Source organism: Phocaeicola sp. GP0067 (assembly GCF_031119655.1).
In the GTDB taxonomy this organism is placed as follows: Bacteria; Bacteroidota; Bacteroidia; order Bacteroidales; family Bacteroidaceae; genus Phocaeicola; species Phocaeicola vulgatus.
This window is the reverse complement of record NZ_JAVHZY010000007.1, coordinates 114,353-172,023: the sequence shown is the minus strand read 5'-3', so window position 1 is coordinate 172,023 and position 57,671 is coordinate 114,353. Positions and strand designations below refer to the sequence as shown.

49 protein-coding genes, 1 tRNA gene and 1 pseudogene (2 of these 51 running past the window's edge) are annotated in these 57,671 nt (G+C 43.4%); 22 read left to right on the top strand and 29 right to left on the bottom strand.

What is annotated here, in order from left to right; translation table 11 throughout:
- Positions 1-459 carry the 3' portion of a LysM peptidoglycan-binding domain-containing protein gene (locus RE317_RS08190; protein WP_005853240.1) on the top strand. Its footprint begins 1,350 nt before the window's first position, so only the last 459 of its 1,809 coding nucleotides appear in the window; its start codon lies off the left edge, out of view; it ends in the stop codon at positions 457-459.
- Positions 459-1,142, top strand: a complete 684-nt coding sequence (locus RE317_RS08185; protein WP_117873787.1) for a porin family protein — start codon at positions 459-461, stop codon at positions 1,140-1,142. The genes RE317_RS08190 and RE317_RS08185 overlap by 1 nt, the downstream gene beginning before the upstream one ends.
- Positions 1,143-1,225: 83 nt before the next feature.
- On the opposite strand, the gene RE317_RS08180 is transcribed toward RE317_RS08185, so the two are convergent.
- The 3 genes from RE317_RS08180 to RE317_RS08170 form a co-directional block, all read right to left on the bottom strand.
- Positions 1,226-1,678 carry a DUF4293 domain-containing protein gene (locus tag RE317_RS08180; RefSeq protein ID WP_005846634.1) on the bottom strand — a complete coding sequence of 151 codons (453 nt, stop codon included), beginning with the start codon at positions 1,676-1,678 and terminating at the stop codon, positions 1,226-1,228.
- A 249-nt stretch (positions 1,679-1,927) separates the two neighbouring features.
- Positions 1,928-2,263 (bottom strand): DNA-directed RNA polymerase subunit omega, encoded by a 336-nt coding sequence (locus RE317_RS08175; RefSeq protein ID WP_005846636.1) that lies wholly within the window; start codon positions 2,261-2,263, stop codon positions 1,928-1,930.
- Positions 2,264-2,279: 16 nt separating this feature from the next.
- On the bottom strand, positions 2,280-3,116 hold the full coding sequence (locus RE317_RS08170; RefSeq protein ID WP_005853238.1) for an outer membrane protein assembly factor BamD: 837 nt from the start codon (positions 3,114-3,116) through the stop codon (positions 2,280-2,282).
- A gap of 165 nt (positions 3,117-3,281) precedes the next feature.
- Here RE317_RS08170 and uvrB point away from each other — a divergent pair, with 165 nt between their 5' ends.
- Positions 3,282-5,315, top strand: a complete 2,034-nt coding sequence (uvrB, locus tag RE317_RS08165; RefSeq protein WP_117829605.1) for an excinuclease ABC subunit UvrB — start codon at positions 3,282-3,284, stop codon at positions 5,313-5,315.
- A gap of 166 nt (positions 5,316-5,481) precedes the next feature.
- On the opposite strand, the gene RE317_RS08160 is transcribed toward uvrB, so the two are convergent.
- The 3 genes from RE317_RS08160 to RE317_RS08150 all read right to left on the bottom strand — a co-directional run bounded on the left by RE317_RS08160 (position 5,482) and on the right by RE317_RS08150 (position 7,810).
- Entirely contained in the window at positions 5,482-6,495 is a 1,014-nt protein-coding gene (locus RE317_RS08160; protein WP_008668638.1) for a porin, read from the bottom strand.
- A 190-nt stretch (positions 6,496-6,685) separates the two neighbouring features.
- Positions 6,686-7,288 carry a YigZ family protein gene (locus RE317_RS08155; protein ID WP_005846644.1) on the bottom strand — a complete coding sequence of 201 codons (603 nt, stop codon included), beginning with the start codon at positions 7,286-7,288 and terminating at the stop codon, positions 6,686-6,688.
- Between the two features lie 33 nt (positions 7,289-7,321).
- The gene (locus tag RE317_RS08150; protein WP_005846646.1) at positions 7,322-7,810 is read right to left on the bottom strand and encodes a 3'-5' exonuclease; all 489 of its coding nucleotides are present in this window, start codon (positions 7,808-7,810) and stop codon (positions 7,322-7,324) included.
- A 198-nt stretch (positions 7,811-8,008) separates the two neighbouring features.
- Between RE317_RS08150 and RE317_RS08145 the strand changes: the two genes are divergently transcribed.
- Positions 8,009-10,228, top strand: coding sequence for a patatin-like phospholipase family protein (locus tag RE317_RS08145; protein ID WP_008781510.1), 2,220 nt, complete (start codon positions 8,009-8,011; stop codon positions 10,226-10,228).
- Here RE317_RS08145 and uxuA read toward each other — a convergent pair.
- The 7 genes from uxuA to RE317_RS08110 form a co-directional block, all read right to left on the bottom strand.
- Positions 10,211-11,389, bottom strand: coding sequence for a mannonate dehydratase (gene uxuA / locus RE317_RS08140; protein WP_008668632.1), 1,179 nt, complete (start codon positions 11,387-11,389; stop codon positions 10,211-10,213). The genes RE317_RS08145 and uxuA overlap by 18 nt on opposite strands.
- A gap of 57 nt (positions 11,390-11,446) precedes the next feature.
- On the bottom strand, positions 11,447-13,441 hold the full coding sequence (gene pulA, locus RE317_RS08135; RefSeq protein ID WP_008668630.1) for a type I pullulanase: 1,995 nt from the start codon (positions 13,439-13,441) through the stop codon (positions 11,447-11,449).
- Positions 13,442-13,445: 4 nt separating this feature from the next.
- Complete coding sequence (gene ruvC / locus RE317_RS08130) at positions 13,446-14,015, bottom strand: crossover junction endodeoxyribonuclease RuvC (protein ID WP_005846654.1); 570 nt, start codon at positions 14,013-14,015, stop codon at positions 13,446-13,448.
- Positions 14,012-14,317, bottom strand: a complete 306-nt coding sequence (locus tag RE317_RS08125; protein ID WP_005846656.1) for a DUF4286 family protein — start codon at positions 14,315-14,317, stop codon at positions 14,012-14,014. Before RE317_RS08125 ends, ruvC begins: the two co-directional genes overlap by 4 nt.
- A 62-nt stretch (positions 14,318-14,379) precedes the next feature.
- Positions 14,380-14,453, bottom strand: a tRNA-Ala gene (locus RE317_RS08120).
- A 654-nt stretch (positions 14,454-15,107) separates the two neighbouring features.
- Positions 15,108-15,317, bottom strand: a complete 210-nt coding sequence (locus RE317_RS08115) for a hypothetical protein (RefSeq protein WP_005846900.1) — start codon at positions 15,315-15,317, stop codon at positions 15,108-15,110.
- A 168-nt stretch (positions 15,318-15,485) separates the two neighbouring features.
- Positions 15,486-15,800, bottom strand: a complete 315-nt coding sequence (locus tag RE317_RS08110) for a hypothetical protein (protein WP_005846898.1) — start codon at positions 15,798-15,800, stop codon at positions 15,486-15,488.
- Positions 15,801-16,046: 246 nt separating this feature from the next.
- Here RE317_RS08110 and RE317_RS08105 point away from each other — a divergent pair, with 246 nt between their 5' ends.
- Together RE317_RS08105 and RE317_RS08100 are read left to right on the top strand one after the other, a co-directional pair.
- Complete coding sequence (locus RE317_RS08105; protein ID WP_008666953.1) at positions 16,047-16,529, top strand: PepSY-like domain-containing protein; 483 nt, start codon at positions 16,047-16,049, stop codon at positions 16,527-16,529.
- A 211-nt stretch (positions 16,530-16,740) separates the two neighbouring features.
- A complete protein-coding gene (locus RE317_RS08100; protein WP_005846895.1) occupies positions 16,741-18,405 on the top strand; it encodes a long-chain fatty acid--CoA ligase in 1,665 nt (554 codons plus the stop codon).
- A 209-nt stretch (positions 18,406-18,614) separates the two neighbouring features.
- Here the strand turns inward: RE317_RS08100 and lipB are convergent, their stop codons facing one another.
- Both lipB and RE317_RS08090 read right to left on the bottom strand, forming a co-directional pair.
- Positions 18,615-19,265 (bottom strand): lipoyl(octanoyl) transferase LipB, encoded by a 651-nt coding sequence (gene lipB / locus RE317_RS08095; protein WP_032939326.1) that lies wholly within the window; start codon positions 19,263-19,265, stop codon positions 18,615-18,617.
- A 66-nt stretch (positions 19,266-19,331) separates the two neighbouring features.
- Positions 19,332-19,556: pseudogene (locus RE317_RS08090) on the bottom strand (GNAT family N-acetyltransferase); the annotation flags it as partial.
- Positions 19,557-19,768: 212 nt separating this feature from the next.
- On the opposite strand from RE317_RS08090, the gene RE317_RS08085 reads away from it, so the two are divergent.
- Both RE317_RS08085 and RE317_RS08080 read left to right on the top strand, forming a co-directional pair.
- Positions 19,769-20,470, top strand: a complete 702-nt coding sequence (locus RE317_RS08085) for a phosphohydrolase (protein WP_005846890.1) — start codon at positions 19,769-19,771, stop codon at positions 20,468-20,470.
- Positions 20,467-21,015, top strand: coding sequence for a hypothetical protein (locus RE317_RS08080; RefSeq protein ID WP_005847724.1), 549 nt, complete (start codon positions 20,467-20,469; stop codon positions 21,013-21,015). The genes RE317_RS08085 and RE317_RS08080 overlap by 4 nt, the downstream gene beginning before the upstream one ends.
- An 87-nt stretch (positions 21,016-21,102) precedes the next feature.
- Here RE317_RS08080 and RE317_RS08075 read toward each other — a convergent pair whose 3' ends face one another.
- On the bottom strand, positions 21,103-23,316 hold the full coding sequence (locus tag RE317_RS08075; RefSeq protein ID WP_008781508.1) for a cation-translocating P-type ATPase: 2,214 nt from the start codon (positions 23,314-23,316) through the stop codon (positions 21,103-21,105).
- Positions 23,317-23,494: 178 nt separating this feature from the next.
- Here RE317_RS08075 and RE317_RS08070 point away from each other — a divergent pair, with 178 nt between their 5' ends.
- The 4 genes from RE317_RS08070 to gcvP are packed head-to-tail and all read left to right on the top strand — an operon-like array spanning position 23,495 to position 28,534.
- Entirely contained in the window at positions 23,495-24,343 is an 849-nt protein-coding gene (locus RE317_RS08070) for a DUF3298 and DUF4163 domain-containing protein (RefSeq protein WP_008667004.1), read from the top strand.
- Between the two features lie 20 nt (positions 24,344-24,363).
- The gene (gene rsmG / locus RE317_RS08065) at positions 24,364-24,993 is read left to right on the top strand and encodes a 16S rRNA (guanine(527)-N(7))-methyltransferase RsmG (RefSeq protein WP_008667006.1); all 630 of its coding nucleotides are present in this window, start codon (positions 24,364-24,366) and stop codon (positions 24,991-24,993) included.
- Positions 24,994-25,010: 17 nt separating this feature from the next.
- On the top strand, positions 25,011-25,649 hold the full coding sequence (locus RE317_RS08060; protein WP_005846881.1) for an MBL fold metallo-hydrolase: 639 nt from the start codon (positions 25,011-25,013) through the stop codon (positions 25,647-25,649).
- Between the two features lie 35 nt (positions 25,650-25,684).
- The gene (gcvP, locus tag RE317_RS08055; RefSeq protein WP_005846879.1) at positions 25,685-28,534 is read left to right on the top strand and encodes an aminomethyl-transferring glycine dehydrogenase; all 2,850 of its coding nucleotides are present in this window, start codon (positions 25,685-25,687) and stop codon (positions 28,532-28,534) included.
- 280 nt (positions 28,535-28,814) lie between these two features.
- Here the strand turns inward: gcvP and RE317_RS08050 are convergent, their stop codons facing one another.
- Both RE317_RS08050 and RE317_RS08045 read right to left on the bottom strand, forming a co-directional pair.
- Positions 28,815-31,529 (bottom strand): S9 family peptidase, encoded by a 2,715-nt coding sequence (locus RE317_RS08050; protein ID WP_008667199.1) that lies wholly within the window; start codon positions 31,527-31,529, stop codon positions 28,815-28,817.
- 32 nt (positions 31,530-31,561) lie between these two features.
- Positions 31,562-31,798, bottom strand: a complete 237-nt coding sequence (locus RE317_RS08045; protein ID WP_005847731.1) for a hypothetical protein — start codon at positions 31,796-31,798, stop codon at positions 31,562-31,564.
- Between the two features lie 123 nt (positions 31,799-31,921).
- On the opposite strand from RE317_RS08045, the gene RE317_RS08040 reads away from it, so the two are divergent.
- A complete protein-coding gene (locus RE317_RS08040) occupies positions 31,922-32,149 on the top strand; it encodes a hypothetical protein (protein WP_005847732.1) in 228 nt (75 codons plus the stop codon).
- Between the two features lie 31 nt (positions 32,150-32,180).
- Here the strand turns inward: RE317_RS08040 and RE317_RS08035 are convergent, their stop codons facing one another.
- Positions 32,181-33,848, bottom strand: a complete 1,668-nt coding sequence (locus RE317_RS08035; protein ID WP_008667197.1) for a formate--tetrahydrofolate ligase — start codon at positions 33,846-33,848, stop codon at positions 32,181-32,183.
- An 88-nt stretch (positions 33,849-33,936) separates the two neighbouring features.
- Between RE317_RS08035 and RE317_RS08030 the strand changes: the two genes are divergently transcribed.
- The 5 genes from RE317_RS08030 to RE317_RS08010 all read left to right on the top strand — a co-directional run bounded on the left by RE317_RS08030 (position 33,937) and on the right by RE317_RS08010 (position 43,247).
- Entirely contained in the window at positions 33,937-35,112 is a 1,176-nt protein-coding gene (locus RE317_RS08030) for an iron-containing alcohol dehydrogenase (protein WP_008667196.1), read from the top strand.
- 312 nt (positions 35,113-35,424) lie between these two features.
- Positions 35,425-36,648 (top strand): hypothetical protein, encoded by a 1,224-nt coding sequence (locus tag RE317_RS08025; protein ID WP_008667195.1) that lies wholly within the window; start codon positions 35,425-35,427, stop codon positions 36,646-36,648.
- A gap of 5 nt (positions 36,649-36,653) precedes the next feature.
- Positions 36,654-37,235: a hypothetical protein gene (locus RE317_RS08020; protein WP_008667194.1), complete on the top strand. Its 582-nt coding sequence runs from the start codon at positions 36,654-36,656 to the stop codon at positions 37,233-37,235.
- Positions 37,219-40,872: an ATP-binding protein gene (locus RE317_RS08015; RefSeq protein ID WP_008667193.1), complete on the top strand. Its 3,654-nt coding sequence runs from the start codon at positions 37,219-37,221 to the stop codon at positions 40,870-40,872. Before RE317_RS08020 ends, RE317_RS08015 begins: the two co-directional genes overlap by 17 nt.
- 317 nt (positions 40,873-41,189) lie before the next feature.
- Positions 41,190-43,247 carry a UvrD-helicase domain-containing protein gene (locus tag RE317_RS08010; protein WP_005847735.1) on the top strand — a complete coding sequence of 686 codons (2,058 nt, stop codon included), beginning with the start codon at positions 41,190-41,192 and terminating at the stop codon, positions 43,245-43,247.
- Between the two features lie 379 nt (positions 43,248-43,626).
- Here the strand turns inward: RE317_RS08010 and RE317_RS08005 are convergent, their stop codons facing one another.
- Positions 43,627-44,505, bottom strand: a complete 879-nt coding sequence (locus RE317_RS08005) for a hypothetical protein (protein WP_005847736.1) — start codon at positions 44,503-44,505, stop codon at positions 43,627-43,629.
- Positions 44,506-44,751: 246 nt separating this feature from the next.
- Between RE317_RS08005 and RE317_RS08000 the strand changes: the two genes are divergently transcribed.
- From RE317_RS08000 to RE317_RS07990, 3 genes are read left to right on the top strand one after another with little or no spacing between them, the layout of a single operon-like run.
- The gene (locus RE317_RS08000) at positions 44,752-46,110 is read left to right on the top strand and encodes a DUF5690 family protein (RefSeq protein ID WP_016270464.1); all 1,359 of its coding nucleotides are present in this window, start codon (positions 44,752-44,754) and stop codon (positions 46,108-46,110) included.
- A 42-nt stretch (positions 46,111-46,152) separates the two neighbouring features.
- Complete coding sequence (gene phnX / locus RE317_RS07995; protein WP_005846853.1) at positions 46,153-46,941, top strand: phosphonoacetaldehyde hydrolase; 789 nt, start codon at positions 46,153-46,155, stop codon at positions 46,939-46,941.
- A 6-nt stretch (positions 46,942-46,947) separates the two neighbouring features.
- A complete protein-coding gene (locus tag RE317_RS07990) occupies positions 46,948-48,036 on the top strand; it encodes a 2-aminoethylphosphonate--pyruvate transaminase (protein WP_016270463.1) in 1,089 nt (362 codons plus the stop codon).
- 67 nt (positions 48,037-48,103) lie between these two features.
- Here RE317_RS07990 and RE317_RS07985 read toward each other — a convergent pair whose 3' ends face one another.
- The 3 genes from RE317_RS07985 to RE317_RS07975 all read right to left on the bottom strand — a co-directional run bounded on the left by RE317_RS07985 (position 48,104) and on the right by RE317_RS07975 (position 52,306).
- On the bottom strand, positions 48,104-49,255 hold the full coding sequence (locus RE317_RS07985) for an OprO/OprP family phosphate-selective porin (RefSeq protein WP_016270462.1): 1,152 nt from the start codon (positions 49,253-49,255) through the stop codon (positions 48,104-48,106).
- 143 nt (positions 49,256-49,398) lie between these two features.
- Positions 49,399-50,712, bottom strand: coding sequence for a VWA domain-containing protein (locus RE317_RS07980; RefSeq protein WP_016270461.1), 1,314 nt, complete (start codon positions 50,710-50,712; stop codon positions 49,399-49,401).
- On the bottom strand, positions 50,684-52,306 hold the full coding sequence (locus RE317_RS07975; protein ID WP_012055507.1) for an AAA family ATPase: 1,623 nt from the start codon (positions 52,304-52,306) through the stop codon (positions 50,684-50,686). Before RE317_RS07975 ends, RE317_RS07980 begins: the two co-directional genes overlap by 29 nt.
- A 250-nt stretch (positions 52,307-52,556) precedes the next feature.
- On the opposite strand from RE317_RS07975, the gene RE317_RS07970 reads away from it, so the two are divergent.
- Positions 52,557-53,291 carry a bifunctional 2-polyprenyl-6-hydroxyphenol methylase/3-demethylubiquinol 3-O-methyltransferase UbiG gene (locus RE317_RS07970; protein ID WP_110506366.1) on the top strand — a complete coding sequence of 245 codons (735 nt, stop codon included), beginning with the start codon at positions 52,557-52,559 and terminating at the stop codon, positions 53,289-53,291.
- Between the two features lie 86 nt (positions 53,292-53,377).
- Here RE317_RS07970 and RE317_RS07965 read toward each other — a convergent pair whose 3' ends face one another.
- From RE317_RS07965 to atpB, 6 genes are all read right to left on the bottom strand, one after another.
- Positions 53,378-54,247, bottom strand: a complete 870-nt coding sequence (locus tag RE317_RS07965) for a F0F1 ATP synthase subunit gamma (RefSeq protein WP_005846837.1) — start codon at positions 54,245-54,247, stop codon at positions 53,378-53,380.
- Positions 54,248-54,249: 2 nt separating this feature from the next.
- Positions 54,250-55,842 (bottom strand): F0F1 ATP synthase subunit alpha, encoded by a 1,593-nt coding sequence (gene atpA / locus RE317_RS07960; protein WP_005846835.1) that lies wholly within the window; start codon positions 55,840-55,842, stop codon positions 54,250-54,252.
- 121 nt (positions 55,843-55,963) lie between these two features.
- The gene (locus tag RE317_RS07955; RefSeq protein WP_008667184.1) at positions 55,964-56,521 is read right to left on the bottom strand and encodes a F0F1 ATP synthase subunit delta; all 558 of its coding nucleotides are present in this window, start codon (positions 56,519-56,521) and stop codon (positions 55,964-55,966) included.
- A gap of 5 nt (positions 56,522-56,526) precedes the next feature.
- On the bottom strand, positions 56,527-57,027 hold the full coding sequence (gene atpF / locus RE317_RS07950; RefSeq protein ID WP_005846830.1) for a F0F1 ATP synthase subunit B: 501 nt from the start codon (positions 57,025-57,027) through the stop codon (positions 56,527-56,529).
- Positions 57,028-57,037: 10 nt separating this feature from the next.
- A complete protein-coding gene (gene atpE / locus RE317_RS07945) occupies positions 57,038-57,292 on the bottom strand; it encodes an ATP synthase F0 subunit C (RefSeq protein WP_005846828.1) in 255 nt (84 codons plus the stop codon).
- Between the two features lie 31 nt (positions 57,293-57,323).
- Positions 57,324-57,671 carry the 3' end of a F0F1 ATP synthase subunit A gene (atpB, locus tag RE317_RS07940; protein ID WP_005847746.1) on the bottom strand. 744 nt of this gene lie beyond the right edge of the window, so the window shows 348 of its 1,092 coding nt (coding positions 745-1,092); its start codon lies beyond the right edge, outside the window; its stop codon occupies positions 57,324-57,326.

Below are 57,671 nucleotides of genomic sequence, written 5' to 3'. Positions count from 1 at the left end.
TTGATAAAACTGTTACCACAACTGATTGTGACCTCCCGTGACAATCCCGACTACCGTATGCAGTTATTCGGCTATCCGGAATGGCAGACCTATACCAACGACCATCTGGCCAGTTTCTATGAACTGGACACCTATTTCTATTCTTCGTTTTACACAAACAATTTATTTCCGGAAGCCGTTCAGTTCTCATCGGCTTACCGCAAATGGTACAGCAAGGATATGCTCAACTCATTCCCTAAATATGGTATGCTGGGATTCGATACAGGATATTTCTTCCTGAAGGGCCTGTCCCAATACGGCAACAAACTGGAAGACAAACTGGACAAGGTGGCTGTCACCCCTATCCAGACCGGATTTAAATTTGAACGCGTAAACAACTGGGGTGGATTTATCAATCGTAAAGTGTTCTTCGTTCATTTTACCAAGGACTTTGAACTGATTAAACTTGATTTTGAATAATGAAAAAGTATAAGAACTTCGGGCTGTTTGTACTGGCATTGCTCTTTGCATTGCCGGCAGCTGCACAGTTGGGTGAAGAACGTCATAATTTTGCCGTCGGCATCAATGGTGGTCTGAACATGAGTTCCGTCAGCTTCAACCCGAAAATCAAACTGAACACCTTGAACACCATGTCTATGGGGGTTACCATGAGATATATGTCCGAGAAATATTTCAAGATGATGTGTGGCGTGCAAATGGAAATAAACTATTCACAACGCGGATGGGACGAAAAGATAGAAGATGATTCCGGCAATTCTTACAGCCGCACCATGAATTATCTGGAAATCCCTTTCATGGCACATCTGGCATTCGGCAAGGATGCATTGAACCGGGGAGTGAAGGTCTTTTTCAATGCAGGACCACAAATCGGCTTTTTCCTGGGTGACAACGAAAAGATAAACTGGACTACTTCTACAACAAGACCGGAACACGGTAAAGAGGTGGAGAATAAATTTGATTATGGTATCACAGCCGGCGCCGGTCTGGAAGTAAGTACCGGTATCGGACATTTCCTGCTGGAAGGACGTTACTACATGGGATTGAGCGACTTTTACAAGAACTCGAAAAGAGATTTCTTCGAAAGATCAGCCCATTCATTCATAGGCATACGGCTGAGTTATCTGATAGATATTACTAAATAAAAAAAGGACTCTCTCTCATAATACAAAAGCCTGCAAGATTCATCTTGCAGGCTTTTTATATCATACATAATAATTCCCTCAGCTTATCTCAAACGGTCGTATGCTTTAACCAATACCTCATCCTTACCAATGGCGCGGATGGCAAGCCAATTCAAAATGATGGCAACCAACGGCAGACACACAGTCCATGAAGGAGAAAATGTCATAGACTCTTCTTTCAACATAAAAATAAAAGTGACCAATGTGGCATAATACCCGATCAACAAAATGGTGCTGAAAATAGTCAGACGGATTTGCAACATGCGTTTTTTGAACAAGAAGATAGTGCCGAAAGCAAGAACCGCAACAACCAGCAAAATCACAAACAAGGCCCATGGAGCATAATCTTTAGTACCATCCGCCATAGTAAGACACAGATTTGTTAAAGCGGAAACACTATAATCACTTCCTATGTATGAGCCTACGGGACTACACAGGCAAATAATAATCAAAATGGTAACAACAAGTAAATAAACAGATTGAATGCGTTGTATCATAGTCTCTTTAATTTTAATCATACAACCCGTCATTCTAAACGCAGTGAAAAACCTGAAAACACAAAGTGAATGGTTATCAGATTCCTCACTGCGTTCAGCATAACAGGGCTAATATAATGTGAGGTGCATCAAAATGTACCACAGATTACTCAGATTGATACAGTTTCCACACGAAACGACTCATGTTTCAAAATAGAACGATCTGCGTAACCTGCGGTAAAGACCTTTTGCACAGCCCCAAATGAAAAATCACTGTAGTTTCTCTTTTTCTTTAGCAGGATTACGGAAATAAACCTTGCCTTCTTCATATTCCTGAGCAGCGATCAATGTCGGTTTCGGAAGTTTTTCGTAATAACGTGAGATTTCGATCTGCTCTCTATTTTCAAAGACTTCTTCCAGGTTATCGTTGTATGAGGCAAACTCCTGCAATTTCTTTGAAAGATCATTCTTCATCTCAACACTAATCTGGTTGGCACGTTTGCCAATGATAGCAACAGTTTCATAAATGTTACCTGTGTCTGCACATAAATCCATCATGTCACGGGTAACAGTATTACTTGGAGCGTTTGTCTTTTTGTAATCCATAATTTCTTATTTAGTTTTATTCATTAAATTCTTTTACGTACTTATTGGCATCCTTGTAGATGCTCTCCACTTCTTTAGTATACTTGCTGTCGGGAAACTCGTTCTTGAAAGAATAATATTCATCTATCGTTTCACGCATACGCTCTTCTTTCTTTTCTTCCACGCTCGCTTTCGCCATATCATATTTGGCACGCAAGACCAGGATAGAAAGATCTTCGCGCATCTTGGTATAGGGATAGTCTTTCAAAGCATTCTGGGCGGTAACGATGCAAGACAAATAGTTGTTACCGGTAGTGCTATAAGTACTGTTTCCTGTATAAGAGCCCAAATCATAATACAATTTCGCAGCCAGATAGTCTTTCATCACCAGCTTGTCCTGCAAATCAAAAATCATTTGCTGTGCATCCTGCCGACGGCTACTGGTAGGGAAATATTCCATAAACATCTGCAACTCCTGAATAGCTTTATAGGTGCTCGACTGGTCCAAACGAGGCTCCGGAGTATCCAGGAACAATGCTTTTCCTGAAAAATATCTGGCCTGTTCCGTATAGACCCCACGCGGATAAGTATTATAATAAGTGGTGAAATAATGCGAAGCTGTGATGAAGTCACCCTGATTATAGTAGGTCATACCCAACATATAAAGTGATTCCTCAGCCTTATCCGTTCCCTTCATAATGGTAATCAATTCCTCCAGAATGGTGGCCGCCTTAGTATTCTGCCCTTTGCCAAAGTAACTTTTGGCCGCTTCGTACTTGTATTCGTAGTCCGTGCTTTTTAAAACTTTGTTATACTCTCCACAAGACGTTAGAACCGTACCGGAGACAAGAGCTATAATGATATATTTTTTCATCTTATTCAAATAATTGCGCAAATTTACGCCTTTCCACCGAATAATGCAATATTTCCATGTTTTTAAATGCTAAAAAGTCGACAAGAGTCTATTTTTTAGAGATGAATAGATAATATCTAAGGAAATAACTGTATTTTTACATCTCATTAAACCAAACATGCTATTATGAATTTTGAATTGATTTCCGAATACCAACCCACCGGCGACCAACCGGAAGCTATCGCCCAGCTGACCGAAGGGGTGCTGGAAGGAGTCCCCGCACAAACTTTATTGGGGGTCACCGGGTCCGGCAAGACTTTCACGATTGCAAATGTAATTAAAAACATCAATAAGCCCACCTTGATATTAAGCCATAACAAAACATTGGCAGCCCAGTTATACGGAGAGTTCAAGAGTTTCTTTCCCAATAATGCTGTGGAATACTATGTATCTTATTATGACTATTACCAGCCGGAAGCATACTTGCCGTCCAGCGACACCTATATAGAAAAGGATCTGGCCATTAATGAAGAGATTGACAAATTGCGGCTGGCTGCCACCTCTGCCCTGCTGTCGGGACGGAAGGACGTGGTGGTGGTGTCTTCCGTGTCCTGCATCTACGGTATGGGGAACCCGTCGGATTTCTATAATAACGTAATCGAGATAAAAAAAGGCAAACTGCTGGACAGGAATGTATTTTTACGCCGCTTGGTGGACAGCCTGTATGTGCGTAACGACATAGAACTGAATCGCGGGAATTTCCGCGTAAAAGGTGACACGGTAGACATTTACCTGGCATATAGCGACAATCTCCTCCGGGTTATGTTTTGGGACGATGAAATTGATGCCATTGAAGAGATAGACCCTGTTTCGGGAATCCGTCTGGCAACTTTTGATGAATACAAAATTTATCCGGCCAATCTTTTTATGACCACCAAAGAGAGCCAGTTGAGAGCTATTCATCAGATTGAGGACGACTTGACGAAAGAGGTGGCCAAATTCGAGGAGGAAGGAAAAATGTATGAGGCGAAACGACTCTATGAGCGCGTGACATACGATATGGAGATGATTCGCGAACTGGGGCATTGTTCGGGCATAGAAAATTATTCCCGCTACTTTGACGGGCGTAATGCAGGTACCCGTCCTTACTGTCTGCTGGACTTCTTTCCGGATGATTTCCTGATTGTAATAGACGAAAGCCATGTCAGCGTACCGCAAATACGTGCCATGTATGGTGGTGACCGGGCCAGAAAAACCAATTTGGTGGAATATGGTTTCCGGATGGAGTCGGCTTTTGACAACCGTCCTCTAAAATTTGAAGAGTTCAAGGAACTGGCCAAACAAGTGATTTATGTCAGTGCCACACCTGCCGATTATGAATTGGTGGAAAGTGAAGGCATTATCGTTGAACAGGTTATCCGTCCTACCGGATTGCTGGACCCGGTAATTGAAGTACGCCCCAGTCTGAATCAGATTGACGACCTGATGGAAGAGATACAGCAACGTATCGAGAAAGAAGAACGTGTACTGGTGACCACGCTTACCAAACGCATGGCAGAAGAATTGACCGAATATCTGCTGCGCAATGACATCCGCTGCAACTACATCCACAGCGATGTGGACACTTTAGAACGCGTCAAGATTATGGATGAATTACGTCAGGGCGTTTATGATGTACTGGTGGGTGTGAATTTGCTTCGTGAAGGTCTGGACTTGCCTGAAGTGTCTTTGGTAGCCATTCTGGATGCAGACAAAGAAGGGTTCCTCCGCTCCCACCGTTCTCTGACCCAGACAGCAGGACGCGCCGCCCGCAATATCAATGGAAAAGTAATCATGTATGCAGACCGCATGACGGACAGCATGAAAAAAACGATAGACGAAACCAACCGCCGTCGTGAAAAACAGCTGGCATATAACGAAGAGCATGGAATCACCCCCAAACAGATACAGCGTGCGCGGAATGCTGCCTTGTTGGGCAACAACAGCAACGAAGTTGCCGGAACCACTCAAGGTCCCAAGGCATACATCGAGCCATCTTCCGATACAACGGCTGCCGACCCGATTGTTCAGTATATGACCAAGCCACAGATGGAGAAAACGATAGAACGTACCCGGAAACTGATGCAGGAAGCTGCCAAGAAGCTGGAATTTATAGAAGCTGCACAATACAGGGATGAGCTGCTGAAACTGGAAGATATGATGAAAGAGAGATGGGGATAGGCTTGTCTCCTTGGCGGAAGAAGGCGCACTGCCTGTCGAGGAAAAGCCTGTTACCCGAAGAAATATCACGGATATGCCGGTGAGTTCCGGAATAAAGGCAGGGATGGAAAAGGAAAAGACAAGAAGGACAAACAGCAAAAAAGCAGGGAGTGTCCCCCTGCTTTTTTCAGAACCGTACCATTAATTCCATCACAAACTTGTCTTGTTCGGACTCTTTTGCCAAAGATAGTTTATCATAGAAATATTTCTCGTAATTAAGACGCAAATCCGCTTGAAAAGCCTTTCCAAAGCTTAATGTCACACCTCCAGTCACACGCTGGCGGGAATAATCGGTAATGTAAAGCTTACCATCTTCATCCGCATTACCGTTACTATGATCTCCCATACTGTCATAACGTCCTAGAAATGAAATTTTCCGGAACAGGCCTTTCTTGATAAACAAGTCGTAATTGACAAAGGCGTTGAAAGCATGTACATCATCAAATGAGTTTTTCGCATAAGTTTTATAAAGGTATTCGGCTTCTATATGCCAATTATCAAACTCGTAGTAAGTACCGATATCATACATATAAATGCTGATTTTATCGGGATGTATTTTCTGGGTACTCAAAGTCAAGTTATAATTTTTCCACGGCATCAATTGAAGCTTAACAGAATAATTCAACGTGTTGTGCCACTCTTTCTGATTGGTGAGTCCGGAGCCGTTGAACAGTCCGCCTTCCAGTTTCAACGGCAGTCCCTCCTTTAAAGAGAAAGCTCCGGTAGCACCCACATCACGCACATTCCCCACCTGTTTGGCTATGAACGAACGATTGGCAAAATATTGTTGGTGGGGAGATCGATGAGCGTCTATGGTGAAAGGCACACGCATCTGTCCTAGTGTGACATTCCATGTATCATTGGGGACAAAGCGGGCATATGCATCCAGCATCTTGATGCTTCCCTCATCGGACAAGTCTATTTCAGCTTTATAAGCAATTACCGGAAGAACCTTCCCGTCCAGACTGACACGGGCGTTACGTACCTGGAACCGTTGCATTCCGTTAGTGGTTTGAAGTTCATATTTACCGCGGATCGTTCCATGTACTTCCGGCAGATATTCTTTAGGAATAGTCAGCTGTGCGGAAGCAGTTGCAATACTCAGCATTGTAAAAGCAGACGCTACAAGTGTATTTCTCATTTTTATTAATGTGACTTTCTTTGTTTACGGCTGCAAAGATATAGGTTCGGTATATCTGTAATATTTCATCCATATTACAAATATGTTTCATTTGATATGGGGAAGACATTTTACAGCCACATTCCGTATTCTTCTCATCTGCTGTGAACGCAGTGAATATGGCCCCAAAAATATCGACGTACCGACAGAGTTATTCAATAATACGGGCAGTTTCCACCTTCTCCAGACGTGCACGGAGTTTTCCCATCATGGATTTACGTATCCGGAGCCTCATCAGGCAATCCATATCATATGATTGCTCCAAGATGGCAGGCTCGTCTTCTTTCACAATGCGCATGATATCATTCATAAAAGGATATTCAAAGGATACGGTGATTTCTTCATCCACTGTTCTTTCCACTATATCAGCAGCAGCTATTGCTTCGGCAGCGGCTGCCTTGTAAGCGACAATCAGTCCGCTGGTTCCCAATTTTATACCTCCAAAGTAACGGACCACTATAATAAGGATATCCGTCAGCTCATTGGAATTTATTTGCCCCAAAATAGGCTTTCCTGCGGTACCCGAAGGCTCTCCGTTATCATTTGCCCTGAAATCCTTCCTTTCATGCCCCAGCATATAAGCGTAACACACATGGCGGGCATCGTAATATTTCTTCTGATACGTGTCAAGATGCTGCTTTATTTCCTCTATGGTACGTACCGGAATGGCAATAGCTATAAATTTACTCCGTTTCTCCGTATATATGCCTTCGGCAATGTCTGTAATGGTTTTATAAGTATCTTCTTGTATCATGGGTTTCAGAAATCATAAATCTTTTATTATAACTCACAGAATCTGTCTGGCAATCCATGCACACGCCTCAGCATCAGCCAGCGCATGATGGTGATTCTCCAATTCAAAACCAAAAAAACCGGCCACCGTATGTAACTGGTGGTTTCTCAACCCTTTCAGCTTCCGGGAAGCCTGATAGGTACAATAAAAGTCATAATCAGGATAATCCATACAATAAGTACGGAACACGGCTTTCAAACACCCCTCATCAAAGGCTTTGTTATGCGCAACCAGCGGAAGCCCCTCTATTTTAGGGGCAACCTGCTTCCATACTTCCGAAAAAACAGGAGCATGGGCAGTATCTTCCTGTGTCAATCCATGAATACGGGTGTTCCAATACAAATAGTAATCCGGTTCGGGATGAACGAGGCTGTAGAACCGGTCGGCTATCTCACCATTTCTCACAATAACCACCCCTACACTACATATGCTGGTACGTTCATTATTTGCCGTCTCGAAGTCTATTGCTGCAAAATTATCCATACTTTTTTTCGTTACACAGACAAAGGTACGACAAAAAAGCGATATACAAAATTCTTTTTTCCGGTACAATTCCCTATCTTTGAAACCTCAGCAGCAAAATAGACCAATATCTATGACAATCAGCACTTGTGAAAGCTGAAAGATTAGACCATCTTTGCACTGTTTTTGTTTTTTAACTTAAACTAGATTTATAGTAAAATGAAAAAAATGAAATTCCCGACCCTGTTAATAGCAGCAGGGTTACTTTGTATCTCCGTTCACACAACGGCCCAACCTGGTCCCCGAAAAAAAGTGGGCGTTGTTCTCAGCGGCGGAGGAGCCAAAGGAATGGCACATATAGGTGCTTTGAAAGTTATAGAAGAAGCGGGTATCCCTATAGATTACGTGGTAGGGACCAGTATGGGCTCCATTATAGGCGGACTTTATTCCATCGGTTATACTCCTGAACAGATGGATAGCATGGTTCGCCGGCAGGATTGGTCCTTTCTGCTGAGTGACAAAATACCACGCAGCGAACAGAATATGGCGGAACGGGAGGCTTCCGAAAAATATGTATTTTCCCTGCCATTCGGTAAAAATGCCAAAACGCAAGCCGTAGGAGGATTGATAAAGGGACAGAACCTGGCAAACCTGTTCAGTGAGCTGACCGTAGGATATCATGATTCCATCGATTTCAACAAGTTACCTATTCCCTTCGCCTGTGTTTCCGAAAATATTGTAAATGGCAACGAGGTAAATTTTCACAAAGGTGTATTGGCTACGGCCATGCGGGCCAGTATGGCCATACCGGGAGTATTCACTCCGGTCCGGCTGGACAGTATGGTTCTAGTGGATGGAGGTGTGGTAAACAACTACCCTGTAAATGTAGCGCGTGCCATGGGGGCGGACATTATTATAGGAGTGGATGTTCAAAATGACTTGAAACCCGCCAACGAACTGAATAGCACCGGCAGTATCTTGGGGCAACTCATCAATTTAATGGGACTGGAACTTTATAAAAAGAATCTGAAAGAAACCGATACATATATAAAGGTGGATGTGGAGGGGTATTCTGCCGCCAGTTTCACCCCCAGTGCGGTGGACACACTGATTCGTCGGGGAGAAGAAGCGGCATTGGCACAAAAAAACTCCTTGATAAAGTTGAAGCAGGAACTGGGGCTGGACAGTACCTATATGCCGAAACCCCTTCCCAGCTATCCGTACTCCCCCAACCGCAAAGTGTATATAAAAGAAATCACCTTTGACGGATTGGACGAAAAAGACAAACGGTGGCTGTTGAAGCGCTGTGATTTGAAAGAAGACTCCGAAATAAGCCTTCGCCGCATAGAAGAAGCAACAGCCATACTATGCTCCAATCTGGAATATTCCAGCGCCACTTACAATCTGCCCGAAGCCCCCGGCGGAGGTTATAACCTGCATTTTCTTTTAAGCAAGAAATATGAGAATAAGCTGAACGTAGGAATCCGTTTTGATTCGGAAGAAACAGCCAGTCTGCTCATTAATGTCACCAGCAATTTCCGGGGAAAAGTACCCACTACGCTGTCACTGACAGGACGATTGGGCAAACGTTATGCCGCCCGCATAGATTATGGATTCGAACCGGCTCCATTGAAGAACATCGGACTGGCATATATGTTCCAGTACAATGATATAAACTTTTACCATCATGGAGATAAATCACATAACTCTACCTACCGCTATCATTTGGGAGAATTATCCTTTTCGGATGTTTGGTACAAAAACATACGCTTTGCCGTGGGGCTGAGGTATGAATTATATGACTACGACAAATTCCTATACCAGGAAGGGAACCAAGGTTTTGACGTAGGAACAGAACACTTCTTCAGCTATTTCGCACAAATGCATTACGAAACTTTCGACAAGGCATATTTCCCTACCAAAGGCATATCAGCACGAGCGTCCTATTCACTTTATACGGATAATTTCACCAAATATGACGACCACGCTCCTTTCTCTGCCATAAAAGGCTATTGCCAGGGAGTGATTCCCGTTACACGCAGATTCTCCATACTGCCTGCCATATACGGACGTTTTCTGATAGGGAAAGATATTCCTTACTCCAAACTCAATGCGATGGGGGGGGATGTGCAAGGACGTTTCCTGCAACAGCAACTACCATTTGTCGGGATAAACAATGTGGAATTAACAAAGAATGCGTTACTGATAGGAAGCATGAAATTCCGCCAACGGATGGGAAGTGTGCATTATCTGACGTTAACGGGCAATTATGCGCTGAGTGCAAGCAAGCTGAGGTACCTGTTGGAACAGGATACCATGTTCGGCTGTGGTATAGGCTACGGTTTGGATAGTATGTTCGGCCCCTTAGAGGCATCAATAAACTATGCAAACCGAGCCAATAAAGTGAGTATGTACGTCAATCTAGGATTTAAGTTTTGATTCCTCGTTGATAACCGCCATCATGCCTTCTATCTGAGCCAAGGCCATCATACGGCCATGAAACGAATAACCCGGGTTGTATCCTTTGCCGGCATCATCCAGCATCATGCGCCCATGATCCACACGCATCGGGACACCCGGACGTTCTTTTTCAAAAATACGGATCAACTCTATCACATGAGCACGCCCTCCCAAATGAGATGCTTCTATAAAATTCCCGTTGGGAAACGCATTGGTACTGCGCAAATGTACAAAATGAGTGCGGTGTGCAAACATACGTGCCAACAAAGGTACATTGTTATGCAATCCGGCGCTGAGCGAACCGGCACAGAATGTCAGCCCGTTATGCGGGTTATCAACCGCATGGAGAAGCCAGTTGATATCTTCCTCACCGGTCACAATACGCGGCAAGCCCAATACCTGGAAAGGGGGATCGTCCGGATGGATGCACATATTTATACCGTACTCATCACACACCGGCATGACAGCCTGCAAGAAATAACGTAAGTTTTCACGCAGGGCATCACGGTCTATCCCATCATACAAAGACAAAAGACGGCGGAATATGGTTACCGGATACCGGTCTCCCTCCTTTATATTACCATTTACAAATCCCTGCGTCTTGACTATAATGGTATCGACCAATTCGTTTTTCTCGGCTTCGGTTATAGTCTTATCCAATTCACGCACCTGTTGTAATTCCAAATCGGTATAGTCTTTCTCCGCCCCTTCACGCTGAAGAATCATACAGTCAAAATAGGCGAACCGGATCTTGTCAAAGTACAAAGAACTGGTTCCGTCCTCCCAAGGATGTTCCAAATCGGTACGTATCCAATCAATGACAGGCATGAAGTTATAGCATACGGTCTTGATACCCGCTTTACCTAGGTTGGCAAGGCTTACTTTGTAGTTTTCTATCAATTGATCCCGTTCAGGACCGGCATATTTGATAGCTTCACTTACCGGCAGGCTTTCTACCACCGACCAGCGCAATTGGTGAGATTCAATGTAATCTTTTAAACTTTTGATAGCTTCCAAAGCCCAGATTTCACCGTTAGGTACATCGTGAAGGGCGGTCACGATTCCTTCCACCCCGATTTGCCTAAGCATGGGAAGCGTTATCTTATCTTTCTTCCCAAACCATCTCCATGTCTTTTCCATTCGTATTATGTGTTTTAGTCTGTATGACAAAGTCTTTATTAATCTTCTTTGAGCCTTCTATTGATGTATAATCATGGCAGAACGTGCCGGTACCATAAGCTCATCACCTGAAACCTGTCCCAAGCCTTTCATGTTTATTTTACCATCCTTACAGATTACAGTGTATTTACCCGACGGAATGTCCAGCTTGACAGGCTCTGCACGGCTGTTCAAAGCCACGATGATATTTTTCCATGAGTCACCATTTGCATTGTCTTTCAAGATAAAGGCAACCACATTCGTATTTTCTACAGGTAAAAACTCCAATTGCCTACGTACCATATCGGCATCCCCCATACGAAAAGCGGGATGTGCTTTACGCATAGCTATTAAACCTTTCACATATTCGAACACATCTTTGTGTGCGGTCTTATTTTTCCAATCTATCGTATTAATACTGTCAGGACTATTATAAGAATTATGAACTCCTTTCTTGTCACGCATCATCTCATCCCCTGCAAATATAAACGGTACTCCTTGTGAAGTAAAGACAAATGTTTCCGCTAACTTCTGCAAAGCCGCCAGTTCCTCTACCGAAGCATCCGGCATGGTAGCTTTCAGACGGTCGGCAAGGCACATGTCATCGTGGCAACTTACATAACTTATCATCTGGGTAGGTTGTAAAGCCCAAGGTTTCTTACTATAATTCACAGAATCACTTATAACCTGCGGATGTTCGATAGCTCCCACAATTCCAAATTTGATACTCATTTCGTGTCCTGGCTCCCCTACTAGAAAAGCTCCTTTAGTATCATCATCCCAACCACCTCGCAATCCATCACGCATTTCATCTGAGAAAGCGGCGATACGGGGCATCTTTTCCACATTGGCTTTCATCGCCAGTCTGTCTGCCTCTAATTGAGGAGAACTGGCAGCCCATCCTTCACCATACATAAAAATAGACGGATCTATTTTATCAATAGCCGCACGTATCTCATTCATGGTTTCAATATCATGTATCCCCATCAAGTCAAAACGAAAGCCGTCTATGTGATATTCATTAATCCAATATAAAATAGATTCTATCATATATTTACGCATCATGGCGCGGTCGCTTGCCGTTTCATTTCCACATCCCGAACCATTTGCCCATTGCCCGTCCTTCGTCTGGCGATAGAAATAACCGGGAACCGTACGTTCGAAATTGCTTTCGTCTGTATTGAAGGTGTGATTATACACCACATCAAGCACCACTCTGATTCCCGCCTTATGTAAAGCTTGTACCATTTGTTTGAATTCCCTGATACGGACATCGGGTTTATAAGGATCTGTAGAATAAGAACCGTCAGGCACATTGTAATTTTGCGGATCATACCCCCAATTATATTGGGCCTTGTCCAGTTTTGTTTCATCCACCGAGGCATAATCATACGACGGCAATAAGTGCACGTGGGTAATTTCCAATTCTTTCAGATGGTCAATACCTGTCTTCTCGCCTGAAGAACTGGTAGTACCCTGCTCCGTCAAAGCCAGGAACTTGCCTTTATTTTGAATTCCGGAAACAGAATCCAAAGAGAAATCGCGATGATGCATCTCATAAACCGTAATATCAGCATAATTCTTCAAAGGAGGACGCACATCGTTCTCCCATCCTTCCGGATCTGTAGAACGAAGATCAAGCACAGCTGCCCGCTTACCATTTACCCCTACGGCTTTTGCCATAATTCCCGGAGTGTCTCCTAACCATTTCCCGTTTACCTTCACATTAAAGGTATAGAATTTACCCTTCAGATCCTCTTTTATTGAAATATTCCAAGTACCATTCTCTCCCATCTCCATTGGAAAAGTATTAGAAGCTGAACCTTCATTACCCGATTCAAATAAAAGGACACGCACCTCTTCCGCTGTAGGAGCCCAAAGTGAAAACTTGGTTTCGGCAGGCGAGTACTCCATTTCAGTCAGCGCATCTTCACGGACAGGATATTCATCAAACGAATTATATTCTTTTTTCACAGACTGACAACTAATAGTAGTAGAAACAATTGATGCCCAAATAACATGTCTCACATTCATAATCTTATCTTTTTATTTTATCAGGATTCTTATTTATAAAATCTTTCCAGCCGGAATATTCTTTAGTCAATGTCGGTCTGCCCATTTGTAAATAATGACAATAAGCAGCCGCCAACCCATCTGTTGCATCCATAAAAGGCAGCATATCACTCTCCGGTATATGTAACATCCTTTTCAACATATCAGCGACCTGTTCCTTGCTGGCTTGCCCATTACCGGTTATCGCCATCTTTATCTTCAACGGCGCATATTCTGTTATAGGAATATCACGGCTCAAAGCAGCAGCCATAGCCACTCCCTGTGCCCTCCCTAATTTTAACATCGACTGCACATTTTTTCCAAAAAAAGGCGCCTCAATAGCTAACTCATCAGGTAAATAAGCTTCTATTATACCAACCACCCGTTCAAAAATACGGCGCAGTTTTAAATAATGGTCACCATATTTACGAAGATCAATGACCCCCATAGTCATTACCTGCGGTTTAGTACCTACTACTTTCAGCAGGCCATACCCCATTATGGTTGTTCCAGGATCTATACCCAGAATGATTTTCTCTTTTACCGGCTGAATCACTTAATCACCTCCATCAAAGTGGGAAAGCCAACCACCTTATCTTTAAATATCTTCATCATTTCCTCATTCAGATGCATCCCTTGCTGAGTATGCCAACGATGCAAGGCCGCTGTATCTTCCACCTCCCATTGCAATGAAAAACATTCTGAATCCTGCTCTTTGTGACTAAGGATGTGCGTAAGACGGGGATTTTGCAATATTCCCGTCTTTTCCACTTCGGGAATATAGCTTTCACTAAGCCAAATGACAAAATTACGCGCATCGTCAATGCCTGTTTGATAAGTTGTATTATAAATTAACATATCTATAGTCTTTAAATTAAAAAAGGCCTGCTTCGCAGACCTTCATTTTATCATTAAAAAAGTGGAGCATGCGAGACTCGAACTCGCCACCTTTAGACTGCCAGTCTAACGCTCTAGCCAGATGAGCTAATACCCCGAGAAATAATAACGATGCAAAGATACATAGAAAATCAATAATACAAAGCTTTTGGGAAAGTTTTTTTCTCATGTAAACAAAAAATTTATTTGCCACTTTTACTCCAAAGAGTTACTGTTGCGTGAAATTGTTAACCAATAGCTGACCAAGTTTAATAGCATAACAAGCGGATAACCCCGATTTGTGACAAGTCGGAGCTATCTAAATCATAAGTTAAAAGTTATTATGAAAAATCATTGTTGTATCAATACTATACCCCATCGGCATAATAACAGTCACAATAGTTACACGAACACCAAAGGGATCCCCACAGAAAGCTTCATTGGGAATACGGTGTATTTAGCTATGAATAACAACTATATGTCAAGAATGGATAGGATCGGAAAAAAGTCATACTGAAGCATCTTAGTAAAAGAACAATCATCGTCCTATCAAGTGCTACCCGGCATTATCTATATCAGTCCGGCAAAAGCATGAAAGGAGAAATATACCGAATATCCTAGAAGAGAAAGAAATATTCATGTCCGCCAATAACAAATCCACCACAAATACAACCAAGGGTTGCTGCTATTAACGGCTACGTACCATTTCAATTACAGCACTGTATTTCATAATTCTATGATTGGCAAGGCAAAAAAAGATGTAAAAATTGCATTAAACCTCCTCTATCGGCTTGGACCAAACTTCCTCTTTCGTTTCTTTACACATTACGGAAATAGTTCCTCCAACAAAATCCTTCACATATCCTTTGCGTTCAGCCAACATATCTTCCGCCATTCTAATGGCCTTAGCCTTATCTTTCAATGAAAATCCTTTATTAGCAAAATCATTACCTTCTTTAAAATATATATCATAAGTTTCCATTGTATCACCTTTTTAAATTTGAGTGGCAAAGATAAAACCTACAATTATTATGCACAAGAGATTTCTTAATTATTTTTCGAATATCGTCAAGAAACAATTTAACTAAAAAAATTCCCGACTTATCACAAGCCGGGAATTCATGTAAAAGCACTATTATAAATATACTAACTATTGCAAAATTTTACCATCTTCACCTAAGAACAATGTCTGTTCATGAGCATCACTTGTCAACACATTAATTTTATAAATACGGCTTCCATCAATGCCATAGGCCATAAAAGCCTGCTTTATCATAGCACCTTCCAGTGCAAGCCTGTCCATCACAGCTTCCGGCACATCATTCATATAGATTTCCGAGAAAACCAACTTCTTAGATTGTTGAGGCTTTTCCACTACCGGAACCTCTACCGGAGCCGCTTGAGCAAAAGAAACAGACACGCCTAAAGTCATCACTAATACCAATGTTACTAATACCTTTTTCATAATTACTTTATTTTTTATTCATTTTTACCGACAACAATAAAACAAGAAGCGTGCCACAAATCTGCTCATTTTAATATCTAACTAAAAATCAACCACATACATATACGCTTTTTCATTTCAGGAGTGTAGATTCCTGTTGACAACACCACAAAAGTGTGGAAAAAATCCACAAAATCAGGTTTTATACCGGCGAACAAAAAGTATAGCCAAGCTGTTTTATCAACCTCATCAAAACATTTAAATACCATGAAGAAGAGATGTTATTCTATATGTATAATATTATGGGTACTGATCACCACCTTGTCTGCTACCTCTCCCACTACATTTCATATAGCACTGAAAAAGATATATCCACATGCCACAAACGTAAGCTGGAGCCAACAAGGGAATTATTATGTGGCCTCTTTTACCCAAAATGGTTTTGAAAAAGAAGTATGGATGAACGGTAATGCCCAATGGGTAATGACTAATACCGATTTACAAACTACAGATCAACTGACACCTAACGTATATAATGATTTTACATTGAGTCCATACGCCATGTGGACTGCCACCAATGTAAATCTCATAGAATTTCCTAAACGAACCACTCTGTACGTAATTACTGTTAACCTAAACAATTCGTCGGCCACCAAACAATTATTCTACACACTGAATGGCAGGCTATTGCAAACACGTGACGTCAGTTATATCAATCCTACATTATCCCCCGGAATCTTTGAATTCTAATACTATTATGACTGAACAAATAACATTTCCGGAAAAGGGACACATCAACAATTGGCAAACGATTATAAACTAGCATTTTAAAGTAAAATAATAAAAGAATCTACATTTTCAGGGCGTTAAATTAATGTAAAAAACTGTTTCATTTCCCATCCCCCTTACCTCATTTTACTACTTTTGCGCACACTCAGCCTATAAATGTGCAAAAGTTATCATGGAACTAGAACAGAGTTTTATTGCTCTTATCGAGCAAAGTATAAAAACAAATTGGTATTTAAACGCTCTTACAGACTATAAAGGCATCACATTACAATACAGAGATGTGGCCCGTAAAATAGAGAAAATACATATCTTGCTGGAAAATGCCGGCATTGAGAAGGGAGATAAAATAGCCATCTGCGGGCGTAATAGCGCTCATTGGACAGTAACTTACCTTGCCGTCATCACCTATGGTGCCGTAGTAGTACCTATCCTACATGAATTCAAAGCCGATCAGGTACACAATATTGTAAACCACTCTGAAGCCCGCCTGTTGTTCGTAGGCGATCAGATATGGGAGAACTTGAATGAAGCAGCCATGCCTCATTTGGAAGGTATCATAGAATTGAAAGATTTCGGTGTACCCGTATCCCGTTCGGAAAAACTGGCTTATGCCCGCGACCATCTGAATGAGATATTCGGGCACAAATTCCCTTGCAGATTTCGTCCCGATGATATTTCTTATGAAAAAGAAAAATCAGAAGACCTGGCCATCATTAATTACACTTCAGGTACTACCGGATATTCCAAAGGCGTAATGCTGCCTTATCGTAGCATACTCTCCAACGTGCTCTACTGTAAAGAAAAAATAGGTCTGAAAGCAGGTGACAGCGTCGTATCCATGTTACCTTTGGGACACGTATTCGGCATGACTTTCGATTTTCTTTACGGTTTCACAGCAGGCGCCCATCTATGGTTTCTTACCCGCATGCCATCGCCCAAAATCATAGCCGAATCATTTGCGGAAATCCGCCCGCGCGTCATAGCCTGCGTGCCACTGATTGTGGAAAAAATATTCAAGAAAAATATTCTTCCCAAGGTAGACAACAAATTAGGTAAACTGCTATTACATGTTCCCATCATCAGCGATAAGATAAAAGAACTTATCAAGCAGAAGGCGATGGAAGTTTTCGGCGGAAATTTCATCGAAATCATCATCGGAGGGGCTCCTTTCAATGCCGAAGTGGAAGCCTTTCTAAAAATGATAGATTTCCCATACACCATTGCATACGGAATGACTGAATGTGGTCCCATCATCTGCCATAGTCATTGGACAGAACTGAAACTGGCATCTTGCGGAAAAGTTGCCGCACGTATGGAAGCCAAGGTACTGTCTCCTAACCCATCAGCCATTGCGGGTGAACTGGTATGCCGTGGAGCCAACCTGATGTTGGGCTATTATAAGAACGAGGAAGCGACACGGCAAGTCATTGATACTGAAGGATGGTTGCATACAGGCGATATGGCGACAATAGACGAAGACGGAAATGTTTTTATCAAAGGACGTTGCAAAAACCTGTTACTCACTTCTTCCGGACAAAACATTTATCCGGAAGAAATAGAGTCCAAGCTAAACAATATGCCATACGTGTCAGAGTCACTGATTATTCTGCAACAAGACAAACTGGTGGGCCTAATCTATCCGGATTCCGATGATGCTTTTGCTCACGGCTTGAGCCAATCAGACCTTGTACGGGTAATGGAAGAAAACCGCCTTGAACTGAACAAACAATTACCGGCATTTTCCCAAATAGCCCGCTTCAAGCTATATCCTGAGGAATTTGAAAAAACAGCCAAGAAAAGTATCAAGCGCTTCTTGTACCAAGATATAAAAGAATAAATCAAAAAAAGCTCTCTTCATAATATGAAGATGTATCAAAAGTAAAATGGCGTATCATTTTGCCAGTAGGGGCAAGGTTCGCTCGCCCAAAAATAGTTTGCTTATGCATTTGGGCAGGCAAACCCTGCCCCTACAGTTGACAACATGATAACACAATCGGACTTTTAATCCCTCCGCCCCGTATGTATAAATCCACACATACGGTATAACTACAAAAGTTCAGATAATTCGTTCTGCAAACGTCCTGCCACTTCTTCCATAGGCACTTCGCACCCCAATTCTTTCTGTAATGAAGTAACCCCTTTATCCATGAATCCGCAAGGATGGATATAACTGAAATAGCGCAAATCCGTATTTACATTCAGCGCCAATCCATGCATTGTCACAAAATGACTGCTTCTCACTCCTATTGCACAAATTTTCCGTTCCTGCGGAGTTCCCGCGGCCAGCCATACTCCGGTCGCTCCCTTCACTCGCCCGGCCTCAATGCCATAAGATGCGCAGACCCTGATCACCGCTTCTTCCAACACATGAATATATTCCTTCAACCCCAAATGATAATCCTCCAAATTCAAGATAGGATAACAAACCAATTGTCCGGGACCATGATAAGTAATATCCCCTCCTCGATCAATATGATAAAGGGTGGCACCAATCATCTTCAATTGTGCCTCTCCCAGCAGCATATTCGTTTCCTTTCCACTCTTGCCTAATGTATAGACATGCGGATGTTCTACAAAAATAATTCTATTCTCATACGTTTTTCCCACTTGTTTAGCTTCCACCATGGCATTAAACAACTCCGTCTGCCGTTTCCAAGCCTCAGAATAGGGAACTAATCCCCAATTTTCAATTTTCATGATACCTCCCAGTTTTAAATGTAAAATAGGATAGGGTTCGCCCGATGCGTCTTTTGCATCCCTGCCAATAACCCGAAATCCAAAATGGCCATAAAAGCCGGACGCTTTCTTATTTTGTTCGTTTACATCGACATAACGTACATGGCAATGCTCCAAAGCATAACGCATCAATTGTTTCCCTATTCCCGTACCTATGGCACGCGGATGAACAAAAAGCATTTCAAGCATAGTCCCATTAATACCCATGAATCCTTCTATACCAGCATTGTCACGAATCATGTAAAGCGGCATACTATGAAGATAAACACTCCATACCAGTGGCTTTAACTTCTGAATATATGCTTCAGGTATGAAATGATAAGTAGCACGCACCGAAGCTTCCCATAAACAGGTCAATTCATCAAAGTCATCGGGCGTAGGTTTAATTATTTGATACATATTACTTTTTTCTGCAAAGGTGGGATAATTATTGTATATTTGCAACCCCAATCAAAAGAAAGAATATGTTGCCGTACATCAATGATTTTCCAATAGAATTCCGCGACTATATCGCAAGTGAAATTATCCCACGATACGCTGGTTTTGACAAAGCACATCGTGTAGATCATGTATTGAAAGTTATAGCAGAAAGCCTCAATTTGTCTCAATATTATGATGTGAGCCGCATGATGGTGTATGTTATTGCCTCTTACCATGACCTGGGACTCTGTGAGGGACGGGAGTTCCACCATCTCATTTCAGGAAAAATACTATGGGCAGACCAGAAGTTAAGGCAATGGTTCCCTGAAGAACATATTTTGATTATGAAAGAGGCTGTAGAAGATCACCGTGCATCCAACAAGCATGTTCCCCGTAGCATTTATGGCAAAATTGTAGCGGAGGCCGACCGCATTATTGATCCGGACATCACCTTGAGACGGACGGTACAATATGGTCTTTCCAACTATCCCGAACTGGACAAAGAAAAACAATACATACGTTTTCTGACACATTTGAAAGAAAAATATGCTGAAGGTGGTTATTTAAGATTATGGATACCTCAATCAGCCAATGCTGCACATCTGCAGGAGTTGAGGCAACTGATAGCCGATGAGGAAGAACTTCATAAAGTATTTGAAAAGATCTATTCACAGGAAACAGAAACGATACAGAATTTAGAAAATATCCCTATATTTGTCCGGAACAAAAAAAATAACAGTATATGAAAAAGCTGGTTCTATCCATTTCTATGTTTCTGATTGCCGCTACTACCTTTGCGCAGTCCGAAGTGGTAACAGATAGTATTCCGCCCATTTCATTGGATGGTTACAAGAATTTTAACGGATTTATGCTGGATATGGGTTCCATGATTATGGCCCCTCCCCCTCTGATAGCCCCGCAACTTTATTATCAGCCTTACAACAATAATGCAATTGCGAATTACAATGAAATATTCCGTCCCAATATGAATATCATTTATGACAGAGGGTCTTACAACCATGTATTTACCCCCATGTATCCGGGAATGGGAATCTATGGATTCGGAACAATGTCAATGCCTCCCACCTTACAAAGTGCAACCTTTAAATTGAAAAACGGATTACACATCACCACATACGGTGAATATGATGCCGACGGGAACAAAGTACGGAATCCAAGCGCATTGCCTTGGGAAAGAAATAATTTCAACGGAGCTTTCGAAATGAAATCGGAGAATGGGAACTTCGGAATACGAATAGAAGTACAAAGAGGAAGAAACAATCCTTTTTGAATTATAAACTAAAAGATAGAAAAATGAAAAGCAGCCATGCAAAACAAAATCTATGCACGGCTGCTTTTTTATTTATTTTTAATTCAATCACAACTTTCTCCAATTCAGGCTCAAGCTGTTCAACACTACACTGACAGAACTACATGCCATGGCAGCACTGGCAATCATCGGGTTAAGCAAGATACCATACAATGGGAACAGAATACCTGCCGCCACCGGAATGCCTATCAAATTATAGATAAACGCCCAGAAAAGATTCTGATGGATCAAACGTACAGTTTTATGGGAAAGTTTAAAAGCTTTGGGTAACAACAACAAATCCGAAGTCATTAACGTAACCATCGCTACATCCATGGCAATATCCGTACCTTTACCCATTGCAATACTTACATCGGCACGTGCCAACGCCTGTGAGTCATTAATGCCGTCACCTACCATAGCTACGACTCTTCCTTCAGCTTGTAATTCTTTAATAACATTCTCCTTATCGACCGGCAAAGCATCCGAAATAAAACGATTCGCATCAATTTCTCCGGCCACATTCTGTGCAGTAAGATGACCGTCACCAGTCAACAACACAATGTACTTTCCACTCTCCTTCAATTGTTTGACCGCTTGTCTGGAAGTATCTTTTATTTTGTCACTAATGGCTATAACCGCCAGCAATGTATTTCCCTCGCCAAAATAAACCAGACTCTTGCCACTCTTCTCATAATCCTCCACCATCCCTTTCAACAAGTCGGAAATTCCCGCTCCAAAATCTTTCAGTAACCGATGGCTTCCTGCCCAAAAAGTTTTATTTCCACGGGTCACCACAATCCCCCGTCCTGTCCGACTCTCAAAAGAATCAATGAGTGCCGGCTTCTCACCTTCCTTTTTCAAAGCCTCGACAATAGCCAAAGCCAACGGATGTTCCGATTTCAATTCAGCAGCATACAGAATTCCCTTATGCTCGTTCTGCCATCCGGCATCATGCAACCATCCGGTCACCACAGGGCGCCCCTCAGTTACAGTACCCGTTTTATCAAGTACCACTGTATCCACTTTCCGCATCTGCTCCAAGGCTACCGCATCCTTTATCAAAATATGTGATTCGGCCCCTTTACCAATTCCTACCATCAATGCAGTGGGAGTAGCAAGTCCCAAAGCACACGGACAGGCAATAACCAAAACAGACACTGCTGAAAGCATAGCATAAGAAAAGTCATCCGCTCCACCTGCCACTATCCAAACAAGGAAAGTAAAAACAGCCACAGCAAGGACAACAGGAACAAAAACCGCCGTCACTTTATCCACAATACGCTGGACCGGAGCTTTAGACCCCTGTGCTTCCTGCACCATGCGGATAATCTGTGCCAACACCGTATTTTTCCCCACCTTTTGAGCAGTCATAGTAAATGCACCGTTCTGATTGATAGTGCCGGCCAGCACCTTATCACCCTGTTTTTTCTCTACAGGAATAGGTTCACCGCTTATCATGCTCTCATCTATAAAGGTGTTTCCTCCGACAATGACTCCATCCACCGGAATTTGCTCACCGGGACGGACGCTCACCTTATCGCCAACCTGAAGTTCGGCTATCAAGATATCCTCTTCCCTGCCGTCTTTCACCACACGGGCCGTCCGAGGCTGTAATCCCATCAGTTTACGAATAGCTGTGGAAGTTTTTCCTTTTGCTTTCTCTTCCATCAGCTTGCCAACCAATACGAAAGCTATTATAACAGTGGCAGCTTCATAATATACATGAGGTTCCAATCCGCGGCTGTACCAAAATTCGGGATAGAACGTATTAAACAAACTGAACAAAAATGCGATGGAGGTGCTAAGTGCCACCAACGTATCCATATTACTGGTACGCTGAAGCGTCTGTTTCCAGGCATTCATATAGAAAGAACGCCCCGAATATAAAATAACAGGAAGTGAAAGCAACAGCATCCACCAGTTTACTCCCGGAACATTCATCAGAAACATCCCCAAAACAGCTACCGGTAAAGCAAAAATCCAAGCAACGATAGTCTTCCGCTTCAACTGTCCGTAATAAGATTGCTCTGCTTCCTCCTGCTCCTGCACAGAGTTATCCTCATCTATTATCAAATCAAAACCTATTTTCATCACAGCCTCTTTCAGTTGTTGCGGAGACACAATATCCGGATTATAAGTCACCGCCAAAGTAGCCGCCGCCAAATTGACCGATGCATTTTCCACGCCTTCTTGCTTCCTTACAATCTTCTCCACGTTGCCGGCACATGCCGCACAATGCATTCCCGTAACGGGATATAGTTTTTTTGTCATATCGCTCATATTCATTTCTTTACTTATTTATTATAGCTTATCAACGGACAAATTTAGCAAAAAGTTCATGCAATCTTGTTGCAAACAGATAAATATATTTTCGCTTTTTAGATGGACATTTCACGAAGTTATTCTATATTTGTGGAGAAAGTTAGGATAAGTAATCCATGCAAATAAACAAAAAGTTATGAAAAAAAGAAATCTCGTATTGTCTGTTATGACAACTTGCCTTGTATCCTGCTTTTTATTATCGGGATGTAACGGACAAAAACAAATTGATAGTGAAACTGTAAAGACTGTAAAGGTGGAAGAACAAGCCCATTTACAAGATGACACAGTCTCTCCCGCCTGTAAGATTACTATTGATTATAGTTATTTAGCAGAATCTGATGCTGCGGATAGCATAGCACAACGCATCAACCGTACCATACAAGCCCACGTTTTGGGAAAAGAATATATCCGGATGAATCCGGAAGTTGCTGTAGATTCTTTTAAAAATACCTACATTAACAACTACCGCAAAGATGTGAACGAGTTCTATCAGGAAGATATAAAAAATGGAACTCCCAAAGACGAACTTCCCACATGGTACAATTATGAATACGGACTGACCACCCATTTCAGCGAAGGCAAAGAAGGTATTCTGAATTTCATTGCAGAAACTTTTGAATATACAGGCGGGGCACATCCCAACTCATGGAACAAATGGATGAACTTCGAAAAGAATACCGGCAAACTGCTTGCTTTGAAAGATGTATTTATGGCAGGATCGGAAAAACCGATGAGCGACATGTTGCTGGAAAAACTGATAACAGAGATGGCTACCCGTCTGGAAGACAGCTCCATCACCTCACTGGAAGGACTTCAGAATGCAGGCATCTTGAATTCTACCAATATGTACGTACCCGACAATTTCTTGTTAGAAAAGGAAAAAGTATCTTTCCTGTATAACAAATATGATATCGCTCCCTATGCTGTAGGAGTCATCACCCTTTCTTTGCCCTACACATCGGTAGAAAAATATATGATACATTAAATAACGATTTTAAGTATAGAATGGAATTAATACTGAAATATTTCCCTAACCTCAGCGAACAGCAGAAAACACAGTTTGCCGCATTGTATGATTTATATACGGATTGGAATAGCAAAATCAATGTAATCTCACGCAAGGATATCACTAATCTGTACGAACATCATGTATTGCACTCGCTAGGCATAGCCAAAGTGATAAACTTCACCCCTGATACCCAAATTATGGACTTGGGCACAGGGGGCGGTTTCCCGGGTATCCCTTTGGCCATCTTATTCCCTGAAGTCCAATTCCATCTGGTGGACAGTATCGGAAAGAAAGTGAAAGTAGCTACAGAAATAGCCAATGCTATCGGACTGAAGAATGTCACTTTCCGTCATTGCCGCGCCGAAGAAGAAAAAAGGAAATTCGACTTCGTGGTAAGTCGTGCTGTCATGCCTTTGGGCGATCTAATAAAAATTATCCGTAAAAACATCAGACAAGAACAGCATAACGCCCTGCCCAACGGGCTGATTTGTCTGAAAGGCGGAGAGTTGGATCAAGAAACAATGCCCGTGAAGCACAAAACAATGCTTTATGATCTGAAAAATGAATTCACGGAAGATTTTTTTAAAACCAAGAAAGTGGTTTATGTAACCATCAGCGGTTTATAATTATAGATAAAAAAAACATGAAAATAAAGAAATTTGAATTCAATATGTTTCCGGTAAACTGCTACGTGCTATCGGACGAAACAAAGGAAGCCGTCATTATTGATGCCGGTTGCTTTTATGAAGAAGAAAAGCAAGCCTTAAAAAGATATATTGACAGCAATAGCCTGACAGTGAAACATTTGTTGAATACGCACCTCCATCTGGACCATATTTTCGGCAACCCATTCCTGTTGCAAGAATACGGGCTAAAAGCCGAAGCAAATCAAGCGGATGAATTTTGGCTGGAACAAGCACCGGCACAATCACGTATGTTTGGTTTCCAATTACCCGAAGCACCCGTGCCATTAGGAAAATATATCTTTGATGGAGATATCATTACTTTCGGCAATACCCAACTGGAAGCTATCCATGTACCGGGTCATTCGCCGGGAAGCATTGTTTTTTACTGCAAAGAAGCCCACTGTATCTTCAGCGGTGATGTATTGTTCCAAGGAAGTATAGGACGTGCAGACCTTACAGGAGGTAACTTCGACGAACTTCGCGAGCATATATGCAGTCGTTTGTTTGTACTCCCCCCCGACACGGTAGTCTATCCCGGTCATGGAGACCCGACCACTGTGGGAGCAGAAAAAGCGAACAACCCTTTTTTCCGATAAGATAAAACTTAAAATTCAACTTATATACTACTACCATGAAAACAGATTTATTAGCAGACCGACATATCGGTATACAGGAAGAAGACCTTCCCGTTATGTTGGAAAAGATTGGCGTAAAGAGCCTTGATGAACTGATTAACAAAACAATTCCGTCCAAAATCCGTTTGAAAGAACCTCTGCCACTGGCTGCTCCCATGACGGAACGGGAGTTTGCAGAGCATATTACCGAACTAGCTTCACAAAACAAGATTTATACCTCTTATATAGGTATGGGTTGGTATGACAGTATTACTCCGGCGGTCATTCAACGCAATGTATTCGAGAATCCTGTGTGGTACACCTCGTACACTCCTTATCAAACCGAAGTTTCACAAGGACGTTTGGAAGCACTGATGAACTTCCAGACTGTCATATCCGACCTCACAGCCATGCCATTGGCAAACTGCTCATTGCTGGATGAATCTACCGCCGCTGCCGAAGCCGCCACCATGATGTATGGACTTCGCACCCGCGACCAACAAAAAAGCGGAGCCAACGTATTGTTTGTGGATGAAGAGATTTTCCCACAGAATCTGGCAGTCATCCAGACCCGCGCCCTTCCGCAAGGCATGAAGATCCAAGTAGGAAATTACAAGGAATTGGTATTTACTCCGGAAATCTTTGCCTGCATCCTTCAATACCCCAATGCCAGCGGTAGCGTGGAAGACTATCGTGAGTTTGTGGAAAAGGCACATGCCGCCCATTGTAAAGTAGCCGTGGATGCTGACATCATGAGTTTGGCATTGTTAGTTCCTCCCGGCGAATGGGGAGCAGACATCGTATTCGGAAGTACCCAGCGCCTGGGTATCCCCTTGTTCTACGGAGGTCCGTCCGCAGCCTACTTCGCTACACGTGACGAATATAAACGCAATATGCCGGGACGTATCATCGGCTGGTCTAAAGACAAATATGGCAAACTGGCCTACCGTATGGCTTTACAGACCCGTGAGCAACATATTAAACGCGAAAAAGCAACTTCCAACATCTGCACCGCACAGGCATTACTGGCTACAATGGCCGGCTTCTATGCCGTTTATCATGGGCAGGAAGGTATCAAAAATATAGCAAAACGCATTCATAGCATTACCACCTGGTTGAACAAAGCCCTAACCCGCTTGGGATATGTACAGCATAATGAATTATTCTTTGACACCCTGCGTTTCAGTCTGCCTGACCATGTTTCGGCTCAGAAGCTGCGTACCATCGCATTGAGTAAAGAAGTAAACCTCCGTTACTATGATAATGGCGATGTAGGTTTCAGCATTGATGAAACCACCGACCTGAAAGATGTAAACCTGTTACTTTCCATCTTCTCCATTGCTGCCGAAGAAACCGTTCAAGAAGTAACAGACATTCCCGAAGCATCCTCACTGAATCGTGAACTACGCCGCCGTACTTCCTTCCTCACCCATGAGGTATTCAACAAGTATCATACTGAAACCGAAATGATGCGTTATATCAAACGTTTGGAACGTAAAGATATCTCATTGGCACATTCCATGATTTCATTGGGTTCTTGTACCATGAAACTGAATGCCGCTTCGGAAATGCTCCCACTCAGCAACTTAGGCTGGATGGCTATACACCCGTTAGCACCTGAGGATCAAACAAAAGGCTATCAGACATTAATTAATAACTTAAGCGAGCAGTTGAAGGTTATTACCGGATTTGCAGGAGTCACTTTGCAACCTAATTCAGGTGCAGCAGGAGAGTATACAGGACTTCGTATCATCCGCGCTTATCTGGAAAGTATCGGACAGGGACACCGCAACAAGATATTAATTCCGGCATCAGCCCACGGTACGAATCCGGCTTCAGCCATTCAATGCGGATATACCACGGTGACTTGCGCCTGTGACGATAAAGGTAATGTAGACGTAGAAGATTTACGTGCAAAAGCAGAAGCCAACAAGGATGATCTGGCTGCATTAATGATTACCTATCCGTCCACTCATGGTATCTTTGAACCGGAAATTGCAGAAATTTGTAAAATTATTCATAAATGCGGAGCACAGGTTTACATGGATGGTGCAAATATGAATGCACAGGTAGGTCTGACCAATCCGGGTACCATCGGTGCTGATGTATGCCATTTGAATCTGCATAAGACTTTTGCCAGCCCTCACGGTGGTGGCGGTCCAGGTGTAGGTCCCGTTTGTGTAGCCGAACATCTGGTTCCGTTCCTTCCGGGACATCAAGTTTGGGGTAACAGTGCCAATCAGGTTTCTTCAGCTCCATACGGTAGCGCAGGAATCCTGCCTATTACTTACGGTTATATTTGCATGATGGGCGCCGAAGGTCTGACCAATGCCACCAAGACTGCTATTCTGAGCGCCAATTATCTGGCAGCTTGCTTCAAGGATACCTACGGCATTGTATATACCGGTGCTACGGGCTTTGTGGGTCATGAAATGATTTTAGATTGCCGCTATCTGCATGACGAAACCGGTATCAGCGAAAATGACATCGCCAAGCGTCTGATGGACTATGGCTATCATGCGCCCACCCTTTCTTTCCCGGTTCATGGAACATTGATGATTGAACCGACTGAAAGTGAAAGTTTATGGGAACTGGATAATTTCGTCACTGTGATGCAAACCATCTGGCAGGAAATTCAAGAAGTGAAGAATGGCAGTGCCGATAAAGAAGATAATGTATTGGTCAACGCCCCGCATCCTGAATATGAAGTGGTGGCCAATGAATGGAATCACAGCTACAGCCGAGAGAAAGCCGCTTATCCTATCGAATCGGTACGTGATAACAAATTCTGGATCAATGTAGCCCGGGTAGATAATACATTAGGTGACCGCAAACTGTTGCCTACCCGTTATGGTAAGTTTGAATAAAAAAGCATTGTACTAAGAAGAAGAAAGGATCAAAATTCAGTTTTTGAAAATATGAATTTATAATTTGAAATTTGAACATCCTAAAAAACTAAAGAAAGGGTCGTATCATTACTCAAGACAGAGCTTGATACGACCCTTTTAAGTTTATAATTACTATCTGTAACTTTTCGGAACTGTCATTTTAGTTTTAACACACCTCCTCCCTCTTTTCAGGAACTATCCTTTTACTTTATCCACAGTAGGAGCAACTTGAGTTCCATAGCAGTCCGAACACATAATATCAGTATCCTAATTCATAAGGCTGTTCTACAGCCGGAACCCCATCGGACATCCATCCAGGCATTGCTTCTTTTTTCAGATAATGATTAAAGAACTGGAACATACGTTTTTGAAAATCTATTTTGTTGGCAATCTTTGTCGGCCAATGCGGTTCGCCTGTATAGTTCAGCATCCAGCAAGGCTTTCCAAGACGTTTCATTGCCACAAAATATTCTATTCCCTGATACCAGGGCACATGTCCGTCAGCGTCATTATGCATGATTAAAACAGGTGTTTGTACCTTGTCCATCGTGAACAGAGCAGAGTTTTCCAAGTAACGCAACGGAGTACTCCAAGGCGTACCGCCCAGACGACTCTGAGTATGTTCATACTGGAACGAGCGTGCCAGCCCCGATCCCCAACGGATACCTCCGTAGGCACTGAACATATTGACCACCGGAGCACCTGACTCAATAGCCGCAAACAAATCAGTACGTGTAGCCAGATAAGCCACTTGATAACCGCCCCAACTATGTCCCTGCGCCCCTATGGCTTTCTCGTCAATATAACCTTTGCCTATCAGCATGGCAACCCCCGGCATCAGACAGTTATAGCAACTCTCACCCGGATAACCGTCTACATAACGTATGTCCGGATTGAACACAATATACCCGTTACTGTTATAAAGATGATAATCAATGGTAGACCGATGGGGTTCCGGCATCCGGTAATTAAACAGAGTTTCCGAATTTCGCTCATAGAAACTCACAATCATCGGGTATTTCTTGGCCGGATCAAAATCGGCAGGCTTGTACACCACCCCTTCCAACTTACGGCCATCTAAAGATATCCACGAAACCAGTTCGGCAGTTCCCCACAAATAGTCTTTCTGTTGGTCAATGCCATGAGTCAGCCGAATAGATTTCTTGAAATCGAGTGTAGCATAATGAAGGTCAGGATATTGCTCAAAACTTTCCATCGTATAGATTACATGGTCTGTATTTTTCGCCTTAGAAATACTGCGTAACATATAGTTACCCGCCATCAATTTTTTGGGAGAAGCAGCGGTGGAAAGACGAGCCTTGTAATACCCGTTCCCTTTGGTCACTTCGTTAAAGCCTTTCAACAACTGTGGCTTGTTCAGGTCAATCACACGCTCCTCCTTATCCAGTTTTACCAAACGATATGAAATCCGGTTCTTACGTCCATTCATCGTCAGATTGACAGGTTCCTTCATGGCATCCGGATCGAATTTCCAAATATCATAACGGTCATAAATTAAAAGGGACTCATCCCGTTCCGTCCATCCGGCAGTTCCATGTGCGTTCGGATAGTCAGGTACATCATTCTCTTCATCCCATGCGAGGAAAGAAGCGGGGGTAGTCAACTGATTTTTTTTCCCGTCTGCCATAGAAAGAGTATACCAACAACTGTCTGTTTCAGCATACCAATACGCATACTTGCCTTGTGGTGAAAGACGGTATCTGCCATAATCCGCCGATGCCAGTAATTTACGGCTGCCATCTTCCAAAGACACTGTGTAATAATCACTGCGTGTCCGCCCTTCCCACATGGAGGACAATGAATAAGGACGCGAAGTGGAAAGCAATGCCAACGGGGCATCTCCTTCATCTCCCAGCAAAATCTGAGACAGCTCCTCATCTGCCAGCTGACAAATACGACCACCATTTATATGATAAACCGCTTGATAGCTTCTTTTCAGCTCTTTCTCCTTATTATAATCCTGTACAGTATATTGCACCGGCTCGTCCCAACTCCACACCTGCACATTGGGACGGTTCTCCGCCAATTGCAACGTATCCTTTTGTCTAGGCTCAGGCGATGTGCCAAAAAACAACCGGGAAGCACTCTTCGAAAATTGTAATTTCCCATGCTCGCTGATTACCCATCCTTTCGGAAAAGCCCGATTGCCACGTGCCGCAACTTCTGTTGCCGGTGCTCCCTGCTGTGACAGCCACAAGCTCATGGCTTTATAACAAGAATCTTTCTGTGCACAATATAAGAAAGCCAAGTTTGCTCCATCTTCATCAAAAGTTACCTGTTTAAACACCCCGTCACCTTCTTTTATCAGCGTCTTCACACCTGTTTCCGTATTCAGAAGATACAATCCCGGCTTTTCCTCTGCTTTATCACCTGCGGTAATATAATAAAGCATTCCGCTTTTCTCCGCAAAGTTGAAAGCTTTCACAGCAGGAGCCTCATACCGGGTACTGAGGTTTGCATTCAACGGTTGGACATACAAAGTCGAGTCTTTCCTTCCCTTCTGAAAAGCAACCCAGTCCGCCTTCTCTGCCAGCCTGAATGTTTTCAGTGAATCAATCACTTCCCTGCCGCCCGAAAGCGAATAAATGACCAATGCATCCATCGGCATCTTTTCTTTCTTCGTTTTCTTTATTTTCAGAGAATCCACTATCATCTTGCCGGGTTTCTGCGACACAACCAAATAGTCGGAAGAAGCCGAGAAAAGAAAACGGTCCGCCCGCGGAAAAGTGGCAAGTTCCTTCCCTTGTGCATCATACAAATTCACCACAGCATCTCCTTCCCAAGGTTCCATCTTGCATGCCACCCACTTTCCATTATCAGAAATAGCTTGCCCGCTGATACGCTGCCAGGCAACTAAATTGTCTACTGTGAGACTTTTCGAGGCTGTCTGCGCCATCACAGGCGACAGATTCCCTATGCATAGGACAAGAGCCAGATACTTTACATGTTTCATATCCATTTTATCGTTACTGATTAGTTCGATTTTTATAAAAGCTTATCTTTCTCATATTCCGTTTTATCTTCGGCCGCAACCAGATTTAATTCCCTGCCGCTCTCTCCATACGAAACCGCATGACGTACTGCAAAATTTTCCAAGAACAAATGGTTCAGCGTAAACAATGCCCCATTCAAGTGCTCATTTCTGACAGAAGGTTTTGTATTCCTACTACGAATCCGAGACATGCATTTACGATGCTGTCCGGGAGTCAAGACACCCGCCATCCATCCACTTTTTAAATAATGCAAATATATAAAAAACGGATAAAAGTCTGATTCTAAACAATAATTTTGTACTTTTACTGTCGCATATAATCCATATACATTCAACACCAAACAATAAAAGCCATGACAGCAAGAAACAAAGTTCTAACCATCATGGGTATCATTATACTTATCGGGATTATCTCAATAGGATTCTTTGTATTTCCAATCGGAATTTCCATGTGCGCCATTACAGGCTTATGCTATGGTTGCAAATATAAAGACAAGTTGTTTATCAGATGGTCATCTGTAGGATTGGTAACAGGTATCGGACTTTCCATTTACACCTGGTGTTTAATCTCGTCAATGTAAAACAGTATAAGTTCAGTAAAAAAAAGAGGGGTTACGACAACCCCTCTATTTCACCATTCACGATATCAATATGCAATGCCTGCGGTTCCTTCGGCAATCCCGGCATACGCATTATTTCTCCGGCAATGACTACCAGCATCTCAGCTCCGGCATTCATCACAATATCTTGTACATGGAATTCAAAATTGTCTACCGCACCGTAAATTTTGGGGTCGGTAGAGAATGAATACTGCGTCTTGGCAATGCAGATAGGGAAATTTCCATATCCCAATTCTACAATATGCTTCAGTTTCTTACGGGCAGCGGCACTATACGTAATAATGCTGGCACCGTATAAATTACAAGCCACCTTCGATATTTTAGTTTCCACACTATCCTCATCATCATAGGCATATTGCAAAGGCTCGGAAGGTTGTTCCTCAATGGTTTTCACAACCAGTTCCGCCAATTCTACTGCCCCTTCGCCACCATCAGTAAAGGCGTTGTTCACTGCAAAGCCCACACCTTTCTTCTCGCAATGGGTACGGATATAATCCACTTCTTCCTCCGAATCATCCCCATAACGGTTAAACGCAACGACAACTGTCTGACCGAAATATCTCAAATTACGCAAATGCTTATCCATATTGGCCACACCCTGCTTCAAAGCTTCCAGATTAGGTTCCTTTATCTTATCCTGTGATACGCCGCCATGCATTTTCAATGCACGGGCAGTCACCACCAAGACGGTCAGTTTAGGTGTGATACCTGCTTTACGGCACTTGATATCATAGAACTTCTCCGCTCCCAGGTCAGCCCCGAATCCGGCTTCGGTAATAGTATAATCACTAAAAGTCATTGCCATCTTGGTTGCCAGAATAGAGTTGCAACCGTGAGCGATATTGGCAAACGGTCCCCCATGAACAAAGGCAGCAGTATGTTCCGTAGTTTGTACCAGATTAGGAGAAAGAGCATCTTTCAAAAGAACTGTAATGGCTCCGGCAACTCCTAAATCTTTTACAGTAAAAGGCTTGTTGTCATACGTAAAACCTAATAAAATATTTTCAATGCGACGACGCAGGTCCTTTTCATCCTTAGCCAGACACAGAATAGCCATAATTTCAGATGCAGGAGTAATATCAAAACCTGACTCCTGGGTAATTCCGTTGGTCTTCGGTCCTAGTCCTGTAACAATATAACGGAGGGAACGGTCGTTCACATCCAACACACGACGCCACAGCACTTCCTTCAATCCGAAACCATTATCACGATTCTGATAAAGGTAATTGTCCAACAAGGCCGAAATCATATTGTGAGCGGAAGTGATGGCATGAAAATCACCTGTAAAATGAAGATTAATCTTATCCATCGGCAACACCTGGGCGTATCCTCCTCCGGCAGCTCCCCCTTTCATTCCGAAACAAGGACCTAGCGACGGCTCGCGCAAGGCAACAATTGTTTTCTTTCCTATTTTATTCAGTCCCAAAGCCAATCCGATGGAAACAGTGGTCTTACCAATACCGGCTTTGGTAGGAGTGATGGCAGTAACTAGAATAAGGTTACTCTGCTGCACCTTTTCTTCGTTTATCTGACTTTCATCCACTTTGGCAATATAGCGCCCGTAATTACTGATGTGCTCTACAGGAATACCGGTTTCCCTAGCCACTTGTTTAATTTTGACCAGCTCAATGCTGCGTGCTATTTCAATGTCCGTTTTCATCTTTTTACTAAATTTAGGCGGCAAAGGTAATATATTTCCTTAACTTTGTTTTGGTTTCAAACAACAAAATAATATAAGGAGTAAGCAAATGAACAATTTTGTATTTTACAGCCCTACCGAGTTTGTATTTGGCAAGGATACAGAAATCCAAACCGGTACTCTTGCTAAAAAGTATAACGCCCGGAAGGCAATGATTGTTTACGGTGGAGGCTCTATTATTCGCAGCGGATTACTGCAACGCATAGAAGATTCTCTGCAACAGGCAGGAGTGGATTATGTAAAATTAGGAGGCGTACAACCTAATCCTACTGACCCGAAAGTTTACGAAGGCATTGAACTGGCGCGCAAAGAAGGCGTGGACTTTATGCTTCCCGTAGGGGGAGGCTCTGTCATTGACACTGCAAAAGCCATTGCGGCAGGAGTGCCCTACGAAGGTGATTTTTGGGATTTCTATATAGGAAAAGCCAAAGTGAAGAAGGCCTTAAAAGTGGGTGTGGTACTTACTATTCCCGCTGCCGGCAGCGAAGGTTCGGGCAATACGGTGATTACCAAACTGGAAGGTCTGCAAAAACTAAGTTTGCGTGTACCGGAATTACTACGGCCTGTTTTTGCTGTGATGAATCCGGAACTGACCTATACTCTCCCCCCCTACCAGACAGCTTGTGGCATTGCCGATATGATGGTACACATTATGGAACGTTATTTTACCAACACTCCCGATGTAGAAATCAGTGACCGGCTGTGTGAAGGGACTTTGATGGCTATCATCAAAGAAGCATATAAAGTGAAGCAGAACCCGAACGATTACGAAGCACGCGCCAATATCATGTGGTGTGGGACAATTGCCCATAACGGTACTTGCGGAGTAGGTTGTGAGGAAGACTGGGCATCACATTTTCTGGAACATGAAATCAGTGCTGTATATAATGTGACACATGGAGCAGGACTAGCAGTAATCGTACCTGCATGGATGACATTCATGGCAGAACACAACCCGAAAAAGATTGCCCGGTTTGCAAACCGCGTTTTCGGAGTTCCCGAGAATGAGGATTTGGAAGAAATGGCACTTGCCGGCATATCACGATTGAAGCATTTTTTCAGATACATGGGCCTGCCGGTCAATTTCAAAGAATTGGGTATAGAACATCCTGATATTGAACTGCTAGTGAAAAAACTGCATGAAAACAAAGGTGAATTAGTAGGTAATTATGTAAAACTGAACAAAGAATACAGTAAAGAGATATTCGAACTAGCCTGCAAATAACCCGCACAGCCCAACTGTTCTAAAATATAGGCATCTGGTTTATCTGCCTTTATTTCATTCAGAACCGTAAAGCTCCTAAAGTATTCTATTTTCCAGGCGCGCCGGCACGAACTACGTTATTCGTGCCAGCCGCATCTGAGATATATAGCACCATTAAGCGACAGACACTTCATGCAACAACTTCCCTCTTACCCATTTATACTCCAACATTTTCCACCTTTTACTTCACTATTTATATGCTTTTTAGCATAAAACGCTAGGTTTTTCCAACCATTTAAAGTAACTTCGCCGGACTTTTTTGGAGAAAAAACAATGTATATATTCCGATCAATTCACGAAATAATAAATACGATTTTTGTAGCTAAAGGGCTATTGGTAGAGATGTTTGAGAAGAGAAAAGTACTTAGTTTTCGATACTCGGACGCACTCGCCCTATTGAAAGAGGATGAAAACCGTTTAAAGATACTCATCGAAAAGGAAATCATACACCAAAACGGAAACTTTGTGGAACTGGATGCCCGATTCCTTGATTTCTTCGAACTGCTGCTGGAAGCGAACGAGGAAATCAACACGGCCACCGTAGAGGAAAACATAGAGTACCTGCACGAACTGATGGACTACTACCTGAAAGAAAAGATCCAGTCGCGCAAGGAAAGTTATGTACGCAATATCAAGATTACCTTTCAGAAACTGGCACGTGTAACGATACGGAACATTATCAACCTTCAACACAATATTGATAATGCTTTCAAACACGAGCCCACATACCAGATAAAAATAGCCAAACTGCAAAATCTGGACAAGAAACGAATCAACATCCAGCGGTTGATAGACTCTACCGAACATCTGATTCTGCATGAAGAACGGGATTTCTTCCGCCAAGCCACTGACGAAGAGCTGACCCGCATCCTGCTCGAACTGCGGCAGGAACTGCAACTATCAGCTCACAGTCTGATTCGTGCCCAGCAGGATATCATCAATTACCTGAACCAAATAAAGAATCAGGTGATACTGGTAGAAAAAATACGAAAAGTAAAATATCTGCAAGATCAGTTCGAGTTACGTGCCCGGAGTAATCTGTCCGAAATAATGGAAAGGGAACGCTCCCTCCTGTTGGAAGGCAATACACAAGCATCGTTCAAACTGTCCCCCAGCTATCTGGCCAGTGACGAAGTGCGTCCCATCATTCTGAAAGTTATCAGCAATCAGAAGTATCGTGAAATTGTACGGAAAAATGAAGCCGGAGCTTTCAGTGAAGAAGACTTGGAAGCACAGGCCATGTACGAAGAAGTGATTAATCTGGACGAAGTGGTAACCGCCTTTGTGCAGTCGGGGGCAGAAGCCCGCTGGAAAGGAGAGCCGGTCAGCGACCTTTTTTCCTTTCTGTTACAATATCATTTCCATCGCGAAGTGGATGAAAAGGAACGTACCACGTTCTTCTGTCAGATTGTCTCACTTTACGAAAACCAACTGGAAATCCGGAACGAGTTCGGACTCCACAATCAATATGAATATGCTAAAATATACCCACTCTGAGAATTATGGATTTAAATATACAAATACCCGATAATACCGCATCCATCTTTGAATACCTGCAAAAAGGACTGTTCATCAGTTCCAACAGCACCAGCGAAGAAGTACGCGATATGTATAATGAAATAGATGAGAACTACGAATCTCTCTATCAGTATTTCTTACAAATAAACTATACACTGGAACGGGGAAACGAATATTTCTTCTTCTCCCGTATAGAACCTAAAGCCACACTGGAGCAAAAAATCATGCGTGCCTATTACTGGATAGATGTGCTCGATTTTTTCAAAACCTACGATGAAACATTCGGTCCCGGATTCCGCTTCCAGCCCGAACAGATATTGGTGGAAACCAACATCAACATGCTGCTCCAAAACAAACTGGACGGTATGCGGAAACACTTCTCGGACAAGGACATCCGCAAGGAAGTGCTGGAAAACATGATACGCCAGCTCACCAAAGACTCGTTCCTGGAACAGGAAAATGAGAAAACCAATACGTATAAAGTGATGAGCGCCTGGCATTATCTGGAAAGACTGATTGAAAGTATCAACATTTACGACGAAACCGAAGATGAGAAACCTGAGTAGAATTATCTTTATCAATAGTGCGAATATCCCTTATTCGGACGATATCTATCTGGACGGAAACGTTCACTTCATCGGTACGCAGGGAGTGGGAAAAAGTACCCTTCTGCGTGCTATCCTTTTCTTTTACAATGCCGACACGCAACGGCTGGGCATTTCGGTGGAAAAGCAGAATTACACGGATTACTATTTTCCCTACTCCAATTCGTATATCGTTTACGAAGTGGCAACAGAGAACGGCGCGTTCTGTATTCTGAGTTTCAAATCGATGAACCGTGTATGTTACCGCTTCATCCACTCTCCTTACCGCAAAGAATTCTTTATAGACGAGAATCGGGTGGCCTATAGCGAGAGCGACCGCGTGCGTGCCGTGCTGGACCAATATGGCATAGAATATTCACGCATCATCTATACCTACGACGAGTATCGGAACATTCTGTATGGAAACAGTACAAGTCCTGAGTTCAGCCGGTACTCGCTGATGGAGAGCAAGCAATACCAGAATATTCCGCGCACTATACAGAACGTGTTGCTGAATTCGAAACTGGATGCTGAATTTATCAAGAAAACAATCATTTCTTCTCTGAATGAAGATGAAACGGCCATCGACCTGAACAGTTACAAGGAGCATCTGAAAAACTTTGAAACCCGTCTGAAGGATATCGAAGAATTTCAGAAACGGGAAACCCGGAAACAGGCTCGGGAAATCACACTGTTATCCCAACAAACGTCCAAACTGCAAGGCGGACTGGTGCAGAATTGCCGCGAACTGGTTGCCGCTTTCCGCAAAGCCGAAAGTATCCTTCCCCAATGGAAAGAGAAACAAGACCGCACGGATGCCGACAAAGGAAAACTGATACGCCGGAAACAGGAGCTTCAGGATGAATCGCGCAAACGCAGCGACAAGTTACAGGAAGCGCTGGCAGTGCTGAACAACGAACTGCAAAAGGCATTAGGCAAAGAAAAGGACTATCAGAACAAGAACATAGAAGAGATTATAGAACGCTCTTCCAAAAAAGAGGAATGGAAGAACCGGCAGGTGGGATTGCTGGAAGAACAACGCATCCTTACCTCACAATATATGGAAATATCCACCAAGTATAAATCGCTGATTCAGGCCTTGGACGAGCAATGGAACAAGATTCATGAAGCGAAAATCAAACAACTGGATACATTAAACAATGCATACAACGAGCGTCTGGAAGAGGCCCGCAAAGAATACCAGCGGTTCACAGATTCCCTTTACCAGGAGTTCGAAAGCCTGTCACAGCAACTCCATCCGCTGAAAGCCGAGAAACTGGGCGAACTGAACGCTATAGATTACCAGATAAAATTATGCAGAAAGGAGGTTTTCTTTGAGGAAGAGCAACAGGAATTGAAAACACGTATCCAAAACTATGCCAACTTTCATACGGAACGGAAAAACCGTATCGCCCAAGCGCAGCTCATCATCAAGGAACTGACCATGACTTGGGAAGAGGAACAGCAGAAACAGTTGAAAGAAAAAGACCTGACCTTGCAAAAACTGCAACAGGAGATGCTGCAACTCCGTCCCCGCATAGACGAATTACAAGCTTTTCTGAACAACAGCAAAGACACCTTGCAAGGCTGGCTGAAAGAAAACAAAAAGGGATGGGAAGAGAATATCGGCAAACTGTGTGATGAGAGCATCTTATGGCAACGGGGGCTTTTTCCGCAAATTACCATTGAGGGGGGAAACTCATTCTATGGCATTTCCATTAATCTAGACAGCATCCACCGCCCCATCAAATCCATAGACGATTATATCGTCGAGAAAGAAAACGGTGAAAAACGTCTGGAAGAAATCACTGCTGCCATGCAACGCCAGCAAACTGAAAGGGAGGAGTTGCAGGAACAGTTGAAACGCAAATACCAACCGCAGATAAAGGAACAAAAAGCCATTATCAGCCAAATAGAGTATGAACTGGAACAATTGGAACGCCAATACCAGCAGGATATGCTCGACTTGGAAGAGTGGAAGAAGAAAGCCAATGAGGAACGGAATGCCAAAATAAACCGATTGGAAAACGAACAGCGCAAACGGGTTGCCGAACTGGACGGTATAAACAGCAAGCTAAAAAACCTGAACAAAGAAAAGACAGAGAAACTGGATAGCCTGAAACTGGAATGGAACAAGCAACAACAGGCTCTTGCCGCCGAAAAAAAGACACAAGCGGAAGTTATCGGGAAGGAAGAAAAAGAAGAACAACGCAGAATTTCCTCCATCAAAACCGAATATGAAGCGGATATGCAGAAAGAGCTTCACTCGCAGGGAGCAGATACCGAACGTCTGCAAGACATAGCCAACCAACTGGCCCAGCTGGAGAAAGAGCTTTCTTTCATTAAGGAGAATGCGACCCTGGTCATCGAATACCAAAAAGACAAACGGGATTTGATAGACCGTATTCCCGGATGGCAACGGGAGCACGATGAACAAAAACGTCTGCTCCAATTGGAACGGGAAACGCTGAGAGTGGAAACATCCTCCCTACAAGAAAAAATAGACCTTCTGAACAAAGAATGGGAAGAAGCGGAAGAAAATGTAAGGGAACTGCAAAAGAACCTGGAGGCTTACAGCAAGATTCCGGCATACGACTGGTATAAACCGCATCAGGATATATTCCGTTCCGAAAACACGCAAACCATGCAGACCACCAAGACCTGTATGGAGCTGATTGACGAACTGACCCGCCAGGCCAACCAATTCACGCAGGTGCAAAGCAAGCTCCGTAAAGAAGTGAACCTTTTCACCGGACATTTTGATGAGGACAACACCTTCAAGTTCCGCGTAAAATTCAACGAGGATTGGGAATATGTACGCTTTGCCGACGAACTGCACGACTTTGTGGAAGAACACCGCATAGACGAGTACATCCGCCGCATCAACAACGAGCATTGGGATACCTTCAAACGTATCAGTATGGACACCTCCATGCTGACTTCATCGGAAGATGATATTCAAGATGTGATCCGTGAAATCAATAAAGGTTTCGCCACCTGCAATTTTGTGGGAGTCATCCAGCGCATTGAAATGAAAGTGGAAGAGAGCAGCAACCGCGTAGTGAATATTCTGCGTGAGATACAGAAATATTACCATGATTACGGCTATGACCTCTCACCGGAAACCAACCTGTTCTCCTCTGCCAAAGAGCAATTGGTGAAAGAAGAGGCTATCACTTTGCTGCGTACCTTTATCAAGGAAATACATGCTTACCGCTATGACAGTATCCGCCTGTATGATTCCTTCGAGTTGCGTTTCCGCATTGTGGAGAACGGCAATGACACCGGATTTATCGAGAAGATAGCCAATGTGGGGTCGGAAGGAACCGACATTCTGGTAAAAGCGATGATAAACATCATGTTGCTGAATGTGTTCAAGGAAGGAGCATCCCGCAAATTCAAAGATTTCAAGTTACACTGCATGATGGATGAAATAGGCAAACTACATCCCAACAACATCAGCGGTATCCTGAAATTCGCCAATGACCGGAACATCATTCTTATCAACGGTTCTCCCACCGAACTGAACCGCGATGCGTATAAGCACGTTTACCTGCTTACCAAAGGAACACAGAACAAGACCCGCATCGCACGGTTAATCTCAGATAAACAGCTATAAAAGCCAGTAATAACAAACTGTATATTTCTATATTATAATGCACAATCTCTCAAAAAAAGATTGTGCATTATTCTTTTTCCGTGAACATTCTCCTTACATGTACCTGCTACGGTTAGGGCGGAGAGCTTGTGAAAGTTCCTCCACCTTTTTTCCACAAAGAAAAGAGCGGCTTCCATTCCTGCAATATTCATATCAGAGTAACCCAAACAACCGGACAAAGAACAAATTTACATCCACTTTTCTCCATACAAAGAGAATAACATTAAACATATTTGTGTAATTTCGCCCGGTAATAAAACTACAAACCAATACGCGCTATGATATTTAACCGGACTGAAAAGGAAGAAAAAGCCTATCTCATGGATATTATTGCTTTATTAGCTGCCAATATCGAACAGATGGATAAGGCCATTGAAGATAAATCCAAAGACGTAATGGAGCACAAACTCTACTTGTGGGAAAATCTGTCCGAACTGGACCGAGCCGAGAAAAGTGCGGTCCGGCAGATAGTCACCCAACAAGTAGCAGCCAGCGAGTCCTTGGCCGAGAAAAAGAAACGTTATCGCAAAATGATGGCCATCCCCTATTTCGGTCGCATCGACTTTCAAGAAAAAGGGCAACCCGAAGTCCTGCCATTATATATAGGTATACACTCATTTTTCAATCCTCCCACCAATGAAAATCTGATACACGACTGGCGTGCCCCCATCTCCAGCATGTTCTATGATTATGAATTAGGAGAAGCACATTTCGACGCCCCCTCGGGAGAAGTGAAAGGTAACATCCGTCTGAAACGCCAGTATCGCATCCGTGACGGAAAAATGGAATTCATGCTGGAAAGTTCACTGAATATTCAAGATGACATCCTTCAGAAGGAATTGAGTGGAAACTCCGATGACCGGATGAAGAATATAGTCGCCACCATCCAACGGGAACAGAATAAAATTATCCGTAATGATACATCGAACACCCTGATTATCCAGGGAGTAGCCGGTTCAGGAAAAACATCCATCGCCTTGCACCGCGTAGCCTATCTGCTATATCGGCACAAAGGGGAAATCACGTCCAATGATATCCTGATCATTTCCCCCAATAAAGTATTTGCCGATTACATCTCGAACGTACTTCCCGAATTGGGAGAAGAAAAAATTGAAGAATGCGGCTTTGAGGAATTAATGCTCAAAATACTGGACAACAAATATAAAATACAAACCTTCTTTGACCAGGTGGCCGAAATACTGGACAAAGAGGAAGAAGATTTTATAGAACGTATCCGATTCAAATCCACCACCGAGTTTATCCAGCAGATGGATAAATACATTCTATATTTGGAACAAAACGCATTTCGGCCAACCGACCTGAAAGCAGGGCGTATCCCTATCCCTGCCGAGTACCTGAAAGAACGTTTCGCGGCATGGCACCGCCTGCCCATGCGCAGCCGTTTCCAACCAATGGCAGAAGAAATTGCCCGCGAACTGACTTTCACCTATCACCAAGAGCCGATGGGAAAAATACAGATACGGCAGTTGGGTAATGAACTGAAAAAGATGTTCAACAATAAAGACCTCGACTTGTACAAGGGATTTTATGACTGGCTGGGAAAACCGGAAATGTTCAAGCAGGGTAAAAACCGGAAATTGGAATATGCGGATGTAGCTCCATTACTTTATTTGAAACTGGCCCTGGAAGATAATAAAACCATGTATGGCATCAAGCATCTGCTGGTAGACGAAATGCAGGACTATACTCCGATACAATACAAAGTTCTGGCTAAATTATTCCCTTGCCGGAAAACAATATTGGGAGATGCAAAGCAATCAGTAAATCCATACAGTTCCACCACCTGCGAACAGATCCAACGTGTACTGGTCGGCTCGGAAGTGATGAAGCTTTGTAAAAGTTATCGCTCCACGTATGAAATCACAGAGTTTGCCCAACGTATTGCCAAGAACGAGGAACTGGAAGCTATAGAGCGTCATGGAGAGGAACCGGCAGTCGCCTTGCTGCCTACTGAAAAGAAAGAGATAGAATGGATAGAAAACCTCATCACCTCTTTCCTGAAAGGAGCTGATGTATCCATGGGTATAATATGCAAAACCGTAAAACAAGCGGACAAGTTGTATGCAGCCATCAATCATTTGTCTGATAAGATCTGTTTGCTGACAGAAGAAAGTGTAGCTTTTGTCAATGGGGTGGTCATTACTACAGCCCACATGGCAAAAGGGCTGGAGTTTGACGAAGTGATTGTTCCATTTGTAACTGATAAAGACTATAGAACAGAGATAGACCGCAGCATGTTATATGTAGCCTGCACCCGTGCCATGCATAAACTTTATATTTCCGCATCGGGTAATATAAGTACATTTCTATCATAAGCATTGACAAAACATCATCCATTGCAGGAATGGAATGAAATCCATCCCTACAGTGGATGGGCAAGTCTGCAAAAGGATATTCCTCCGTAAGGAATGCGTAGCCTTGTAATCTGATTCATCCTTAAAAGCTCTTACCCATATCTCTAAACCTTTCCCGCCGTAGGGTTAAAGATTTTCTTCCTGTTTGTTTTATCTCCGCAAGCCTTTGGAGTTATCTCCATAGCCTTGGGAGTCAACTCCAAAGCTTATGGAGATAACTCCAAAGACTTGGGAGATAGAATACATCCGTATAAAAAGGCTTGATCAAGGAAGAGAAAAGGCTTATGTAACAGCGACGGATGCGATATGTTGTTATTACAAGCCGTTTCCAATGTACGAATCATAAAGACAAAATCTTTTTTTCCCTCTCCAAATCATTTTCATTCAGTTGGGGAGATGGAACCATGCAGGTACGGATACAATCTCCCTCCTGACAAGTATAGTCATAATACTTCTTTTGTAATTCTGTCAACTTATCGAGTGGAACCAGCTCCCCTTTCAATTCCAGGAATTCCTCCATGTCTGTACTGTCTCCTTGCTTTACAAACAAGATACGGCGCGCTATCGGATTCCTGTTGTAATCCAGACTAAGATACAAACCTTTAAGGAACGGCGGAAAATCATACATCGGCAATTGCAGATAAATACTGAACAAAGCCATTTGCGGTGACTCGCGCTCGTTAAAGAAAATATACCCGTTCTGATGATTATTGAATAATCCCACTCCCCGATGCGTTGTATTATAGGCACTCATGTGAGTCACCTTCACATACGTATTGTCTTCGGAAGCCTCTATCAGATAGGGTTCCACTTTAAGGCATTGGCACGAAGAAGAAAGACTATAGCTCAGATAACTTCCGCTATAATTATAAACTTCCTGCACGGAACGTTGCATCTCGGCAGTCATCATCTCCATAAAAGGATTGGTCTTTGCCTCACCATGGGCAGGTTCCAAACTGAAAAGCAACTCTTTGATACTTGCCAAATTGCCCAACAGACGTTTTTTTGACACATTATTGACCTGCGCCAAAGCCAAATCTAATGAATCTTCTTCAGAGTGTCCTTGTTTCAATGAGGTTACATAAGTGGGCAGAACGCTGGAATAAAGAGCAGACAAGACACTGGGAGCCATATCTACATAATCCGCTATCTCCTTCATTTTCAAACCATTGTTACGGAGATATTCTATTCTTCGGTATATTTCTATCAAATCATTCATTGTTCTCTTCTTCTTTATTGAACTTGCAAAATACAAGTTTTTATATGAACATACAATGACATATACATTACATTAATGTTACATCATACAACAGGTGGAATATGAAAAATATTAATCATAAAGATTCATTTTTTCTCTCTCGGAAGGCTCCTACTTTTGCTTCCGGAAACAGCAATCCAAGGACACGAGGAGTGAGGTTCCTACAAAGAAAAGAAACAAAACAATTAGTCAATATCAATTAGTATAATGGAAGCAAAAAGCGAAACAAACAAACAGATATCCAGTTTCCTGTTTATCCTGTGGGCAGGAGGGGCGGCACTACTGTCATACTCACTGGTATATGCCCTGCGCAAACCTTTTACAGCTGCCACCTTTGACGGAATGGATTTCTTCGGGATGGACTATAAAGTAGCCACTACCATCATGCAGATTTTCGGCTACCTTATTTCAAAGTTCTTTGCCATCAAGATTGTTTCAGAATTGAAGCGCGAGGACCGGTTGAAGTTCATGGTATGCTCCGTAGCCCTTGCAGAACTCGCTTTAGTCTTCTTCGGATTACTCCCCCAACCCTTTAATGTGTTTGCCCTATTCTTCAACGGACTGGCATTGGGATGCATGTGGGGAGTCATCTTCAGTTTCATAGAAGGACGCAAAGTTACCGATATATTGGCCAGCTTGCTGGGGGTAAGTATGGCGGTGAGCTCAGGAATGGCTAAATCTATGGGATTGTTTGTAGTCAATACATTTGGTGTCACAGAATTCTGGATGCCCGCCCTGATAGGTGGTTTAGCCTTCCCGCTCCTTATCCTCATGGGGTGGTCGCTCAACAAGTTGCCACAACCCACAGATGAAGACCGCGCCCTCCGTTCGGAACGTGTCACCTTGAACGGAGAGCAACGCAGACAACTGTTCAAAAGTTATATGCCCTTGCTGATCATGCTGTTCTTCGCCAATCTGTTTATCACTATTTTACGTGATATAAAAGAAGATTTTCTGGTCAATATCATTGATGTCAGCACTATTTCTTCCTGGTTGTTCGCACAAGTGGACGGCATGGTGACGCTGATTATTTTGGGAATCTTTGCCATGATGTCGTTAATAAACAGCAACTACAGAGTATTGCAGGTGCTTCTGGCTATGGTTATTGGTGGAGCGGGCACAATCAGCTATCTGGCTTTTAATTATGATGCATTGCAACTGCCTACCCTTTACTGGCTGTTCCTCCAAAGTCTGAGCCTGTACATCGTTTATCTTAGTTTCCAGACTCTGTTCTTCGAGCGCTTCATTGCCTGCTTCAAGATTAAAGGAAATGTGGGATTCTTCATTGCCACCATCGACTTTATCGGATATACAGGAACTGTCTGTGTACTGCTGTTCAAGGAATTTTGCAGCCCGGATATCAATTGGATGGAGTTCTATAACCAGTTCTCGGGATGGGTAGGCATTGTGTGCAGCATTGCATTCATCGGTTCGGTCATCTATCTGATGCAACGGTATAAATTGGAAAGACAGCTGAGAAAAGAAGAAAAAAATAAAAAGATCATCGTTTCACCGATGGCGTTAACCAACTTAAAGGAAACAGCAGAAAACATCTGTAACCCATAACATAAAAATAAAAGTATAACCAAATAAACAACAAACAAGAAGATGAAGAAAATTGAGTGTGTTATTATGGACTGGGCCGGAACGGCTGTAGACTATGGATGCTTCGCTCCGGTAGCCGCTTTCCTGAAAGCTTTTGCCGAGAAAGGACTGACAGTGACAATGGAAGAAGCACGAGGCCCCATGGGTATGACCAAAATAGACCATATCCGTGAATTATTCAAGTTACCAAGTGTGACGGAGCAATTCAAACAAAACTATAACCGCAACTGGACTGAGGAAGATGTGGTATCCATATACAAAGAATTCGAAAAACACTTGTTCGCCTCCCTGGAAGAATATACGACTCCTATTCCCGGTGTAATCGAAGTAATCGAGAAACTGAAAAGGGACGGCATCAAGATAGGTTCCACCACCGGATATACTACTGCCATGATGGACATTGTGCTGCCCGGTGCCGCCGCCCATGGCTATACCACAGACAACTGTGTGACTTCCAACAATCTTCCGGCAGGACGTCCGCAACCCTACATGATTTACCAGAACATGATTGATCTGGCCATACCTTCCGTTCAAAGCGTAATAAAATACGGGGATACGATAGCCGATATCAAAGAAGGTGTGAATGCCGGTGTATGGACTGTCGGTGTGATTCTGGGCAGCAACGAAATGGGACTCACCCAAGAGGAAACCGGAAAACTGCCTGCAGAAGAGTTGAACAGACGCATGGCAGCAGTCAGAAAACGTATGTATATGGCAGGTGCGCATTATGTAGTAAACACCATTGCCGAACTTCCCGAAATTATTGAAATTATTAACCATAAAATGAATTAAACGATTATGAGACCATACTTACTTTTAACCCCCGGCCCTTTAACCACTTCTGAAAGCGTAAAAACAGCCATGATGACCGACTGGTGCACATGGGATGAAGACTACAATGTTCACATCGTAGAGGAAATACGTAAAGGATTGGTACAACTGGCTACACGAAAAACAGATGAGTACACCAGCATCCTGATGCAGGGAAGCGGTACTTATTGCGTAGAGGCGACCTTGGGAAGTGTGATTACGCCCAAACACAAATTATTGATTCTGAGCAACGGTGCATACGGAGAACGCATGGGAAACATTGCAGAATATCATGGAATGAACTATGATATGCTGGCCTTTGATGAAACAGAACAAGTATCTGTGGAGTATGTGGATGATTATCTGGCACACAATGCAGAAATCACGCATGTGGCAGTGGTACATTGCGAAACTACAACCGGTATCCTGAACCCGTTAAAGGAAATAGCCCACATGGTAAAGATGCATGGTAAAAAGCTGATAGTGGATGCTATGAGCAGCTTTGGCGGCGTGCCGTTGGATGTAGAGGAATTAGGCATCGACTTTATGATCAGCAGTGCCAACAAATGTATTCAGGGAGTTCCCGGCTTTGGTTTCATCATTGCACGTAAATCCGAATTACAATATTGTAAAGGAGTATCAAAGAGTCTTTCTCTGGACATCTACGACCAATGGGATGCGATGGAGAAAGGACATGGAAAATGGCGCTTCACCTCGCCTACACATGTAGTGCGTGCCTTTAAACAAGCCATGGACGAACTGGCAGCCGAAGGCGGTGTGGAAGCCCGGCATGCACGCTACTGCCGTAATCACGATGTACTGGTAGAAGGTATGCGGTCACTGGGATTCAAGACCTTACTGAAAGATGAAGTCCAATCCCCTGTCATCACTTCCTTCCTTTATCCTGACAAGGAGTTCGATTTCAAGGAATTCTATCATCAGTTGAAGGAAAAAGGATTCGTCATCTATCCGGGAAAGATTTCCCAGGCAGATACTTTCCGCATCGGGAACATCGGTGATGTGTTCCCCGAAGATTTCAGCAGATTGATTGAAGCTATCAAGACCGTCGCAAAATAAAAAATAAATCTAGCTTTATGGCTCGGGCGCAGTGATTGCGCCCGAATTTGTTTCTACCCTTCTTCCGTTACAAGATCATCTGGAACCGGAGCTGCACGACACTGAAATTCTTATCACTAATCTCCTTTATATGCTTTCCCGGCATCACCCAGCTATAAGCCAGCTTCATCCCTATATGCTTATTCATGTAATAATTCACGCCCAATGAAAAATCCTTTTGAGCCCCTCCCCACACACCGGCTTCCTCATTATTCATATCAAGTATATTAAATCTTCCACACAGCTCCAATGCCCGCCCCACAGGTCTGCCCGGACAAGCCAATGCTTCATCATACCCATATTGCCTGCCTGTCAACAACCAGGAGCATTGCACATATCCGCCATGTCCTGTATAATTTGTGAAATTCTGTTCACGCTTCACCATAGTCCGTATATACTCCCCTTGCAAAAAGAACCTCTGATGAGCGATCATTAATTCCACCCCTTGTTTCAACTGGTACTTTGCATGATCTACCTTGGCGTAAATAAGATTCCGGTTATCAATAGTGCTCACCCCCGGAGATTTATAAATAAACGTATTCTCGTCTTCATCTCCCGGCAATGCACTATCCGGAGTACGATACACCACCGCCGCACCTATGTGTAACAATTTTCCCTCTTCGTTTACAGGACGATACACCAAACGACCGTCTATGGCATATCCTTGTGAAATGTTTTTCACATTACCCAGGTCACTGTCTGTAAAGAAGCCGCCGGAAGCATAATAATGTTTTCCATTGTAGGTATAGGAGGTTCCCATCCGTCTGCCATTGGTCAAAGCCAGCACGATTCCCGGTGACTGGTGAAAACGAAGGTCGTACGTACTGCATAGCATGTCCAAGGTGAAAGGTTCATAAAATTGTCCCACCTGAATAATATGCTTGCCCGAAGTATAAGCAGCAAAGGCATCCTTTATGGAAACCTTATTCCCTACATACCCCACCTCCATTTTCATACTCCAATTCTGATAGGTCGCTTTCACCCCCAACCGCAAGTCATTAAACTCCGTACCGTTACCAAACTGGTTGTCATTCTTTAAATAAACGCCACCATCCATAAGCATCCGTCCGGTCAGTTTACACTTCAAATCCCCGGCAACCGGGTGTTGCGCGCGGGCAACTAAAGCAGCAGAGGGGAATAACAGGCACATCAATGCTTTAACATAAGTCATTCTTCCCATTGTATTCTTTTGTTTTTTACTTTATAACAAATGTAAGAGGAATGACCTATACTAAAAATGAATAACCATTAATTTGATGATGAAGTTATTACGCGCAGAAAGCAAGTAATATTCATTTCATATTTATGTAACAGAATTGTAACTTACATTTCCCAATAACGTTCACAAAGATTCAAGTATTCCATCTCAGGCTTGTTGCCGAACACCAATCCGAAGAAAGAGGTCTTCCTCCGCTTAATCACTTTTACCTGTTCCATTAAATCGCGGGATAAAGGCGGCATCTCGAAATCTGAGATCAATACGATATCCGATTCACGGAAATCATTTCCGTTGATGATATGCGCAGCTTCCCGAAGAGCCGGCTCTATATCCGTTCCACCGTCAAAACGTTTATTCAGAAACTCCGCCAACCTGGGCATATCCCGCCCCAAATCTTCAATCAATAACGATACAGCCTCATCCGAGAAATTGATGACATAACATTTCCGATGGGTTTTCTCCGTCAGTTGCGCTATAGCCAAAATAGCCGATTTGGACAAGATCTCTCTGTTTCCCTGCATGGAGCCGGAAGTATCCACACAGATAATATAGGGTCCTTGCCCCGAAACCTTATGCTTGTCATCCTTTACCGGTTCCGTTTCCTTGGACTGGTAATCGAACAGTTGCAATCTCTTTTCGGCATATCGTTCCATAAATACGGCACGCAGCGCATCATCCGCCAGATAGCAATACTCGACGGGCAGCAAACTGTTCAAATCATTTCCCAAAGTCACCCCTGTTATATCACTATGCGGAGAGTGCCTGATCAGCCTCTTTTTATCTACGCCCGACAAAGAATCGTATTTTTGTTGGTCCCGGTGCTTCTTGCCCAGCAGACGCGCCAATTGCCGGATAGCCGGATTGCGCTTCATCACTGTTTCATACGGAAGCATCCTCCGGTACAAATCAGGATAATTATGAAGCAGCCACTCCATGCGCGACCCCAACAGTTTGTTATCCGACTCCTTTCCTTGCTTCCGGATCAACAAATCAAAACCTTCACATAAACTGTTTATATGCATGTACTGATAGTCATACTCTTTGCGGGTAAGCAACTGATGCCATTTATCCAAAAAGAACTCCTTGGTCCGGGCCCCCTCTCCTCTCAGCAGAGAAGCATTCTCCAGCAAATTGATATAATAGTCAATATTCAGTTCCGCCAGTTCATACCTCTTTTTGAAAGCACCGCGCATCTGCTTCAAGTATTGCAAGAATGCCATATCTGGCAGATGTTCCGAAGAATAGAAAGCCTCCCACTCCGGAGTGTAGCGGGAATAATATTCCTGCAAAGAAGGTGTGGTACGCCGATAGTACATCAACACTTTCTCTTCCAGTTCGCGTTGACGCACCACCCCGTTGCTCACATCCTCCTCGTATGCTTTGAATGTCCTATCTTTCAGTTCCTGAGAATAGATCATCTTCAGATCTCTCAATCTTATATTCCTGGTTCTCTTTTCGGTACGCATCTGCCATTTCGTTCAAATCATTCTTATATCGGTCTATGGTATTCTTCTGGTGGCGAAGCATCCTCTGCATGGAAGCCCGCTGCCTTTCGCTGAGAAACAAATGCTTCTCATAATATTCCGTTTCCGCATCCAGCAGCCCGGACCAATCCTTCTCCACTCTGTCCAACGCTTCGGCCACCGATTTATATTTGGCTCCGAAATCCTCCGGCTCGGGTTCGGGCGGCGGTGGAGGACAATCCTCATAGCACATCAAGTGATATTCATAATTATTGATATAAATGGAACGAAGCCCTTTTTTCAGCGTATATATCTTATTACGCGGAACTTTGGCATGGAGTATGGAATCATATTTCTTCAGAATACAGCAGTTGGCTTTGTACTTGTCCTTATGCAGGTAGAATAATTTACCGGTCTGATCCAGATGTTGATAGTCGGCTGCAAAAATAAGGAGGCGCTCTTTCATCCGGACGCCTTCTACCTGATAATAATAAGTATCGATAACCTGTATGCCCGGATCGTTCACTTCACGCAAACTGTGTTCGGACGATTGTCGGTCTTTCAGTTCTTCAATGTCCTGTTCCAGCCCTTTTATATTCAGCAGATAGCCTTCGGCACTTTTCTGAATGGCAGCATTCACCATCTCCTCTGCCGCCTCCATCTGATCCATCTCACTCCAAAGGCAATAGGACAGCAATGTACAGTCCGAAAGGCGGATAGTGTCCGATCCGTTCAGGAAAGCGGAAGCTTTCAGCAGCTTCACCATTTTCTTCCACCGGCGGTCCGACACATACAGAGGAGACGACACACCCCCCTCATTTTGTATCTGGAGGTTATATTGCTCTATCCGGTCTTTCAAGGCATGAATCACTTCGAAAATAGAGTAATGGATTTTAATGGCAGCCATCTCCTTTTCCCACCGGATGTATTCCTCATCGGTGATCTGCAGTTGCTCGTCCACCACCGGTTCCGTTTCATCCGTAGAGGAAATCATCCGGTCAAATTCTCCCATATCCTCAATGCCTCCCACCAGACAGCGAAGCAGGAAACGGTCCCACAAGGCCTCCAGTCCCTGTCCTTGGGCAGGCAGTTCATTGGAAGCGGCAATCAGCCCTTTCAGAGGAACACGGATGGAAAACTGTCCGTTACGGTATATTTTTTCATTGATAATGGTGAGCAATGCATTCTGAATGGCCGGTCCGGCTTTCCATATCTCGTCCAGGAAAGCAATGGTGGCAGAAGGCAGATAACCATCGACAATACGCTCATACGTATCTTCGTCTTTCAGTTTGGAAATGGAGACAGGACCGAATATTTCGTCCGGCGTACTGAATCGTGACATCAGATATTCAAATGCGGAAGCGTTGCGGAATGCCAGTTTCAGCCGGCGCCCTACCATACTTTTAGCTACTCCCGGAGGGCCTAAAAGGAAAATGCTTTCCCCTGCCACAGCCGAAAGCAGAGCCAGAGCCACAATATGCTCCTTTTCAAAAACCCTTTCATTCAGTTGTTGTAACAGAGATGCTATACGAGGTTTCAATGTATTCATAAAAATTATCGACTAATGATGATCAACTAGTGGTGCATTAACCACCAACCACTCCTTGTTTCTTATGCAAATATCTGAAAAAAGGATGTATTTCTCATTAGAATGTATTTTTTCTTTTTGCAGAATTGCTGTTTTTTCATGATAGATTGGATAAGTTACAGTGACAAGGTTTATATCTTACACAAGCATGTAGTATTTTCTCCACTAAATTGCCTACCTTTGCAACTTCAACAACAAACAATGATTCCAAATGAAAACAAACTTGCTTTCCTCCGATAAAGACCCGATGGGAACTGCCATCGCCGATTATTTCCACCACAACAAAGCAGATAAGTTACGTGTATTTTCCTCACAGTTCGAGGAAGACGAAATACCCGTGAATCAATTATTCCGCCCTTATGACGAAATGCCGGAACTGGAACAGATTGCCTTACAAATGGCCGAAGGAAATATTCTGGACGTAGGAGCCGGAAGCGGCTGCCATGCACTGGCCTTGCAAGAGATGGGAAAAGAGGTATGCGCCATCGACATTTCCCCCCGTTCTGTAGAAGTAATGGAAAAAAGAGGGGTAAGGAATGTCCGTCAGATGAATCTTTTCGATCCGCATTTTCTAGAAACATTCGATACAATCCTCATGCTGATGAACGGATCGGGCATTATCGGGAAGTTGGAAAATATGGCAGCTTTCTTTCAAAAGATGAAACAACTGCTTCGCCCCGGGGGATGTATCTTGATGGATTCCAGTGATCTCCGTTATCTTTTTGAAGATGAGGACGGGAGTTTCCTGATTGATCTGGCAGGAGATTATTATGGCGAAATAGACTTCCGGATGCAATACAAAAATATAAAAGGAGATTCTTTCGACTGGCTTTATGTCGATTTTCAGACACTCAGCCTGTATGCTGCCGGGAATGGATTCGAGGCGGAGCTTATCAAAGAGGGGGAGCACTATGATTATTTAACCCGCCTTCGATGGAAGGGATGACACTTATAGAAAGATTCCGATAAACTTGTTGCATGATATTCAAATTCTTGGGGCAAGATGCTGCGTATCTTGCCCCAAGAAAAAAATCAGGCCATTGAACCGCCTACTATATCCAACAGTTCATTGGTAATTGCCTGTTGGCGGCTCTTATTGTACATCACCGTCAGATCCTGCAACAAATCATTCGCATTGTCTGTAGCAATCTGCATAGCCATAGTGCGGGCGGCATGTTCGGAAGCATTCGAATCCAGTAATACCGTGAACATCTTCATACGGAGTACCTTCGGGAGCAATTCCCCCATCACCACATCTACAGACGGTTCCACAATATAATCGGGTATCCTGCCTTTGTCCTCCTCTTTCTTCTCTTGTGTCAAGTCTATCGGAAGATAGGTTTCACGCGTCAGGACCTGTACTGCTGTAGAACGGAAATGGTTGTACAGCAACTCCACCTTGTCTATGTCACGATGCAGAAAGCGCCTCATCAAGTCCTCTGCCAAGGCGGCAGCTTCCTGATAGGAAGGTTTATCCGCCATATGCTGGAAATCGCCTTCGGCCTTGAATCCCAATTTCTTCACACCTTCCGCTACCTTTCGGCCTACCGGGTACAAAAGCACGTTCTCCATACCCAGGGACTTGTATTCATCCAGAATAACCGTCAGATGCCTGATGATATTTGCATTGAACCCGCCACACAGACTGGTATTGGAGGCAAACACGACGATAGCCACACGCTTCACTTCACGTTTCACAATGAAAGGAGACTCCACCTCACTATCCGCACTCAGAAAATTGGTCAGGATGTGATTCAGCCTTCGTTCGTAAGGAAGCATGTTTTCTATGGCAGCCTGCGCCTTATGCAACTTGGCAGAGGCTACCATCTTCATAGCCGAAGTAATTTTCCGCGTATTATTTACTGAGGCTATTCTTCCTTTTACTTCTTTCAGTGATGCCATGACTATTCGTTCACTTTAAATGGTTGAGCCGTATCAGCTGCTACTTTCTCTATAATTGCAGTTACATCATCATTTATCACACCGCTTGACAATACATCAAGCACATCTTTCTGATGGTCGGCACGCATCATTTCCAGGAATGATTTCTGGAAATCCTGCACCTTATGCAAGGGTACATCACGCAGCAAACTATGTGTACCACAATAAAGGATGGCTATTTGTTCTCCGACGGGCATCGGACTGTACTGCGGCTGTATCAGCAACTGGTTGTTCTTACGTCCCCGGTCGATAGCCATTGCCGTTACAGGATCCATATCACTGCTGAACTTGGAGAAAGCCTCCAGTTCGCGATATTGTGCCTGATCGATCTTCAATGTACCTGCCACCTTCTTCATGCTCTTGATCTGGGCACTACCTCCCACACGGGATACGGAAATACCCACATTGATAGCCGGACGGAAACCCTGGTTGAACAAATCGGTTTCAAGGAATATCTGACCGTCTGTAATGGAAATGACATTGGTTGGAATATACGCGGAAACATCACCTGCCTGTGTTTCGATAATAGGCAATGCAGTCAGTGAACCACCTGCCTTTACCTTGCCTTTCAAACTGGGTGGAAGGTCATTCATCTGTTCGGCCACTTCCTGCTGGTTGATAATCTTCGCCGCACGCTCCAACAATCGTGAATGCAGATAGAAGATATCACCGGGATATGCCTCACGACCGGAGGGACGACGCAGAATCAAGGATACTTCACGATAGGCTACGGCTTGCTTTGACAAGTCATCATACACTACCAAGGCATCCCGGCCGGTGTCACGGAAATACTCTCCGATAGCCGCTCCGGCAAACGGAGCAAAATACTGCAATGCAGCCGGATCGGCAGCAGTGGCAGCTACCACTATGGTATAATCCATCGCACCGCGTTCACGCAGCGTATTCACCAGACTGGCTACAGTAGACCCCTTCTGACCAATAGCTACATAAATGCAATATACAGGTTTTCCCGCTTCATAGTTGGATTTCTGATTCAAAATCGTATCTATAGCGATAGAGGTTTTTCCGGTCTGACGGTCCCCGATAATCAACTCACGTTGTCCACGCCCGATAGGAATCATGGCATCCACAGACTTCAGCCCTGTCTGCAAAGGCTGGTTCACAGGCTGACGGAAGATCACTCCGGGAGCTTTACGCTCCAAAGGCATTTCGCACAATTCCCCGCCAATCTGTCCGCGGCCATCCAATGGTACGCCTAACGGATCGATGACACGCCCTAACATACCTTCGCCCACATTAATAGAAGCAATGCGTTTGGTACGTTTCACCACCATTCCTTCCTTAATCTGATCAGTAGGACCTAGCAATACCGCACCTACATTGTCCTCCTCCAGGTTCATCACGATAGCCATGATACCGTTTTCAAACTCCAGCAACTCATTGGCTTCCGCGTTGCGCAGACCGTAAATACGTGCTACGCCATCGCTCACTTGCAGCACATTCCCCACCTCGTCAAATTGCAGGTGGGTGTCGATGCCTTTCAGCTGCTGAAGTAAAACTTCGGATACTTCGCTGGGTTTTATATTTTCAGACATAATCTTTTTACATTAAAAATTGAAAATTAAAAATTAAAGTCCGACCAGGTATTAACCTTAAATTAAAAACCAAAAGATACAAACTGATATACTTTTACTTTCTAACTTATAATTTTTAATTTTATACTATTCTTCTATTTTTAGCTATAAACTGTTGCTTTACCCGTTTTATCTGGTTAGCTACGCTCGCATCCAATCTGTAAGTTCCGATTTCAAAGATAAAACCACCTTCCAGTTTCGGATCTATTTTGGTTTTGAACTCTACAGTTCCATGAGTTTTCTCTACGACCAATGCCCGTATGCGGTTGACTACCTCTTCCGCTACCGGACAAACAGTCGTGATTTTACCGACGCTGATATTCTTCTGTTTCCGATAAAGGTCAATGTATGACATAATCATAAACTGCAAAAATTTCTCTCTTCTTTCCTCCAGTACCAATTCCACAAAGCGTTTCAATTCTTCGCTCACCTTACCTCCTCCGGCGGCTTCGCAAATCAGTTTCAACTTTGTTTCAGCAGGCAATACAGGATTATCCAATGCCTGTCGAAGTTCGGGGATTCTCGAGAAACTATCTGCCAATATTCCGGCTTCCTCATAAACAATATCCTCTGTCCCCTTTTCGTCGGCATAGGCCAGCAAAGCCTTAGCATAACGCATTGAAATGACTCCTATATACATAACAATCAGTCTTTAGAAACAGTTAATTCATCCAGCAAACGGTCAATCATTTCCATTTGTTCTTTCTCATCATCGAGGTTCTTGCGCAAAACCTTCTCAGCAATGTCGACAGACAGTACAGCTACTTGGCGGCGGATGTCGCTGATAGCGCTGTCTTTTTCTGCCTGAATCTGCTTTTTCGCTTCATCCAGCAGTTTCTGTCCTTCAACCTGAGCCTGTGTTTTGGCTTCCTTCAGAATACGTTCGCGGGTTGCGACCGCTTCATTCAGGATGCGCGCCTGCTCCTCGTGAGCCTTAGCCAATATCATTTCACTGTCTGCTTTAATATTAGCCAATTGCTCATTGGCTTCACGTGCAGCAAGCAGTGACTTGTCTATATATTGTTTTCGCTCATCCACCATTCTGGTGATCACCGGAAAACCGTATTTTGCCAAAATGACAAAAACGATACCGAAAACGATGACCATCCAGAATAACAGACCGCTATCAGGTGTTAATAATGACATGCTAAATTAATTATAAGAACAAAGTTAATAAACAAACAATAATGGCGATCAGGGCCACACCTTCTACCAACGCGGCGATAATAATCATATTCATACGGATATCTCCTGCCGCCTCCGGCTGACGGGCAATTGCCTCCATGGCAGAACCACCGATTTTACCGATACCGATACCTGCACCGATTACTGCAATAGCTGCTCCAAGTGCAGCACCTAATTTCCCTAAACCTGCCGCAGCAGCGGACTGTAATAAAACTGCTAGTAACATAATAGTTTGTTTTTTGAATTAATTATTTAATTTATTTCATTTCTTTTTCTTCACGCATCTCTTCTGTACGGGACAACCCGATAAAGACCGCGGACAACATGGTAAATACGTATGCTTGAATAAATGCGACCAATAATTCCAGCGCAGTCATAAAGATTCCGAATGCCACAGCAACAAATCCCATGGAACCATTGATCAGAGGTCCCATATTCGCCGTAATAAAAATGATGGATATCAAACTGAGAATAGCAGCATGACCGGCCATCATATTGGCAAACAAACGGATCATCAATGCAAATGGCTTCGTAAAGATTCCGAAAATCTCAATAATCGGCATCATCGGGAACGGAGCCTTCAACCACCAAGGAACATCAGGCCA

Coding starts and splice junctions, on each gene's coding strand:
- RE317_RS08100 (WP_005846895.1), top strand. CDS start 16,741: ATGGAACTAGAACAGAGTTTTATTGCTCTTATCGAGCAAAGTATAAAA.
- RE317_RS07985 (WP_016270462.1), bottom strand. CDS start 49,255: ATGGGAAGAATGACTTATGTTAAAGCATTGATGTGCCTGTTATTCCCC.
- RE317_RS07970 (WP_110506366.1), top strand. CDS start 52,557: ATGAAAACAAACTTGCTTTCCTCCGATAAAGACCCGATGGGAACTGCC.
- RE317_RS08005 (WP_005847736.1), bottom strand. CDS start 44,505: ATGAATGATTTGATAGAAATATACCGAAGAATAGAATATCTCCGTAAC.
- RE317_RS07980 (WP_016270461.1), bottom strand. CDS start 50,712: ATGATCTATTCTCAGGAACTGAAAGATAGGACATTCAAAGCATACGAG.
- RE317_RS08080 (WP_005847724.1), top strand. CDS start 20,467: ATGAAAAAGCTGGTTCTATCCATTTCTATGTTTCTGATTGCCGCTACT.
- atpF (WP_005846830.1), bottom strand. CDS start 57,027: ATGTCATTATTAACACCTGATAGCGGTCTGTTATTCTGGATGGTCATC.
- RE317_RS08180 (WP_005846634.1), bottom strand. CDS start 1,678: ATGATACAACGCATTCAATCTGTTTATTTACTTGTTGTTACCATTTTG.
- RE317_RS07965 (WP_005846837.1), bottom strand. CDS start 54,247: ATGGCATCACTGAAAGAAGTAAAAGGAAGAATAGCCTCAGTAAATAAT.
- RE317_RS08145 (WP_008781510.1), top strand. CDS start 8,009: ATGAAAAAAATGAAATTCCCGACCCTGTTAATAGCAGCAGGGTTACTT.
- RE317_RS08155 (WP_005846644.1), bottom strand. CDS start 7,288: ATGATACAAGAAGATACTTATAAAACCATTACAGACATTGCCGAAGGC.
- RE317_RS08125 (WP_005846656.1), bottom strand. CDS start 14,317: ATGTTAATTTATAATACAACTTATCAAACAGGCATTGACGATGCGCGT.
- RE317_RS07990 (WP_016270463.1), top strand. CDS start 46,948: ATGAGACCATACTTACTTTTAACCCCCGGCCCTTTAACCACTTCTGAA.
- RE317_RS08040 (WP_005847732.1), top strand. CDS start 31,922: ATGACAGCAAGAAACAAAGTTCTAACCATCATGGGTATCATTATACTT.
- atpE (WP_005846828.1), bottom strand. CDS start 57,292: ATGTTACTAGCAGTTTTATTACAGTCCGCTGCTGCGGCAGGTTTAGGG.
- RE317_RS08070 (WP_008667004.1), top strand. CDS start 23,495: ATGAAAAAAAGAAATCTCGTATTGTCTGTTATGACAACTTGCCTTGTA.
- uxuA (WP_008668632.1), bottom strand. CDS start 11,389: ATGGAAAAGACATGGAGATGGTTTGGGAAGAAAGATAAGATAACGCTT.
- RE317_RS08060 (WP_005846881.1), top strand. CDS start 25,011: ATGAAAATAAAGAAATTTGAATTCAATATGTTTCCGGTAAACTGCTAC.
- pulA (WP_008668630.1), bottom strand. CDS start 13,441: ATGAATGTGAGACATGTTATTTGGGCATCAATTGTTTCTACTACTATT.
- atpA (WP_005846835.1), bottom strand. CDS start 55,842: ATGTCTGAAAATATAAAACCCAGCGAAGTATCCGAAGTTTTACTTCAG.
- RE317_RS08045 (WP_005847731.1), bottom strand. CDS start 31,798: ATGGCGGGTGTCTTGACTCCCGGACAGCATCGTAAATGCATGTCTCGG.
- lipB (WP_032939326.1), bottom strand. CDS start 19,265: ATGAAAATTGAAAATTGGGGATTAGTTCCCTATTCTGAGGCTTGGAAA.
- phnX (WP_005846853.1), top strand. CDS start 46,153: ATGAAGAAAATTGAGTGTGTTATTATGGACTGGGCCGGAACGGCTGTA.
- RE317_RS08170 (WP_005853238.1), bottom strand. CDS start 3,116: ATGAAAAAATATATCATTATAGCTCTTGTCTCCGGTACGGTTCTAACG.
- RE317_RS08085 (WP_005846890.1), top strand. CDS start 19,769: ATGTTGCCGTACATCAATGATTTTCCAATAGAATTCCGCGACTATATC.
- RE317_RS08075 (WP_008781508.1), bottom strand. CDS start 23,316: ATGAGCGATATGACAAAAAAACTATATCCCGTTACGGGAATGCATTGT.
- RE317_RS08110 (WP_005846898.1), bottom strand. CDS start 15,800: ATGAAAAAGGTATTAGTAACATTGGTATTAGTGATGACTTTAGGCGTG.
- RE317_RS08160 (WP_008668638.1), bottom strand. CDS start 6,495: ATGAGAAATACACTTGTAGCGTCTGCTTTTACAATGCTGAGTATTGCA.
- RE317_RS08010 (WP_005847735.1), top strand. CDS start 41,190: ATGATATTTAACCGGACTGAAAAGGAAGAAAAAGCCTATCTCATGGAT.
- RE317_RS07955 (WP_008667184.1), bottom strand. CDS start 56,521: ATGTATATAGGAGTCATTTCAATGCGTTATGCTAAGGCTTTGCTGGCC.
- rsmG (WP_008667006.1), top strand. CDS start 24,364: ATGGAATTAATACTGAAATATTTCCCTAACCTCAGCGAACAGCAGAAA.
- RE317_RS08185 (WP_117873787.1), top strand. CDS start 459: ATGAAAAAGTATAAGAACTTCGGGCTGTTTGTACTGGCATTGCTCTTT.
- RE317_RS08000 (WP_016270464.1), top strand. CDS start 44,752: ATGGAAGCAAAAAGCGAAACAAACAAACAGATATCCAGTTTCCTGTTT.
- RE317_RS08150 (WP_005846646.1), bottom strand. CDS start 7,810: ATGGATAATTTTGCAGCAATAGACTTCGAGACGGCAAATAATGAACGT.
- RE317_RS07975 (WP_012055507.1), bottom strand. CDS start 52,306: ATGAATACATTGAAACCTCGTATAGCATCTCTGTTACAACAACTGAAT.
- RE317_RS08115 (WP_005846900.1), bottom strand. CDS start 15,317: ATGGAAACTTATGATATATATTTTAAAGAAGGTAATGATTTTGCTAAT.
- RE317_RS08175 (WP_005846636.1), bottom strand. CDS start 2,263: ATGGATTACAAAAAGACAAACGCTCCAAGTAATACTGTTACCCGTGAC.
- RE317_RS08020 (WP_008667194.1), top strand. CDS start 36,654: ATGGATTTAAATATACAAATACCCGATAATACCGCATCCATCTTTGAA.
- RE317_RS08105 (WP_008666953.1), top strand. CDS start 16,047: ATGAAGAAGAGATGTTATTCTATATGTATAATATTATGGGTACTGATC.
- RE317_RS08030 (WP_008667196.1), top strand. CDS start 33,937: ATGAACAATTTTGTATTTTACAGCCCTACCGAGTTTGTATTTGGCAAG.
- RE317_RS08025 (WP_008667195.1), top strand. CDS start 35,425: ATGTATATATTCCGATCAATTCACGAAATAATAAATACGATTTTTGTA.
- gcvP (WP_005846879.1), top strand. CDS start 25,685: ATGAAAACAGATTTATTAGCAGACCGACATATCGGTATACAGGAAGAA.
- RE317_RS08015 (WP_008667193.1), top strand. CDS start 37,219: ATGAGAAACCTGAGTAGAATTATCTTTATCAATAGTGCGAATATCCCT.
- RE317_RS08035 (WP_008667197.1), bottom strand. CDS start 33,848: ATGAAAACGGACATTGAAATAGCACGCAGCATTGAGCTGGTCAAAATT.
- RE317_RS08050 (WP_008667199.1), bottom strand. CDS start 31,529: ATGAAACATGTAAAGTATCTGGCTCTTGTCCTATGCATAGGGAATCTG.
- uvrB (WP_117829605.1), top strand. CDS start 3,282: ATGAATTTTGAATTGATTTCCGAATACCAACCCACCGGCGACCAACCG.